55 protein-coding genes, 1 tRNA gene and 1 pseudogene (1 of these 57 cut by a window edge) are annotated in these 55,967 nt (G+C 58.6%); 35 read left to right on the forward strand and 22 right to left on the reverse strand.

The annotated features are described in order from the left end of the window. Window positions 1-63: 63 nt before the first annotated feature. Window positions 64-1,548, forward strand: coding sequence for an HD domain-containing protein (locus ACQUTG_RS07465; RefSeq protein ID WP_428918802.1), 1,485 nt, complete (start codon window positions 64-66; stop codon window positions 1,546-1,548). 5 nt (window positions 1,549-1,553) lie between these two features. Here the strand turns inward: ACQUTG_RS07465 and ACQUTG_RS07470 are convergent, their stop codons facing one another. Next, entirely contained in the window at window positions 1,554-2,567 is a 1,014-nt protein-coding gene (locus tag ACQUTG_RS07470) for an NAD(P)/FAD-dependent oxidoreductase (RefSeq protein WP_428918803.1), read from the reverse strand. Window positions 2,568-2,673: 106 nt separating this feature from the next. Here ACQUTG_RS07470 and ACQUTG_RS07475 point away from each other — a divergent pair, with 106 nt between their 5' ends. From ACQUTG_RS07475 to ACQUTG_RS07520, 10 genes are all read left to right on the forward strand, one after another. Next, window positions 2,674-3,630 (forward strand): acyl-CoA desaturase, encoded by a 957-nt coding sequence (locus tag ACQUTG_RS07475; RefSeq protein WP_428918804.1) that lies wholly within the window; start codon window positions 2,674-2,676, stop codon window positions 3,628-3,630. After that, on the forward strand, window positions 3,627-4,094 hold the full coding sequence (locus ACQUTG_RS07480) for a nuclear transport factor 2 family protein (protein ID WP_428918805.1): 468 nt from the start codon (window positions 3,627-3,629) through the stop codon (window positions 4,092-4,094). Before ACQUTG_RS07475 ends, ACQUTG_RS07480 begins: the two co-directional genes overlap by 4 nt. Next, entirely contained in the window at window positions 4,091-4,891 is an 801-nt protein-coding gene (locus ACQUTG_RS07485) for an SDR family NAD(P)-dependent oxidoreductase (protein WP_428918806.1), read from the forward strand. Before ACQUTG_RS07480 ends, ACQUTG_RS07485 begins: the two co-directional genes overlap by 4 nt. After that, window positions 4,888-6,153 carry an NAD(P)/FAD-dependent oxidoreductase gene (locus ACQUTG_RS07490; protein ID WP_428918807.1) on the forward strand — a complete coding sequence of 422 codons (1,266 nt, stop codon included), beginning with the start codon at window positions 4,888-4,890 and terminating at the stop codon, window positions 6,151-6,153. Before ACQUTG_RS07485 ends, ACQUTG_RS07490 begins: the two co-directional genes overlap by 4 nt. Window positions 6,154-6,155: 2 nt before the next feature. After that, window positions 6,156-7,040, forward strand: a complete 885-nt coding sequence (locus ACQUTG_RS07495) for a DUF1365 domain-containing protein (protein WP_428918808.1) — start codon at window positions 6,156-6,158, stop codon at window positions 7,038-7,040. Further along, window positions 7,028-8,305 carry a class I SAM-dependent methyltransferase gene (locus ACQUTG_RS07500; protein ID WP_428918809.1) on the forward strand — a complete coding sequence of 426 codons (1,278 nt, stop codon included), beginning with the start codon at window positions 7,028-7,030 and terminating at the stop codon, window positions 8,303-8,305. The genes ACQUTG_RS07495 and ACQUTG_RS07500 overlap by 13 nt, the downstream gene beginning before the upstream one ends. After that, on the forward strand, window positions 8,302-8,823 hold the full coding sequence (locus ACQUTG_RS07505) for a DUF2878 domain-containing protein (protein ID WP_428918810.1): 522 nt from the start codon (window positions 8,302-8,304) through the stop codon (window positions 8,821-8,823). The genes ACQUTG_RS07500 and ACQUTG_RS07505 overlap by 4 nt, the downstream gene beginning before the upstream one ends. Beyond that, window positions 8,820-9,563 (forward strand): hypothetical protein, encoded by a 744-nt coding sequence (locus tag ACQUTG_RS07510; protein ID WP_428918811.1) that lies wholly within the window; start codon window positions 8,820-8,822, stop codon window positions 9,561-9,563. The genes ACQUTG_RS07505 and ACQUTG_RS07510 overlap by 4 nt, the downstream gene beginning before the upstream one ends. Before the next feature lie 81 nt (window positions 9,564-9,644). Beyond that, the gene (xthA, locus tag ACQUTG_RS07515; RefSeq protein ID WP_428918812.1) at window positions 9,645-10,457 is read left to right on the forward strand and encodes an exodeoxyribonuclease III; all 813 of its coding nucleotides are present in this window, start codon (window positions 9,645-9,647) and stop codon (window positions 10,455-10,457) included. 18 nt (window positions 10,458-10,475) lie between these two features. Continuing rightward, window positions 10,476-11,105 (forward strand): TetR/AcrR family transcriptional regulator, encoded by a 630-nt coding sequence (locus tag ACQUTG_RS07520; RefSeq protein WP_428918813.1) that lies wholly within the window; start codon window positions 10,476-10,478, stop codon window positions 11,103-11,105. 1 nt (window position 11,106) lies between these two features. Here ACQUTG_RS07520 and ACQUTG_RS07525 read toward each other — a convergent pair whose 3' ends face one another. Further along, window positions 11,107-11,523, reverse strand: a complete 417-nt coding sequence (locus ACQUTG_RS07525; protein WP_428918814.1) for a phasin family protein — start codon at window positions 11,521-11,523, stop codon at window positions 11,107-11,109. 347 nt (window positions 11,524-11,870) lie between these two features. On the opposite strand from ACQUTG_RS07525, the gene ACQUTG_RS07530 reads away from it, so the two are divergent. From ACQUTG_RS07530 to hemH, 4 genes are read left to right on the forward strand one after another with little or no spacing between them, the layout of a single operon-like run. Continuing rightward, window positions 11,871-12,308, forward strand: coding sequence for a YeeE/YedE family protein (locus tag ACQUTG_RS07530; protein WP_428918815.1), 438 nt, complete (start codon window positions 11,871-11,873; stop codon window positions 12,306-12,308). 6 nt (window positions 12,309-12,314) lie between these two features. Further along, window positions 12,315-12,740, forward strand: a complete 426-nt coding sequence (locus tag ACQUTG_RS07535) for a DUF6691 family protein (protein ID WP_428918816.1) — start codon at window positions 12,315-12,317, stop codon at window positions 12,738-12,740. Window positions 12,741-12,785: 45 nt separating this feature from the next. Beyond that, window positions 12,786-13,217, forward strand: coding sequence for a TIGR01244 family sulfur transferase (locus ACQUTG_RS07540; RefSeq protein WP_428918817.1), 432 nt, complete (start codon window positions 12,786-12,788; stop codon window positions 13,215-13,217). 36 nt (window positions 13,218-13,253) lie between these two features. Next, on the forward strand, window positions 13,254-14,363 hold the full coding sequence (hemH, locus tag ACQUTG_RS07545) for a ferrochelatase (protein ID WP_428918818.1): 1,110 nt from the start codon (window positions 13,254-13,256) through the stop codon (window positions 14,361-14,363). A 20-nt stretch (window positions 14,364-14,383) separates the two neighbouring features. Here hemH and ACQUTG_RS07550 read toward each other — a convergent pair whose 3' ends face one another. The 5 genes from ACQUTG_RS07550 to bhcA all read right to left on the reverse strand — a co-directional run bounded on the left by ACQUTG_RS07550 (window position 14,384) and on the right by bhcA (window position 19,057). Further along, window positions 14,384-14,614, reverse strand: a complete 231-nt coding sequence (locus tag ACQUTG_RS07550) for a hypothetical protein (RefSeq protein ID WP_428918819.1) — start codon at window positions 14,612-14,614, stop codon at window positions 14,384-14,386. Between the two features lie 78 nt (window positions 14,615-14,692). After that, the gene (bhcD, locus tag ACQUTG_RS07555) at window positions 14,693-15,697 is read right to left on the reverse strand and encodes an iminosuccinate reductase BhcD (RefSeq protein ID WP_428918820.1); all 1,005 of its coding nucleotides are present in this window, start codon (window positions 15,695-15,697) and stop codon (window positions 14,693-14,695) included. Between the two features lie 10 nt (window positions 15,698-15,707). Then, complete coding sequence (bhcC, locus tag ACQUTG_RS07560; protein WP_428918821.1) at window positions 15,708-16,880, reverse strand: 3-hydroxy-D-aspartate aldolase BhcC; 1,173 nt, start codon at window positions 16,878-16,880, stop codon at window positions 15,708-15,710. A 25-nt stretch (window positions 16,881-16,905) separates the two neighbouring features. Next, on the reverse strand, window positions 16,906-17,868 hold the full coding sequence (bhcB, locus tag ACQUTG_RS07565) for a beta-hydroxyaspartate dehydratase BhcB (protein WP_428918822.1): 963 nt from the start codon (window positions 17,866-17,868) through the stop codon (window positions 16,906-16,908). Window positions 17,869-17,887: 19 nt separating this feature from the next. Then, entirely contained in the window at window positions 17,888-19,057 is a 1,170-nt protein-coding gene (gene bhcA, locus ACQUTG_RS07570; RefSeq protein ID WP_428918823.1) for an L-aspartate--glyoxylate aminotransferase BhcA, read from the reverse strand. Window positions 19,058-19,353: 296 nt separating this feature from the next. Between bhcA and ACQUTG_RS07575 the strand changes: the two genes are divergently transcribed. Both ACQUTG_RS07575 and ACQUTG_RS07580 read left to right on the forward strand, forming a co-directional pair. Further along, entirely contained in the window at window positions 19,354-20,121 is a 768-nt protein-coding gene (locus ACQUTG_RS07575) for an IclR family transcriptional regulator (RefSeq protein WP_428918824.1), read from the forward strand. A 375-nt stretch (window positions 20,122-20,496) separates the two neighbouring features. Next, window positions 20,497-21,804, forward strand: coding sequence for an ATP-grasp domain-containing protein (locus ACQUTG_RS07580; RefSeq protein WP_428918825.1), 1,308 nt, complete (start codon window positions 20,497-20,499; stop codon window positions 21,802-21,804). A 42-nt stretch (window positions 21,805-21,846) separates the two neighbouring features. On the opposite strand, the gene ACQUTG_RS07585 is transcribed toward ACQUTG_RS07580, so the two are convergent. After that, the gene (locus tag ACQUTG_RS07585) at window positions 21,847-22,986 is read right to left on the reverse strand and encodes a histone deacetylase family protein (RefSeq protein WP_428918826.1); all 1,140 of its coding nucleotides are present in this window, start codon (window positions 22,984-22,986) and stop codon (window positions 21,847-21,849) included. Window positions 22,987-23,200: 214 nt separating this feature from the next. Further along, window positions 23,201-23,291 (reverse strand) — tRNA-Ser (locus ACQUTG_RS07590). Window positions 23,292-23,504: 213 nt separating this feature from the next. On the opposite strand from ACQUTG_RS07590, the gene ACQUTG_RS07595 reads away from it, so the two are divergent. The 5 genes from ACQUTG_RS07595 to ACQUTG_RS07615 all read left to right on the forward strand — a co-directional run bounded on the left by ACQUTG_RS07595 (window position 23,505) and on the right by ACQUTG_RS07615 (window position 25,679). Beyond that, the gene (locus ACQUTG_RS07595) at window positions 23,505-24,203 is read left to right on the forward strand and encodes a Bax inhibitor-1/YccA family protein (RefSeq protein ID WP_428918827.1); all 699 of its coding nucleotides are present in this window, start codon (window positions 23,505-23,507) and stop codon (window positions 24,201-24,203) included. 90 nt (window positions 24,204-24,293) lie between these two features. Continuing rightward, entirely contained in the window at window positions 24,294-24,710 is a 417-nt protein-coding gene (gene tusD / locus ACQUTG_RS07600) for a sulfurtransferase complex subunit TusD (protein ID WP_428918828.1), read from the forward strand. 2 nt (window positions 24,711-24,712) lie between these two features. Then, window positions 24,713-25,063 carry a DsrE family protein gene (locus tag ACQUTG_RS07605; protein WP_428918829.1) on the forward strand — a complete coding sequence of 117 codons (351 nt, stop codon included), beginning with the start codon at window positions 24,713-24,715 and terminating at the stop codon, window positions 25,061-25,063. A 4-nt stretch (window positions 25,064-25,067) separates the two neighbouring features. Beyond that, window positions 25,068-25,349: a sulfurtransferase complex subunit TusB gene (tusB, locus tag ACQUTG_RS07610; protein ID WP_428918830.1), complete on the forward strand. Its 282-nt coding sequence runs from the start codon at window positions 25,068-25,070 to the stop codon at window positions 25,347-25,349. Window positions 25,350-25,352: 3 nt separating this feature from the next. Continuing rightward, window positions 25,353-25,679 (forward strand): TusE/DsrC/DsvC family sulfur relay protein, encoded by a 327-nt coding sequence (locus tag ACQUTG_RS07615; protein WP_428918831.1) that lies wholly within the window; start codon window positions 25,353-25,355, stop codon window positions 25,677-25,679. A 10-nt stretch (window positions 25,680-25,689) separates the two neighbouring features. Here ACQUTG_RS07615 and ACQUTG_RS07620 read toward each other — a convergent pair whose 3' ends face one another. Next, window positions 25,690-26,856, reverse strand: a complete 1,167-nt coding sequence (locus ACQUTG_RS07620; protein ID WP_428918832.1) for a DUF445 domain-containing protein — start codon at window positions 26,854-26,856, stop codon at window positions 25,690-25,692. Between the two features lie 239 nt (window positions 26,857-27,095). Continuing rightward, complete coding sequence (gene nfuA, locus ACQUTG_RS07625; RefSeq protein ID WP_410328970.1) at window positions 27,096-27,683, reverse strand: Fe-S biogenesis protein NfuA; 588 nt, start codon at window positions 27,681-27,683, stop codon at window positions 27,096-27,098. Between the two features lie 244 nt (window positions 27,684-27,927). Between nfuA and metH the strand changes: the two genes are divergently transcribed. The 4 genes from metH to ACQUTG_RS07645 all read left to right on the forward strand — a co-directional run bounded on the left by metH (window position 27,928) and on the right by ACQUTG_RS07645 (window position 34,334). After that, a complete protein-coding gene (gene metH / locus ACQUTG_RS07630) occupies window positions 27,928-31,626 on the forward strand; it encodes a methionine synthase (RefSeq protein ID WP_428918833.1) in 3,699 nt (1,232 codons plus the stop codon). 90 nt (window positions 31,627-31,716) lie between these two features. Continuing rightward, entirely contained in the window at window positions 31,717-31,884 is a 168-nt protein-coding gene (locus tag ACQUTG_RS07635; protein WP_428918834.1) for a DUF2970 domain-containing protein, read from the forward strand. A 298-nt stretch (window positions 31,885-32,182) separates the two neighbouring features. After that, window positions 32,183-33,835: a nitrite/sulfite reductase gene (locus ACQUTG_RS07640; RefSeq protein WP_428918835.1), complete on the forward strand. Its 1,653-nt coding sequence runs from the start codon at window positions 32,183-32,185 to the stop codon at window positions 33,833-33,835. Continuing rightward, entirely contained in the window at window positions 33,828-34,334 is a 507-nt protein-coding gene (locus tag ACQUTG_RS07645; protein ID WP_428918836.1) for a DUF934 domain-containing protein, read from the forward strand. The genes ACQUTG_RS07640 and ACQUTG_RS07645 overlap by 8 nt, the downstream gene beginning before the upstream one ends. Before the next feature lie 72 nt (window positions 34,335-34,406). Here ACQUTG_RS07645 and ACQUTG_RS07650 read toward each other — a convergent pair whose 3' ends face one another. Then, window positions 34,407-35,405: a YhdH/YhfP family quinone oxidoreductase gene (locus ACQUTG_RS07650; RefSeq protein WP_428918837.1), complete on the reverse strand. Its 999-nt coding sequence runs from the start codon at window positions 35,403-35,405 to the stop codon at window positions 34,407-34,409. 23 nt (window positions 35,406-35,428) lie between these two features. Next, entirely contained in the window at window positions 35,429-36,493 is a 1,065-nt protein-coding gene (sohB, locus tag ACQUTG_RS07655) for a protease SohB (protein WP_428918838.1), read from the reverse strand. A 183-nt stretch (window positions 36,494-36,676) separates the two neighbouring features. Here sohB and ACQUTG_RS07660 point away from each other — a divergent pair, with 183 nt between their 5' ends. Beyond that, on the forward strand, window positions 36,677-36,991 hold the full coding sequence (locus tag ACQUTG_RS07660) for an SCP2 sterol-binding domain-containing protein (protein WP_428918839.1): 315 nt from the start codon (window positions 36,677-36,679) through the stop codon (window positions 36,989-36,991). 65 nt (window positions 36,992-37,056) lie between these two features. On the opposite strand, the gene ACQUTG_RS07665 is transcribed toward ACQUTG_RS07660, so the two are convergent. The 5 genes from ACQUTG_RS07665 to ACQUTG_RS07685 all read right to left on the reverse strand — a co-directional run bounded on the left by ACQUTG_RS07665 (window position 37,057) and on the right by ACQUTG_RS07685 (window position 41,603). Continuing rightward, window positions 37,057-37,704 carry a multidrug transporter gene (locus ACQUTG_RS07665; RefSeq protein WP_428918840.1) on the reverse strand — a complete coding sequence of 216 codons (648 nt, stop codon included), beginning with the start codon at window positions 37,702-37,704 and terminating at the stop codon, window positions 37,057-37,059. A gap of 4 nt (window positions 37,705-37,708) precedes the next feature. Continuing rightward, window positions 37,709-39,415 carry a chemotaxis protein gene (locus tag ACQUTG_RS07670; RefSeq protein ID WP_428918841.1) on the reverse strand — a complete coding sequence of 569 codons (1,707 nt, stop codon included), beginning with the start codon at window positions 39,413-39,415 and terminating at the stop codon, window positions 37,709-37,711. Between the two features lie 217 nt (window positions 39,416-39,632). Beyond that, window positions 39,633-40,343 (reverse strand): DNA polymerase III subunit epsilon, encoded by a 711-nt coding sequence (dnaQ, locus tag ACQUTG_RS07675; RefSeq protein ID WP_428918842.1) that lies wholly within the window; start codon window positions 40,341-40,343, stop codon window positions 39,633-39,635. Further along, entirely contained in the window at window positions 40,340-40,783 is a 444-nt protein-coding gene (gene rnhA, locus ACQUTG_RS07680; RefSeq protein ID WP_428918843.1) for a ribonuclease HI, read from the reverse strand. Before rnhA ends, dnaQ begins: the two co-directional genes overlap by 4 nt. 19 nt (window positions 40,784-40,802) lie before the next feature. Next, window positions 40,803-41,603: a class I SAM-dependent methyltransferase gene (locus tag ACQUTG_RS07685; protein ID WP_428918844.1), complete on the reverse strand. Its 801-nt coding sequence runs from the start codon at window positions 41,601-41,603 to the stop codon at window positions 40,803-40,805. 94 nt (window positions 41,604-41,697) lie between these two features. Between ACQUTG_RS07685 and gloB the strand changes: the two genes are divergently transcribed. The 8 genes from gloB to ACQUTG_RS07725 all read left to right on the forward strand — a co-directional run bounded on the left by gloB (window position 41,698) and on the right by ACQUTG_RS07725 (window position 52,241). After that, window positions 41,698-42,492: a hydroxyacylglutathione hydrolase gene (gene gloB / locus ACQUTG_RS07690; RefSeq protein ID WP_428918845.1), complete on the forward strand. Its 795-nt coding sequence runs from the start codon at window positions 41,698-41,700 to the stop codon at window positions 42,490-42,492. Between the two features lie 273 nt (window positions 42,493-42,765). Next, window positions 42,766-44,460: a LysM peptidoglycan-binding domain-containing protein gene (locus ACQUTG_RS07695; RefSeq protein ID WP_428918846.1), complete on the forward strand. Its 1,695-nt coding sequence runs from the start codon at window positions 42,766-42,768 to the stop codon at window positions 44,458-44,460. Window positions 44,461-44,467: 7 nt separating this feature from the next. Further along, entirely contained in the window at window positions 44,468-46,291 is a 1,824-nt protein-coding gene (locus ACQUTG_RS07700; protein ID WP_428918847.1) for an extracellular solute-binding protein, read from the forward strand. A gap of 46 nt (window positions 46,292-46,337) precedes the next feature. Next, window positions 46,338-47,423, forward strand: coding sequence for a microcin C ABC transporter permease YejB (locus ACQUTG_RS07705; RefSeq protein ID WP_428918848.1), 1,086 nt, complete (start codon window positions 46,338-46,340; stop codon window positions 47,421-47,423). 2 nt (window positions 47,424-47,425) lie between these two features. Beyond that, a complete protein-coding gene (locus tag ACQUTG_RS07710) occupies window positions 47,426-48,448 on the forward strand; it encodes an ABC transporter permease (protein ID WP_428919253.1) in 1,023 nt (340 codons plus the stop codon). Between the two features lies 1 nt (window position 48,449). Beyond that, window positions 48,450-50,066, forward strand: a complete 1,617-nt coding sequence (locus tag ACQUTG_RS07715; protein WP_428918849.1) for an ABC transporter ATP-binding protein — start codon at window positions 48,450-48,452, stop codon at window positions 50,064-50,066. A gap of 65 nt (window positions 50,067-50,131) precedes the next feature. Further along, window positions 50,132-50,917: an enoyl-ACP reductase FabI gene (locus ACQUTG_RS07720; RefSeq protein ID WP_428918850.1), complete on the forward strand. Its 786-nt coding sequence runs from the start codon at window positions 50,132-50,134 to the stop codon at window positions 50,915-50,917. 244 nt (window positions 50,918-51,161) lie between these two features. After that, window positions 51,162-52,241, forward strand: a complete 1,080-nt coding sequence (locus tag ACQUTG_RS07725; protein WP_428918851.1) for a 3-deoxy-7-phosphoheptulonate synthase — start codon at window positions 51,162-51,164, stop codon at window positions 52,239-52,241. 66 nt (window positions 52,242-52,307) lie between these two features. Here the strand turns inward: ACQUTG_RS07725 and cobA are convergent. The 4 genes and pseudogenes from cobA to lolA form a co-directional block, all read right to left on the reverse strand. After that, a pseudogene (gene cobA / locus ACQUTG_RS07730) lies at window positions 52,308-53,060 on the reverse strand (uroporphyrinogen-III C-methyltransferase); the annotation flags it as partial. Window positions 53,061-53,161: 101 nt separating this feature from the next. Further along, window positions 53,162-54,436 carry a serine--tRNA ligase gene (gene serS, locus ACQUTG_RS07735; RefSeq protein WP_428918852.1) on the reverse strand — a complete coding sequence of 425 codons (1,275 nt, stop codon included), beginning with the start codon at window positions 54,434-54,436 and terminating at the stop codon, window positions 53,162-53,164. Between the two features lie 85 nt (window positions 54,437-54,521). Continuing rightward, window positions 54,522-55,859: a replication-associated recombination protein A gene (locus ACQUTG_RS07740; protein ID WP_428918853.1), complete on the reverse strand. Its 1,338-nt coding sequence runs from the start codon at window positions 55,857-55,859 to the stop codon at window positions 54,522-54,524. Further along, window positions 55,859-55,967 carry the 3' portion of an outer membrane lipoprotein chaperone LolA gene (gene lolA, locus ACQUTG_RS07745; RefSeq protein ID WP_428919254.1) on the reverse strand. Its footprint extends 506 nt past the window's final position, so 109 of the gene's 615 nt are visible here — the last part of the coding sequence; its start codon lies beyond the right edge, outside the window; it ends in the stop codon at window positions 55,859-55,861. The genes ACQUTG_RS07740 and lolA overlap by 1 nt, the downstream gene beginning before the upstream one ends.

Raw genomic sequence — 55,967 nt, forward strand, 5'->3', positions numbered from 1 at the left:
CTATTCTGGCACGACCCTGTGATATAACAAGGCCAGTTTCGCGAATTGGGGAGAATCCTGACCATGAGACGTGCGGTAAACGATTTACTCGGGGCTTATGACAAGCTGATCATGGATCCGGTTCACGGCGGGATTCCCTTATACCGGCATGAGATACAGGTCATCGACCATCCCCTGTTCCAGCGCCTGCGCAACATCTGCCAGAACGATATCCTGAGCCTGGTATTTCCCGGCGCCACCCATTCCCGCTTCCTGCACAGTGTTGGGGTGATGCATGTGGGCACACGGATGTTCCGCTCGATGATCGATGCCTACCTGCGGGAGCGCCAGCTGAGCGAGCAGACTGATCTCACCCTGAGCCAGCTCGATGCCATCGATTACCTGGCCAAGACCATCCGCCTCGGCTGCCTGCTCCACGACAGCGGGCACTCCAGTTTCTCACACCAGTTCACCCAGGCCCGTCGTATCCGCGAGCTGATGTCCCGGTCGGACCGGTTCCGCAACCTCTGGACCGGCGTGGATTTCTCCCAATACCACAGTGAAGAGCCGGGAGAACTCGAACACGAACACTACTCGGTGCGGGTTGCCCACGAGGTGCTGTCTGCTGTTGATCTGGAAGCGGCCGGACTGGATCGCAGGGATGTAATCGGCATTATGGAGACCACCGACGTACGACCAAGCGAGACCTTCCGTCGCCACTCGGAAACCTTCTGGAACTTTATCGCCGGAGACGAGGCCCAATCCGGTTCCATGCCCGACGAGAACATTCCGGGTCTGGTCATGGACCTGCTTTCTTCGATCGTATCCGGGGAAATCGACGCGGATCGCGCAGACTACATGCTTCGGGACGGTTTCCATTCCTCGGTGACGATCGGTGGCCTGAACCTGGATCACCTGCTGACCAACTTCCGGTTCGGCTGGGACGTCTCCGAGCCCTGGCTGGGCCTTGCCATAACCCACAAAGGCCTCGGCGCCCTGGAGGACTTTGTCTATAGTCGGCACCAGATGTACCGGAAGGTCTACGCCCACAAGACGGCGCTCGGCTTCGACTGGCTGCTCCGGGAGGCGATCAATGAGGTTCTGGAGGACCAGGAGAATTTCGAATGGATCGACATCTGCCTGAGTGACATGCGCTTTTTCGCGGAGCTGACGGACAGCTTCTTCTGGGAGGCATTCCGCAAGGTCGCACGCCGAAGCCCCCAGAGTTACTCCTTCTGCATCGTGAACCGGGTGAAGCTCGATCACCTGGACACCCGGGAGGATCTCAGTGAAAAGGGAATTGCCCGCCATAGCGAGTGGCTGGCCCGGGAGCTGGGTCTGAACCCGGCGCACGTGGTGACCTGCTCCATGCGCGCCCGGTTTTCCAACATCCAGGACAACTTCAACGGCATCAAGGTCCTGGTGCGGGACCCGATCAACCGGACGCGGTCACTGCGCAAGATCACAGAAGTGAGTGCGTTCTTCAGCAAATTCAGCGACGGCACCATCACCCATTTCTACACCCGGCCGAATATAACTCTCGGGCCGGTTGAAGGCATGACGGAATAGCCGGCTCAGGCACCCATGGCTTTTACCAGCCCGCTGGCACTGTTGAAGGCGCCTTCAACCCGGCCACCATCGAGCCAGTCGCCGGCCAGACCGATGCCCAGCTGCTCGAACCACAGGTGGCCCGGGAAATTCTCGCCTTCGGCGCGGGCATAGAGCCAGCGGTGCGGCACCAGATCGTCCGGCCGGGCATCAGAGCCGATGAGTTCCCTGAATGCCGTTACCAGCTCTGCCCCCACCTTTTCCGGCGATGCATCCACGTGGGCCCTGGTCCACTCCGCATTCCCGTGCAGGACCCACCATTGCCCGGAATCTTCACGACCGGGCTTGCTGGAATTGTTGGCGACCCAGTACAACACCGGATGCTGGCAGCGGATGCCGTCAAATCCGGGGTCCAGAGGGTGGCTGAAATGCGCCGCCACCGCCCAGCAGGGAGCCACGGTCGATACCGATTGCTCCAGCCGGCCGGCAACCTCCTCCAGACCACTGGCCTGCATCAGATCCACGGCCTGGGCAGGCGGTGCGGTCACGACCACCCGGTCAAAGCGGCCCACCATGTTGCCCCCGGTGTCGACCAGTTCCCACTGACTGTCTTTACGGGTCATTCTTTCGATGCGGGTCTCGGTGACCAGCTCAACATGGGCCGACAGTGCCCGACTGATGGCGGTCATGCGGGGAGTTCCGACATAGCGCTCTTCCTCCGGGAAAGGTTCCCGGCGTCCGTCCCGGTGCTGGAACACCAGGCGCCCCTGCCAGCTGGTGAAACTACTATCCCCCGCATACCGGGTCAGGAAATCCAGAAAAGCCGGGTTTCTGGCGGTGAAATACTGGGCGCCAATATCTGCAGAGCTTCCGGGCACCCGTTTTGCAGCCAGACGGCCACCGGGTCCGCGGCTCTTTTCGAATACCGTGACTGACTGGCCCTGTTCCTTGAGCAGGATCGCCGCAGTCAGCCCTGCGATCCCTGAACCGATGACCGCAGTACAGCGTATAAGGTGTCTGTCGGGTGCTTCATTAAACATCGTCTTTGGTGCATCCAATTTGAGTAACGATTACGTAAAACCTCTCGAGCGTTGAGCGATGCTTCGCCGACTTGGTTTCACACAGAAGTAAAAGGGCAATCAGGGTATGACCCGAGTGCAACACTGGTTTATAAACATTCTGAGGTGGTTCGACTCTGACGCGGGTTCGGATCACATCGACACGAGCTCCCGCTCCTTCAATTTCATCCGGGTGGTGCCATTCATTTTGCTGCATCTGGTATGCCTGCTGGCATTCTACACCGGGGCGAGCGCGTTCGCCGTCGGCTTTGCCGTGGCCTTTTTCCTGATCCGCATGTTTGCCATCACCGGTTTCTATCATCGTTACTTCGCCCACAAGACCTTCAAGACCAGCCGGCCGGCACAGTTCATCTTCGGTTTGCTAGGCGCCAGTGCGGCCCAGCGTGGCCCGCTCTGGTGGGCGGCCCACCACCGCCATCATCACCAGCACTCCGACCGGGAGGAAGATCTTCATTCCCCCCATCATGGCGGCTTCTGGTGGTCACACGTGGGCTGGTTCACCTGCGATGCCGGCTTTGCCATGGACGAGAGACGGGTGCGGGACTGGCTGAAGTTCCCGGAGCTGCGCTTCATCAACCGTTTCGACTCGCTGGTGCCGGCCCTCGCGGCGGTGAGCATCTATGGCCTTGGTGAGGTTCTGGCGGCCTTTGCGCCCTCCCTCGGCACCAATGGTCTGCAGCTGCTGGTGTGGGGCTTCTTTATCTCCACCGTGATGCTCTTCCACGCCACTGTCTCGATCAATTCCCTGTCCCACGTCTGGGGCAAGCGCCGCTTCGACACCAATGACGACAGCCGCAACAATTTCTGGCTGGCCCTGATCACCCTGGGTGAAGGCTGGCACAACAATCACCACCGCTGGCCCCAGTCGGTCCGCCAGGGCTTCCGCTGGTACGAAATCGACATCACCTGGTACGGGCTGTGGGTGCTGTCCCGTCTCGGCATCATCTGGGATCTGAACCCCATACCGCAGCACATTCAGGAGGAAACCCGCAAGCTCGATGCGATCAGGAGAATGCAGTCATGAGCACAGCCTCAGCAATTGAAGTAGGTACAAAGAATTCGGCCGTTCCGGCGACGATCGAACACTTCAAGGCTCTGTTCAACGAGCTGGACAAGGGAAACCTGAACAAACTCCAGGCGGTCTATAGCGAGGATATCCGGTTCCAGGATCCTTTCAATCAGGTTGCCGGGCTTGATGAGCTGACACACTACTTCGCGGGTGCCTACAAGAACGTCATTTCGTGCAGGTTCGAGTTTGAACCTGCCGTCGCCACCGGCGCCTCGGTCGCGCTGCCGTGGGTCATGAAACTCCGCCACAAGCGGATTCGTGGCGGTCGAGAAATCTCGGTGGATGGCATCAGCCACCTGGAGATCGAAGATGGCCGGGTCAGCTTTCACCGGGACTATTTTGATGCCGGCCAACTGCTTTACGAGAACCTGCCGGCTCTGGGGCGGATCGTCCGGTGGATAAAAGGGCAAGCCGGATGAGTACGCGATTGCAGGGACCGTCCAATATCTGGATCACCGGCGCCAGTTCCGGAATCGGCGAAGCGCTGACCCGATCCCTGGCCCGAGGCGGGCACCACCTGGTAGTCACAGGACGCCGCGCAGAGGCACTGGAAAAGCTGCGCGAACTGGCGCCCGAGCGGGTCACGCCGGCAGTGGCTGACACCACCAGCAAGGAGGAGCTTGCCGCGATCGCCGCAGAACTTGATTCGGACAAACCTCTGGATATGGCGATCCTAAACGCCGGGACCTGCGAGTATCTGGAGATCGACCAATACAGCAGTGACGTGATCGAAGCGAATATCGTGACCAATGTGCTCGGTACCGCCCGTTCGCTGGACATCGCCCTGCGCGCTCTGCGCCGCACCCGGGCAATGGGCCGGCCGGCTACTCTGGTCATTGTCAGCTCTTCGGCCTGGTGGTTTCCCTTTAGTCGGGCGGAAGGTTACGGTGCCTCCAAGGCGGCACTCAGCTACTTTGCCCACTCGCTGAGGGCCGACCTGGCCGCCGAGGGCATCGACGTTGTGGTGGTGTCACCCGGATTCGTGAAAACACCACTCACCGACCGCAACGATTTCCCCATGCCCTTCCGGATTTCCGCTGAAGACGCCGCTGAGCGAATCGTCAGCGGCCTGGCCAGGGGCCAAAACGAGATAGCTTTTCCCAGACGCTTTACCTGGATGCTGAAGATCCTGGGCTCTCTGCCGGGGGCACTGGTTGACCGTATGGCCGCCAACATGGCGCGCAAGAGTTCTGATCAACAGGAAAAAACCGAATGACCAACGAACGTCAGCGTATTGCTGTCATTGGGGCCGGCGTCTCCGGCCTCACCGCGGCCTGGAAGCTTGCGGAGAAACACGATGTTCAGCTGTTTGAAGCCGGCGATTATGCCGGTGGCCACACCAACACCGAGCAGGTGGAATCCGGCGGCCGTACCTGGCCGGTCAATACCGGCTTCATCGTCTACAACGACTGGACCTACCCGAACTTCATCAAGCTGATGGACCGCCTGGGGGTTGCCTCCGAAGTCAGCGACATGAGCTTCAGCGTGGATTGCCCGTCCACGGGACTGCAGTACAACGGCACCAGCCTCAACACCCTGTTCGCCCAGCGCAAGAACCTGATGAACCTGCCGTTCCTGCGCATGATCCGGGAGATCCTCAGGTTCAACCGGGAGACTCGCCAGGATCTGTCCGAGGGCAACATCAGCGATGCCGAAACCCTGGGGGAATATCTGAACCGCAACGGCTACTCGCGCTATTTCCGCAACTACTACATCGTGCCCATGGGCGCGGCGATCTGGTCGGCGCCGGAAATTGTCCTGGAGCAGTTCCCGATCCGGTTTTTCCTGCAGTTCTTCAACAACCACGGCATGCTGTCCGTGGATGACCGGCCCACCTGGCGCGTGATCAGTGGCGGCTCCGCCGAGTATGTGAAGAAAATGATGGCACGGATCGGCGACCGCACCCATCTGAACAGCCCGGTCAGTGCCGTGCGTCGGCATGAAAACGGTGTGACCGTCGAGGTGAACGGCCAGAGCCACGAATTCGATCAGGTCATCCTGGCGTGCCACAGTGACCAGGCGCTGGCGATGCTGGCCGATCCCACCGATCAGGAGCGTGATGTCCTGGGTGCCATCGCCTACCAGAACAACGACGTGGTGCTGCACACAGACAGCCGTTTACTCCCCGCCAACCGTCGGGCCTGGGCGGCATGGAACTACTTCATTCCGCAGCACAGCACCCAACCGGTGTCAGTCACCTACAACATGAACATTCTGCAGAACTTCCACGATGCCCGGGAAACCTTCTGCGTGACACTCAACCGCAGCCAGGCTGTTCATCCGGACAAGGTCATCAAACACTTTGAATATGCCCACCCGGTTTTCACCCTGGAGGCGGTCGCCGCACAGCAGCGCTACGAAGAGATCGGCAACCGTAACCGCACCCATTTCTGCGGTGCCTACTGGTTCAACGGCTTCCACGAGGACGGCGTGCGCAGTGCGGTTCGGGTACTGAATGATTTCGGGATGGAGATCTGAGCATGGGCAGCCAGTGGCTTGAGGGATCCGTCCGGCATCGGAGAATGCAGCCGATCGGCCATGGGTTCGAGTATGGCGCCGGCATGCTGGCGCTCGACGTGGACGAATGGGACAGGATCACCGGCATCAGCCGGTTCTTCTCCCTGGAGCGCTTCAACTGGATGTCCCTGCGCCGTGATGATTACTTTCGGCCGGAAATCCGGAACCTGTCCGCCGCCATTCGCGATTATGTGAAAGACGCCACCGGCTGGTACCCGGACGGGACGGTGGAACTGATCACCCACCCCCGCTATTTCGGCTACGTGTTCAATCCGGTCAGTTTCTACTTCTGCTACCAGCAGGGGGAGGATCCCGCCGAGGGCTCGGTGCCTCGGGTCATCGTGGCCCAGATCACCAACACGCCCTGGCACGAACGGCATGTCTACTGCCTGGAGACCACCGGAGCGAAAGCCAACAGCGCGGGCTGGCGAACCGAGCGCTTCGGCTTCTCCAAGCGCTTCCATGTGTCGCCGTTCAATGGCATGGAACAGGAATACCAGTGGACTTTCAGTTACCGCGGTCCGGAAATGCGGATCCACATGAACGTACTCCAGGAACAGCACAAGCATTTCGATGCCACCTTGGTGGTCCAGCGCACCCCTCTCACTCGTAAAGAATTGCACAGGAGCCTGCGCCGTTTTCCGGTCGAGGCGATCAAGGTGGTCGCAGGCATCTATTGGAACGCCCTGCGCCTGAAACTCAAGGGCGCCCCGTTCTATACCCATCCGGACAAACTGTCCGGGAACGATCCGGCCTATCGCCGGGGAACCGAAGATGCCGGACTGGATGTGACCACCGGCAATGACGTAAACACCACTGGTGGAAGGGTAAGCTCATGGAGAACCTGAATACATCCGTCGATACACGCGAACATGCCGACTCCGGCCGTCTGCCATTGATGAGTCGCATCGCCCGGCAACTGGTGCTTCAGCAACTCAAGGTCCTCCAGCACGGCGCGTTGACCATCAGGGAGACGGGGGTCGAAACCCTCGTCTTTGGCGATGGCGATACCCGTTACGCCCCGGCCGAACTGGTCATCCATGACCACAGCACCTGGCGGGATCTGCTGACCGGCGGTGGTGTGGGTGCCGCCGAGGCTTACGTGGCCGGCGACTGGTCCACCCCGGATCTGGTGTCGCTACTGCGCTTCTTCACCCGCAATGTCGACCGGATGAACGAATTCGAGGACCGCTTCAGCTGGGTCACCAAGCCGGCCCTCAAAGGCCTGCACTGGCTCAACCGAAACACCAAAGAAGGTTCCCGCAAGAACATCAGTGCCCACTACGACCTGGGCAACGACCTGTTCGAGACCTTCCTGGACCCGACCATGATGTACTCCTCGGCCATCTATCCGCGCGAGGATGCCACCCTGGAGGAAGCGGCGGTCCACAAGCTGGATACCATCTGCCGGAAACTGGACCTCGGCCCGGACGACCGCGTGATCGAGATCGGCACCGGCTGGGGTGGTTTTGCCATCCATGCGGCGAAGCACTACGGCTGCCACGTCACCACCACGACCATTTCCCGGGAGCAGCTGGAACTGGCCCAGGCCCGGGTCAAGGCCGAGGGACTGGAAGACCGTATTACCCTGCTGTTCGACGACTACCGGGACCTCGAGGGCCAGTTCGACAAGCTGGTCTCCATTGAAATGATCGAGGCAGTCGGTCCGCAATTCCTGGACAGCTATTTCCAGCAGATCAACGCCCTGCTCAAACCCGATGGCCTGGCCCTGGTGCAGGCCATCAACATGCCTGAGCAACGCTACACGCGCGCCCTGAAGAACGTGGATTTCATCCAGCGCTTCATCTTCCCTGGCAGCTTCATTCCCTCGTTCGGCGCCATTCTGGAATCGGTTCGCAACGGCTCGAACCTGGTGCTGACCCATTCGGAAGATATCGGGTTCCATTACGCCCGCACCCTGCGTGACTGGTGCGAGCGCTTTATGGCGAAGAAAGACAGTCTGGATCAGATGGGCTACGATCAGGCGTTCCGCCGCTTGTGGCATTTCTACTTCGCCTACTGCGAGGCCGGATTCAGCGAGCGGGCCATCGGCGTGTCCCAGCTGATGTTTGCCAAGCCCGGCAACAAACGTGCGAACATCCTGAGCGTATGATTGCCTCGGAAACCTCCCGCAAGGTTCTGAATTTTGTCCTGTTCCAGGCGGGCTGGCTTCTTTGTGTGCTGTATCCGAACCGGCTTGCGGTTCTGATCATAGGCCTGTTCCTGATCTTGCACTTCGTGCTGGTCAGCCAGAAGCGGATCAGTGAACTCCAGTTCATCGGCTTCGGCACCGTAGCTGGCGCCGCCATGGACACGCTCTGGTTCCAGACCGGCGTACTCTATTCGGAGACCGCCGAACTGCTGATCGTGCCCCCGTGGCTGGTGGCAATCTGGGCCATTTTCATGACCACCCTGTGTCATTCCCTGGACTGGATCAGCCGGAATCGCTGGTTGCCCTTTGTGCTGGCGCCCATTGCCGGCCCCTTTGCCTACTGGTCAGCGAGCAAACTCGGTGCTGTGTCCTTGCCCGACCAGACTCTCTCTCTGCTTGCACTCGCGGCAGGCTGGTTGGTGGTATTCCCGCTGCTGCTGTTCATTCGAAGGTACCTGTACCCGGAGCTTGCACAATGACTCCGATGCGTAGACGAACTCTGGCACTGTTGCTATTGGCTGCCACCGGCACCTGTTATGGGAAGACCTTCCAATTCTCCGGTGAGGCCCGGGCGGTGAACGGGGACGTGCTGTACACCGAACACCATCAGGTTGAAGGCGAATGCAGCCAGGGCCAGTTTCGCCCCCTGGATCACCGGGTGGAATATCGCGAGCAGGACCAGAGTGAGGGCTTTGCGGACAAGGTCTTACGGTATCAGCGTTCTCCCCTCCAGCCGGAAGTGGATTTCAACCAGCCGCGCTTTGATGAATCCCTCCGGATCAGTTACCCGGACGGAAACACCATTGAAGTCGACTGGCAGACGCCCTCGGGCGAAACCCGGGCGTTCAATGTCCCGGTCGAAGGTCGCGCCGTGGTTGATGCCGGGTTCGACAACCTGGTTCGCCAGAACTGGTCCGCGTTGCAGCAAGGCCGCTCGGTGGAATTCCGGTTCCTGGGTCCGACCCGGGGCGAACTCTATGGCTTTATCCTTGAGCCCAGCAATCATCCGGAGCTGGATGCGGATCTGGAAGTCGCCATCCGCCCCACGAGCATGCTCCTGCGCTTCCTGGTGGACCCGATACAGCTTGGTTATAACGCTCGCGGCGCGCTCACCCATTACCTGGGCCTGACCAATATCCGCAAGAACTCCGACACCAATTACCAGGCCCACATCCGCTACGACATCGCCAGTTACCCGGAATGTGAACTGACTCCCTGATCCTGTCGGTGCTGCCAAGGCAGCAACCCGGTACCAGTATGTTAAACTCCGCCGGAACCAACGCCGGAGACCTATGCAGCCATGATGTTTGTATCCTTCAACGTCAACAGTATTCGCACCCGCCTGCACCAGCTGGAAGCCGTCATCAAAGACCTGAAGCCGGACGTGATCGGGCTACAGGAAACCAAGGTGCAGGATGTGAATTTTCCGGTGGAGGAGATTCATAAGCTGGGTTACCGGGTCCATTTTCATGGCCAGAAGACCCACTATGGCGTTGCCCTGCTGTCGAAGGTGGAGCCAGAGAGGGTACTCAAGGGTTACCCCTGGGACGGCGAGGACTCCCAGCGCCGGCTGATCACCGGTCAGTTCACCGTCAACGGTGAGAAACTGACGGTCATCAACGGCTATTTCCCCCAGGGCGAGAACCGCGACCATCCGGTGAAATTCCCGGCCAAGGAGAAGTTCTACGCCGACCTCATGCGGTACCTGGATGAGCTGAAGCAGGAAGGCGGCCACGTGGTGGTGATGGGTGACATGAATATCTCACCTACGGACAGGGATATCGGGATCGGGGCCGACAACGCCAAGCGTTGGCTGCGCACTGGAAAGACCAGCTTTCTGCCCGAGGAACGGGAATGGCTCGGCAAGGTGGAACAGCGCGGCTTTACCGATGTCTTCCGGCACCTGCACCCTGAAGAAGACAATACCTTCAGCTGGTTTGATTACCGCAGCCGCGGCTTTGAACGGGATCCGAAACGGGGCCTGCGCATTGACCTGATCATGGCCAGCGACAGTCTGCTACCCAAGGCCCGTTCAGCCGGGGTTTCCTACGACATTCGCGCCATGGAACGGCCCTCGGACCACTGTCCGGTCTGGGCCAGTTTCGATCTCTGAGGCGCGGCCGGGCGCGACATGAAAAAAATCAAAACCCGCGACCGCATCCTCGATACCAGCCTGGCCCTGTTCAACTGCGTCGGGGAGCCGAATGTGACCACCCTGCTGATCTCCGACGAACTGGAGATCAGCCCGGGCAACCTGTATTACCATTTCAAGAGCAAAGGCGACATCGTCGAGGAATTGTTCGGGCGATTCGAGGCTGAAATGCTCGATCTGCTGGCGGTGCCGGAAGATGCGGATATCAGCCTCGACCAGAATGGGTTCTTCCTGCACCTGATGTTCGAAACGGTCGCGCGGTACCGCTTTCTCTACCAGGACCTGGTCAATGTGCTGTCGCGATATGATCAGCTGCAAGCGAGATTCAAGCGACTGCTGAAAAAGAAGACTGCCGCTTTCGAGGTAATCTGCGAAAGTTTCCGGCGCCAGGGGATGATGGCAATAAACGGAGAAGAACTTGAGTCCCTGTGTAAGCAGTTAACGCTAACCGCTTGTTACTGGAGCAGTTTTGATACGCTTTCACACCTTGAGGATCGGGAGTCCGTGGACCCGGGGCGCGGGGTTTACCAGATGATGCACCTGGTTATACCGTACCTGGCTCCCGAAGAGCAGGACGAAGCCCGGCTGATGAGCCGGGATTACCTCTGACCTACTCCTCCTCGTCACTCCCGGCCTGGTTCCGAAGGCGGTTCAGCTCGGTTTCCAGAATCTCGACGCGGCGCTCCAGCGCCTCGATCTCTTCACGGCGATGAATGCCGAGGCGGCGCAAGGCTCCTGATACCCGCTCGTCAAACATGTTTTCGAGCTTGTCCCAGGTCCCGGTGGCCCGTTCACGAACGCCCTCGACCCGGTCTTCCACCGACTTGATCTGCTTGCCGACCACGCCGCGGGTTTTGCTTTCCAGTTGCTCGCCTTCCTGCACCAGACGTTCGAAAAACTTGCCGGTGTCCTCTTCAGCCTTGGTATAGGCGCCCAGCCCCGCCAGCCAGATCTGCCGTGCAGAACCCTTGATCCTGGCGGCCAGCTGCGCGTCGGTCTCCGGCTTTGTGGATTTTTCGTCTGACATTTATCAACCTCGGGGTGGAAATTTCGCTTCAGAGCCCTATTGTATTACACCCCCGGCGGGATTGCAGTGGCGCTGAAACCCGCACAGGAAAAGGCTGCAGTATAAACACGCATTCGATATGAAAAAATGTTTTCAAACGGAACGGGCTCTCGCTTGAAGTGTTCAAAATATGGTCAATACTTCACCATACCGGTATCCCTGCTGATACCGGTTTGTCTGGAAGTCTTTCATGGATACTACTCGCACGCCTCTGCCCGGCATCCCTTGCCGGGCTTTTTTCGTGGTATTATTACCCGTCCTTATAAGCTTATTCCTATAATCAAAAACCTGTCATCACGGAGTAGTCAATGATCGAGATTGCCTGGAGTAATTTCACTCCCTGGTCGGCTCTGGCCGGCGGTATTCTGGTTGGCCTGGCGGCCGCCAGCTTTCTGTTGCTTAACGGCCGCATCGCGGGCATCAGTGGAATCCTCGGCGGCCTGCTGACACCTCTGAAAGGCGACATCGCCTGGCGAGTCGCCTTCATGCTGGGGCTGCTTGCAGCTCCGGCAGTTTGGCTTCTGGGCGGAGATATGCCCGCCATCGAGATCAACGCCGGTTACCCGGCACTGATCATTGCCGGCCTGCTGGTAGGCATCGGTACCCGCTACGGTTCCGGTTGCACCAGTGGTCACGGCGTCTGCGGTCTATCCCGCCTGTCCCTGCGGTCGCTGGCGGCCACCCTGAGCTTCATGGCCATGGGCTTTATTACCGTATTCGTTATCCGTCACGTGCTTGGAGTCTGATTGAGTATGAAGTATTCCCTTGCATCCCTGTTTGCTGGCCTGATTTTCGGATTCGGCCTGATTTTGTCCGGCATGGCCAATCCGGAGAAGGTATTGGGCTTTCTTGATATCGCTGGTCTTTGGGATCCGTCCCTCGCCTTTGTCATGGGTGGCGCCATCATCGTCGGCGTCGTGGCATTTGCGGTTGCCCGTCGCCGGACCCTGTCGTTTCTTGGTTTCAGCATGAAGATTCCATCCCATACGCATATCGACAAGCGCCTGGTCATCGGCAGTCTCATGTTTGGCGTAGGCTGGGGAATTGCCGGCATCTGTCCGGGTCCGGGGATCGTGGCCCTGGGGGCCGGCGAAACCAAGGCGGCGGTATTCGTTGTCTCGATGGTGGCCGGCATGGCGATTTTCGAATTAATTGAGCGGAACCGGGCAAAAGCCTGAACGATTTCTGGTAACTTAGCCCCACCAAGATTGCGGAGGTTTTCCATGGATATCCGAAAAATTGACGACACCATTTCCGTAGCGCCACAGATCAGCGTGGAAGATGTGGCCGAGGCGGCTCGCCTGGGGTTCAAGACCCTCGTTGCGAACCGCCCGGATCACGAAGAGCCCGGCCAGCCGTCCATGGCAGATATCGAGGCCGCCGCAAAGGAACAGGGACTTGAGTGGGTCTACATGCCGGTTGAATCCGGCAACATCACGGATGACGACGTGGATCGGTTTGCGCCGATGATCCGGGACGCGGCAAAGCCCGTATTGGCTTTCTGCCGCTCCGGCACCCGCTGCACCGTCCTCTGGGCCCTGAGCGCTGCCCGCTCCAACCCGGCCCAGGAGATTTTCACCAAGGCCCGTAACGCTGGCTACGACATCAGTGGCCTGGCTCCGAGGATGGCGCAACAGTCACAGAACAAGGGGTAGCCGCCCGCCCATAAACCAGACCAGGGACCGACTTGAATGAAATACAAAGGCTCGGAGAATTTCAGCCATAACCAGCCCGAAAGGCTGGGCGTACTGGTGACCAACCTTGGCACCCCGGACGCCCCCACCACTTCAGCCCTTCGACGCTATCTGGCCGAGTTCCTCTGGGATCCCAGGGTGGTGGAGGTTCCCCGCCCCCTGTGGTGGCTGATCCTGAACGGTATCATCCTGCGCATCCGTCCGAAGCGCAGCGCCCAGGCCTACGCAGGTGTGTGGGAAGCAGAGGGCTCGCCCCTGCTGCTGCACACCGCCAAACAGGCGGAAGGTATCCGCGAGGCGCTGAAGCAGAAGTACGGACCGAACGTTGTGGTCGGGTTTGCCATGCGCTACGGCAACCCGTCCATCAGCAAGGTACTCGATGAAATGCAGGAACAGGGCGTGCGCAAGCTGCTGGTGTTGCCGCTCTACCCCCAGTACTCGGCCTCGACATCAGCCTCCACCTTCGATGCGGTCGCCAGGGACTTCACCAAGCGCCGCTGGCTGCCGGACCTGCGCTTTGTTTCGCATTACCCGGACTACCCGCCCTACATCGAAGCCATGGCCCGTCATATTGAGGCGCACTGGGCCAACCATGGCCGCAAGGACAAGCTGATCCTGTCCTACCACGGGGTGCCCCTGAAGTATCTGTTGAAAGGCGACCCCTACCACTGTGAGTGCCACAAGACCTCACGCCTGCTGGCCGAACGTCTCGGCCTCTCGTCCGAGGACTACATGACCACCTTCCAGTCCCGTTTCGGACGCGAGGAATGGCTGAAGCCCTACACGGATGAGACGTTGAAATCGCTGCCCGGCAAGGGCATCAAATCAATAGATGTGTTCTGCCCCGGATTTTCCTCCGACTGTCTGGAGACGATTGAGGAAATCAACGAGGAAAACCGTGAGTACTTCATGGAGGCCGGTGGTGAGGGATTCAGTTACATACCGGCACTGAATGCGACACCGGGCCACATTGAGGCCCTGGTGAAGCTGATTGAGGACAACCTTGCGGGCTGGCAGATTCCGACCAATGCCCCGGAAGGCCTGGCCGAGCGCCAGAAGCGCGCAGACCAGCAGAAAGCAATGACCTACCCCGGCAGATCCCTCTAGGGGATCCGCCGTATCAACGATCAGTCAGACGATTTCTGGCGGTCGGAGCCCGGTTCGGCTCTGGCCGTCTTTTCCTGCTCCCCGTCCTGCAGATCCGGAACAGACTGACAGAAGGTACATTCCTCGGTATCCACCAGGGCGCCTCCGGTTTCCACATAACGGATCCGGTGGCTGGCCTGGCCACGGTTTGCCGAGACGGCGAACTTGCGGTCTTTCCGCCCGGACACGGTGCTGGGTCTGGTATCAGGCATACATCCTCCTGGTTTGCTACTGGTCCCATTATGGGGGCTGTATGAATGCAACCCCAGTAAGCACATACCCTGGGGCATTTACAGCACAAACCTCTCCACCAATCCCTCTGCACCTGCCAGCTTCACCGCCATCGATGCAACAGCCAGGTCCTGCAGACCTACGCCGGTACCGTCGAACAGGGTAATGTCCTGATCCGCCCTGCGCCCCGGATGTTTTCCGTTGATCACATCCCCGATGGCGATGATCCGTTCCGGTGCCAGGATTCCAGTTGCCGCCGCGTGCTGGGATTCACCTATGCTGGTGGCCTGGGCTACTTCGTCGGTGAAGATTTCCGCCCGCGCATAAAGCATGGGATCAACCTCCTGCTTACCCTTCGTATCTGTCCCCATGCACGCAATATGGGTACCCGGTTTGACCCATTCAGACATCAACAGCGGTTCGAATGCCGAGGTGATGGTAATGATCACATCGGACCGGGCAGCAAGGTCCGGCAATGAAACTGCCTCGAAAGGGATACCCTGTTCTTCACACACCGCGGCCAGGCGCGCCAGGTTTTCCGGATCCCGGTTCCAGCCGACCACCTGATCAAAGTTACGCTGTTCAAGTGCCGCTCTGAGCTGGAACGTGGACTGGTGACCGGCGCCCACCATGCCCAGGACCCTGGCATCCTTACGCGCCAGATGCGCAATGGACACCGCTGAAGCAGCCGCAGTCCGGACTGCAGTCAGGTAGTTGCCGCCCACCAACGCCGAGAGTCTTCCGGTGTCGGGGTCAAACAGAACGACCGTTGACTGATGATTCGTCAGTCCTTTCCGGGTATTACCCGGCCAGTAGCCCCCGGACTTCACGCCAAGGACCATACCCGCCCGATCAAATCCGGACTTGAACCCATAGAGAGCGTCGGCATGACCAATCGCCTCCCTGACTACCGGGAAGTTGCGGGCGGACCCGCTCGCCATGGAAGCGAACACCGCCTCGACTGCTTCAAAGGCCTGTTTTCGGCCGATCACCGCCTGACAGGCCTCTTCCGGAACCACAGTTACCTGACAGCCAGCGTTACTCAAATTGCTTGAAGTCTCCATCGCAACCTCCTCAGAAAGCTTTGCCGCGGGCACTGACGGGCCACAGGGTTTCAACTTTTCCGTTGCGCACCCCCACGTACCAGTCGTGAACATTGCAGGTAGGATCACAATGTCCCGGCACCAGCTTCAGCCTCTCGTTGATGGCGAGAACGCCTTGGGGATCGGCAATGACTCCGTGCTCATCCGAACACTTGATGTATTCCACATCATCATCGCGTCCGAAGATGAACGGCAGACCGCTGTCCACCGACTGGGCCTTGAGGCCGGCGTCGCAGATAGCCTTGTCGGACTTGGCGTGGCTCATGACGCTGGTCAGGATGAACAGTGCGTTTCGCCATTCGCCCTGGTCGATGCGGTTACCTTCCCTGTCCTGGATGCGACCGTAGTCTGCATCCATGAAGGCGTAGGAACCGCATTGGAGCTCGTTATACACGCCCGAATTGCTCTCGAAATAATAGGAACCGGTTCCCCCGCCGGACACCAGTTCCGGCTCAAGCCCCACCTCTTTCAGTGCCGCTACGGCCTCACGGACCATCCCGATCGCGGCGTCCAGTTTGGCCTTGCGATCCTCATAGGAAGTCATGTGCTGCATTGCGCCCTGGTAGGCCTGGATTCCTGAGAACCGGAGGTTCGGCGCCTCGTCGATCGCCTTCGCAATACCGACGACCTCCTCCGTTCTGGTAACACCGCAACGACCGGCCCCACAATCGATTTCCACAAAGCAGTCCAGTTGAGTGCCATGGCGCTGAGCGGCCGCGGACAGCTCCGGGACGTTGTCAGGGTCGTCTACACAGACAATGGTCCTGGCGCCCAACTGCGGGATCCGGGCGAGGCGGTCGATTTTGCCGGGGTCCCGAACCTGGTTGGATACCAGGATGTCCTTGATCCCGCCCCGGGCAAAGACCTCCGCCTCTGAAACCTTCTGACAACACACTCCGACGGCACCACCGAGTTGTTCCTGCAGCCGGGCGATATCCACGGACTTGTGCATCTTGCCGTGGATTCGGTGGCGCATGCCATGGGCCTTGGCGTAGTCCCCCATTTTCTTGATGTTGTATTCCAGTGCATCCAGATCCAGCACCAGGCACGGGGTCTGTATTTCGCTTTCATCCATGCCAATCGCTGCCGGAATGTCGTAGCCCACTTCCAGGCCGTCCGTGTTTTTCAGGTTCATGTTAGTCATTAGCGATATCCTCGTTGATTGTTATTCAGGTCCAGGGAAGCGCGTCCAGATCCACGTTGCCGCCGGTTACGATCACACCCACCCGCTTGCCTCGGAATAGCTCGGGGTTCTTCAGGATGGTCGCCAGGGGGACGGCAGAACTCGGCTCCATGACAATCTTCATTCGCTTCCAGATCAGTTTCATGGCGTCGACAATCTCTTCCTCACTGGCAGTCAGAATGTCCGAAACGTGATTGCGGACGAAGTGCCAGGTCAGTTCTTTCAAGGGGACTTTCAGACCGTCGGCAATTGTGTCCGGCGCATCGTCCGCAATGATGTGACCTGCCCTGAACGATCGGGCGGCGTCGTCGGCATTGAGAGGTTCGGCGGCATAGATCGACACCTCCGGCGCCACATTGGACAGCGTCAGGCAGGTGCCCGATATCATGCCTCCGCCGCCAATCGGCGCTATCACCGCCTCCAGGCCCGGCACCTGCTCATTCAGCTCCATCGCGCAGGTGGCCTGGCCAGCTATCACCCGCGGATCGTTGTATGGGTGGACAAAGTCCGCACCGGATTGCGCCACAACCTCGGCAAAAACCGCCTCGCGGGAACTGGTTGAGGGCTCGCACTCGACAATGGTGCCGCCATAACCGAGCACCGCCTCTTTCTTCGCTCGCGGCGCTGTGTGCGGCATGACGACGGTAACCGGAATACCCCGCCGGCCCGCCGCATAGGACAGGGACAACGCGTGGTTACCGGAAGAGTGGGTAGCCACACCGATGCGGGCCTGCGCTTCACTCAGCCCGAAAACCGCGTTGCAGGCGCCCCGGACCTTGAACGCGCCGGCCTTCTGGAAATTCTCACACTTGAAGAACAGTTCGGCGCCGGTCAATTCGTTGATGAACCGGGAGGTCAGAACCGGCGTGCGATGAATGTACGGCTCTATACGCTCCCTGGCGGCCAGCGCATCTTCAAAGGTTGGTATCTGTTTGATTTGATCGTTCATGGTTTACCTCGCCGAGTCGTCAGCTTGCTGTCCTGCGGAAATAGTCCTGGGCGGCACTGACACCGCTGCCCAGGTCAATTGGGTAGTTCAGATCCGCCATCGCCATCTCTATGGTTGCCAGCCCGGAGAGCACCATGACGTCGGTGAGCGAGCCCAGATGACCGATCCGGAACGCAGCGCCGTCCATTTCCCCCAGCCCCACTCCGAAAGACACACCGTATTTTTCAAAGGCGTGGTCAGTGAGTTCGTTACTGTCGAAGCCCTCGGGCACCAGAATCGCACTGACCGTATCCGAGTAGAGGTCGGGAGATCTGGCGCAGAGCTCCAGCCCCCAGGCACGGACTGCACAGCGAACCCCTTCCGCCAGCCGGTGATGACGGGCATAAACGTTGTCCAGCCCTTCCTCAAGGAGCATCCGCAGGCTTTCCCGGAGACCATGAATCAGCTGCAGCGGTGGCGTGTAGGGGTAGCCACCCTGCTCATTGGCCGCTCGCATGACCTGAAAATCGAAGAATGCCCTTGGCAGAGTCGCACACTCCGTTGCCGCCAGTGCTTTTGGGCTGACAGCAAGAATGGCGAGGCCAGTGGTCAGCATGAAGCCCTTCTGCGAACCGGCTACCGCGACATCCACGCCCCAGTCGTCCATGGCAAAAGGCATGGACGCCAGCGAACTGACACAGTCGACAAACAACATGGCCGGATGGGAGGCCCGGTCCAGGGCACTTCGTACTGCAGCTATATCGCTCTTTACGCCCGTGGCGGTTTCGTTATGGGTGACCAGCAGGGCCTTGATCTCATGCCCGGTATCGGACCGGAGCGCTTCCTCAAACCGGTCCGCAGGCGCGCCGCTGCCCCACTGACAGTCAATAACCTGGACCTCCAGGCCGTGTCGGCGGCACAAATCAATCCAGCGATGGGAAAACATTCCGTACCTGGCAACCAGTACCTTGTCGCCGGGAGACAGGGTGTTACAGATCGCTGCCTCCCAGCCCCCGGTACCGCTCGCGGGGAAGATGATGACTTCGCCGCTCTCGGTACCGAACACCGACTTGCACTGGTGCAACACGGGCCTCAGCGTTTCCACAAAGTCCGGAGCGCGGTGATCACGGGTCTGAAGCTGCATTGCGGACCGCAACCGGTCGGGAATATTGGTGGGGCCGGGTATGAAAACGGGATTCTGATCCGACATTGATTCCACTCCGTTTTTGTATTTATGTCCGGTGGCGGGATCTGCATTACTGCTTGCCGCCTTCAAATCCACGGTAGGAGTGAGGTTATTTTTGCGCAATACGCAAAGTTTCCACATTGTGGAATTTCAGAAACTAATGGTTGACGGTATGTTTTTTCATCGGTTTTTCAGCAATTTACACTGGATATAAATAGGTACCGACACATTCCGTATTGTGGAAATTACCTCCATATGACAAAATTAGCGTCATAAATTCCCCGCGAACCGCTGCTATCTGAAGGGACAAAAACATTTCAATGATGGATACGAAAACGGAATCGAGAATCCAGGTAATCGACCGGGCGGCCATGCTCATGGAAGCCATCTCCCGGTACTCCAAGCCCGTAAAACTGAAAACCCTGAGTGCTGATACCGGGCTGGCACCGTCCACGGCGTATCGGATCCTGCATTCGTTGATCAGCAATCGCTTTGTCGAGCGTGATTCCAACGGCGATTACCGGCTAGGCCAGCGGCTACTGCAGCTGGGCAACCGCCTCCACACAGACATAGACCTGCGGGCTGTGTCCCTGCCCTACATGGAGGCCCTGTGTAAGCAACTGGGGGAAACCATCAACCTCACCATCCGCGAGGGCGATGTCGTGATCTACTTCGAGAAGGTCACCCCGAACCGGATGATGCATGTTAACCAGATAGTGGGAAGCCGGGCGCCACTGCACGTGACAGCCGTGGGAAAACTGATGCTGGGACTGGCGGGAGAGGAAGCCATCCAGGCCTATGCAAGCCGGACCAACCTGCCGGCCTATACCCGGAACACTCTGTCGTCCTTGCCGGAGCTCGAGGAGGCTTGCCTCAAGAGCATGCGTCAGGGCTATGCGCTCGACAATGAGGAAGCTGAGATCGGGGTGGGCTGCATTGGCGTGCTAATTTACGACCGCTCCGGAAATGTGAGTGCCGGGCTCTCGGTTTCGGCACCTATTGAGCGTCGCAAAGATGAATGGATCGCAGAATTGAAACGCGCGGGAGAGGATATTTCACGCCAGCTTGGTTACCGGCCTGACAGGTAGAGGGCTAAACAGCGAAGATCAGCAGGGATGCTGGGCAAGACAAAACTACTATGGAGGATGACACCGTAAGCATCCCTGTTTTAGTCCCATACCTGCTTTTAACCCTCCTTTTCGCAGAGCGCTGCTGCCCCCAACAAATACCAGTAAATAAAATTAAATTCCGCTCTCATTATATGAGTTTTATTGGCGAACAGCTGCCGTGTTCCGGTTCCCCTGCTCCAGTTTGTTACCAGACCGGTTAAACCCTATATTGAAAATAGGAATGCACTACCCCGCAGAATCTGCCCGATGAGAACTGCCCTACCTAACGGCTCCGCTAACCTGGTGCATTTCGTTGTGGACATAGTTCTGACTTAACCACAAGGAGAAGCTAGCATGTCGATAACGTCAGAAACTCAATTAGCTAAAGATGTATCAGGCTGGCTCGACCCAACCATGGACTCGGTTCGTGGGACGGAAACGCCCAAGGATCCGGAAAAAGGTTACATCGCCCTGCTTGGGTGGAGCTTAAATGCGGTCAAGGCAGCGCAAAAATTTGACCGCCGCTACATCGTTGTAGCTCCGGATTGGGCTGCGGATTTCTGTACCGCAAATAAGATCCCTTTTATCCCATGGGATTTTACCCGTCTGAATGACCGGTCCATGGAGATTGCAGAAAGGCTAAAGGCGGAAGGCGTTGATGTAGCGCTACCGCTCTTCGAGGAAACCGTCGAGTGGTCAGGGGCCATCAACTCAGTCCTGCTTAACGAACCTCATATGTACGGTCAGTCTATTCTGTTCCGCGACAAAGCTCTGATGAAGCGCCGTGCACAACTTGGCGGTATTCGCGTCGGGATTTTCCAGGAGGCGTATGAGAAAGAGGACATCGTCCGCTTCATGAGGCGCGTAAACCAAACACTACTGCACCTTGAGGGTGACCCAGACGACCCGATTCATGTCAAGGCATTCGACAAAGCCGGTTGCCTCGGCCACCGAATGATTCGAAAGATAGAAGACATTGACGCCATTCCGCCGGAAGAGTATCCGTTGCTGATGGAAAGTCACCTGAGCGGCTGGGAGTTTGCCGTTGAGGCCTGGATCCACGAAGGGAAAATCAAGTTCCTTAATATTTCCGAATACGTAACGCTGGGCTACTCGGTATTCGTCCCGGCTACTAATGAACTTGAGAGCTGGCGTAACGCGATCACCAAACAGATCGAGCTGCTGATCAAAGCCTTCGATATCAAGTTCGGTTTTATTCATCCAGAGTACTTCGTCACCTCTGACGGCGAAATGTACTTTGGAGAAGTTGCATACCGTCCGCCGGGTTTCAAGGTTTTCGAGCTTATTGAGAGAGTCTACGGATTCAATGCGTACCAGGCTTCTATGTTGGTGTTCGATCCTAAAAGCACCAAAGAGGAGGTAGATAGTTTCTTCCCCCGCGAAGTGGTTGACGCGAAGGGCTATGCAGGTTGCTTCGGTGTATATCCAAGACGCCGCGTGGTCAGCAGGCTCGAAATGCCCAAAGAAACGATTGAGCACCCCTATTTCGAGTCCCACGAATTGGTCGCACCTAAAGAAGAGATAGTTCCTGAACGGTTAGCATACGGCACTCATTGGGGCCTGATCTTCTTCTTTGGTGACGACCCCATCAAGATGCGGGATCTGCTGAAAGCCCAGGAAGAGCTGGATTTCTATGTTTAGAGGTTAGCCTCAGTGCGCATGACTTCCCGCCGCGAAGCCAGGCTAATCGGTTATTGTGCCGCCGGGCACCAGCGCCGCGATGGACCTGGCATGGAACTCGGCTACATCGGACACCACCGCACAGCCGGGATCGTCAGCCAGGATGTTAAGCGCATTCACCGGTTTCCCTGACAGCGCTTCGCTCACGGCATAGGCGCTGTCAGCCAAAGCCTTGGCGTTGTAGCCACCTTCCAGCACCAGTACCAGGCGGCCATCACAAAGCTCGTCGGCCAGGACCCTCATGCGCTGGGTGACAGCGGCATAACCGGTTTCATCCATGTTGCAGACCAGATCGAGGTAATGGCAATCGAAGCCACTGGATACCAGCAGAATATCGGGCCGGAATGCACGTGCCGCCGGGCGCACCACCTGATCGAATACATTCAGCAGCGTGGCGTTGCCAAAACCCATGGGCAGTGGCACGTTGAGATGGTAACCAAGGCCCGCTCCAGCTCCAGTTTCGGCCAGCAGGCCGGTGCCCGGATAGAAGGGTGCCGCACAATGGCTATCGACCACGAGCACGCTGGGGTCGTCATAGAAAATGGCCTGGGTGCCGTTGCCGTGATGCATGTCCCAATCCCAGATCATGACGCGGTCATAGCCGAGTGCTTTGCGTGCATGCGCTGCAGTGACGGCCAGGTTGTTATAAAGGCAAAAGCCACGGGCACGGTCAGCCGGAGCATGGTGCCCCGGCGGGCGCACGATGCAGAATGCCCGCCGGGCTTCACCGGCGGTGATCGCCTCGATCGCGCTGATTCCAGAGCCGGCGGCCAGGCGGGCCGCTGTCACGCTGCCCGGCGATACCGCAGTCGTGTCCTTGGACAGCCAGCCGGATTTCCCATCCAGCGACTCGATATGGGCCACATAAGCTGCATCATGCGCCCGCTCAAGCTGAGTGGCGGTGGCCGGGGCCGGCAGCATCCAGCGTACGCCGTCGATGGGCTCCATAAGCAGCCGATCGACAATCGCTGTCAGTCGCTGTGGACGCTCGGGATGGGTATAGGTGTCCAGATTGGCATTAGGATACTGCAGCTCAATCATCGCCTTCACATCGTCAGTCCATTCGGGACGATCAGGATCCCAGCCGTGTGGATTGTGACCAAGCATACGGAAGTCGTAATAGATCAATACAGTCGCTGTCATAGCTGTCATCACAGGACATTATGTTTTGACCTGCCCACCTCGGCAGCGTGGATTATGCTGAAATGGACACATACCAACACACAGCCATACTGAGAGCGCAGGGTATGACAGAGTCTAATGCAGAAATCAGTGAAGATTAAACCTGGTCGGCCTAGAGTACCGATGAAGGCAGGTTTTCAGAAGGAGGTATAAGACCTTGAGTTGAATAGAAAAATGGCGGTGGGCCAGGGATTCGAACCCCGGGACGGCTACTAACCGTCGGCGGTTTTCAAGACCGCTGCATTCAGCCACTCTGCCAGCCCACCTTTCAAAACCATTGCTGCCGTTGCGACAGCGAGGTGCATGATACCGGAATTGCCTGTGCTGTCAACGCCCTGCATAAATCCCGCCGCACTTTTCAACATTAACGCGGTTTAATGGAATCCACAGGGCACTTTATTGTCGTAAATGATTGAAAGTTGCGTATTCGACATTATGATTGGGGACAGTATCCAGTCGTTACACAAACGGAGATGACAATGGAAAACAGAAGATTCGGCGCTCAGGACCAGCAGGGTGCCTATTCCGCGCCTCAGGCTGAGCGAGCGACTACTGGCATCAGCGCTGATGCAATGAATGTGCTGCGCAACACCTACATGCTCCTGGGCATGACCCTGGCCTTCTCGGCCCTGACCGCATTCCTGAACATGAACGGAACCCACCCGGGCTTCCTGATCACCATTGTGGGCTACATCGGTCTTCTGTTTGCCACCTATAAACTGAAGAACAGCCCCTGGGGCATTGTGACCACCTTCGCCCTGACCGGCTTCATGGGTTACACCCTGGGCCCGATCATCGGTGCGTTCGTGGCCGCAGGCGCATCCCAGATCGTCGCCCAGGCGCTGACACTGACTGCTGTCGCCTTCGTTGGTCTGTCCGCAACCGCGATCATCACCAAGAAGGACTTCAGCTTCATGTCCAGCTTCCTGACCGCTGGTGCATTCGTGCTGATCGGTGCCATGGTCTTGGCGTTCATCATGGAAAGCTCTGCCCTGCACCTGGCAGTGTCTGCAGGCTTCACCATCTTCGCCTCCATCATGATCCTGTTCGAGACCAGCCAGATCATCAAGGGCGGCGAGCGCAACTACATCATCGCCACCGTTGGCCTGTACGTCTCCATCTACAACCTGTTTGTCAGCCTGCTTCACCTGCTGGCAGCGTTCAGCGGCGAAGATTGATCGCTCCTGAAACCAGGTTAACCGAAGCCCCGGCCTTGCCGGGGCTTTTACTTTGAGTAAACTGAAACCGCTATCAACACGGTACCGGCCATGCAGGATTCCACCCCGTTCTCGTTCACTCTCGTTATCACCGGAGCGCCCTACAGCTCCCAGGCACCCCAGAGCGCACTGAGCTTCGCCGAGGCTGCCATCAGGGCCGGCCATCGGGTAGACCGGGTGTTCCTGTACGGGGATGGCGTACAGCTTGCCTCCGCCCTCGCCTCGCCACCTTCCGATGAACCTCACTGGCCCCGGGAATGGAGCACTTTTCTTGAGGAACACGGAATTCCGGGCGTTGCCTGCATTGCCTCGGCATTGAGGCGCGGCCTGGTGGATGAAGGTGAACAGAAACGGTATGAGCTGCCTGCCAGCAACCTCCTGGCGCCGTTTTCTATCGCGGGACTGGGCGAATGGGTTGAGGGCCGGATGGCGTCATCACGAACCGTCTATTTTCACGGGAGCGACTGACCATGAGCACGCTGATTGTCATCGACAAGTCTCCCTATGGCAGCTGGGCCGGCCGGGAAGCCCTGGATATGGCGTTTTCGCTTGCAGCGTTTGACCAGCCGGTATCGCTGCTGTTCTGTGGCGCCGGGGTAAACTGGCTGCGCAAGGGACAGGAGCCCGGAGAGATCCGTCAGAAGTCGGTGGAGAAGAACCTGGCCGCCGCACCCATCTTTGGCGTGGAAGCCCTGCTTGCCGATAGTGATGACTGCAGCCGCTATGGACTTGAGGCCGAACAGTTGCTGGATGGCGTGACCCTCGTTCAGGCCGACTCGCAACTGTTCACAAACTACAGCCACGCCGCCTTTGCCGGATAACACCATGACCGAGATCCAGACTCTGCACATCCTGAACAAGTCCCCGGAACATCCCAGATTTGCCCGTTGCCTGTCGATTGCCGGCCCGGACGACGCCGTCCTTCTGATCGAAAACGGCGTACTGGGGTTTGGTGCCGCTTCCGCCAGTGCTTCCGGAAAGCTTTTCGCCCTGGAGCCGGACATGGATGCGCGGGGAATGGGCGATCAATCCGGAACAGTGGAAACCATCAACTACGACGGTATGGTCGAGCTGACCGCCCGAGCAAAACAGGTAATCAGTTGGTGAACCATGAGTGAGCAGCAGATCCCGCAACGGAACAACGAAGGTTTTCTGGAGGATGCCTGGGCGTGGACCCCGGAGGTGGCGGAGGTTATTGCATCCGAGGACGGCATTGAGCTATCCGGAAATCACTGGGAAATCATAGAGTTTCTTAGAGGTTTTTATAAACAACACGAAGTATCGCCACCCTCGAACCGGCTCTTCGTCAAGGCGGTAAAGGAAGCCTTCGGGGAGGAGAAAGGCAACAGCATCTACTTGATGCAGTTGTTCCCGGGCACGCCAGCCAAGACCGCCTGCCGGATCGCAGGACTGCCCCGCCCGACCAACTGCCTGTAACCGAAAGTTCTCAGAACACCAGGTAGGTCAGACTCAGGAACTGGATGAGTCCAGCCACGGCACCAAATACGCCGCCGACTACCATCAGCTGCAGCTCTTCTTCGTGAAATGCCGGGCGCAGGATGCCCTGGAACTCCTTCGGCCCGAGGGATTTCATCTGGCTGGCCAGGACTCCCGCCACCACCGGTGCCCGCTCCCGGTTGAACGCCGGGTCCGAGAAGACATCCCCGGTGGCCACCACGGCTTTCTGGTACAGCGCTTTCTTCAGCTCGGTATAGCCGGTGACCCCCACCGAGACCTGTGCCGTCAGCTTCATCACCGGGGAGCTGTCCAGCAGCGGCCGCAGGTGTTTCTGGATGATCGCCCGGGTACGGTCGCCATGGGCGCCGTTGATCATGGCGTCGGCAACCCGCTCGACCGTAATCAGTTCTTCCGCCACCAGGCGCGCCCAGACATCGCTGATCTCGGGCTGTCGGCGCAGGAACAGGCCCTGGATCTTCCAGAACAGGAAACGGCGGGGTTCAACCGGAGTAAAGATCAGGTTGATGGCCAGCCAGTTGGTGAGGAAACCGACGGCAAACCCGCCAAGGGGAAGCAGCCAGGGTTCGGGATACCGGATCCAGAGCGGCACGAGCGCGGCACCCAGCAGTCCGCCGATGATCGCACCAAGGTTGATTACCGACTGCAGCTCTACCGACCCCGCCTCCTTGAAGATCCGGTTCATCAGATCCGGATGGCGCTGGAGTTCCCGGCTTAACAGGGCCTTGAGGTCCACCAGCTCGTCCAGGTCATCACCGAAGTCCTCCACCAGTTCCTCGACCCGCTCAGGCAACGCTTCCGTCGCCCATCTATAGATCCGGTTACGCACGAACAAGGGCACGTTATCCCACAGGACCGGGTGATTCTCGTACATGATCTCATCGATGTACTCATCCACCCTCGGGGTCACCTGTGAGATCACCTGCTCCACGATGCGATGGGGTTCAAGTTTTTCGTAGACGGAATTCAGATCGCCGAATTTCTGCAGGGTTTGGTCAATGCAGATGTGGGCCATCTTCTCCGCTTTCCGGGGGATGACACCCTGCCAGCCAAGCACTCCGAAACCGACAAACCGGACCGGATAGAAGGACATCTGAATTGCCAGCCAGTTGGTCACCCAGCCGGTGACAGCTGCCATGACAGGCACAGACAGGAGTGCTAGGTCGATCAAGAGTTACCCCGGTTGAAATTGCGGCCACAGGCCGATGAGCATTCGGTTCTTGAGTGCCAGCCAACAGTGTAGTGGCCCGGCACGTCAGTTTATGTGACCGATGATGAAGTAATTGAAATGTCACAACATTGGCCGTGAAGCCATGGGGTGTGGGGAATTGCGGCAGCAAAAACCCCGGCCTGGCGGCCGGGGCTCTCAGAGACGGCTTACTGGTAGTAAGCGTTTTCGGTGTAGGAGTGGTCGGTTACGTCGCGAACGGCCGTAATTTCCGGCACGCGCTCTTTCAGTGTGGATTCGACGCCCTGCTTGAGGGTCAGGCTGACCGCGGAACAGCCCTGGCAACCACCGCCAAAGCGCAGCACGGCAACGGACTCGTCCACGATCTCGACCAGAGATACGTCACCACCGTGAGCCGCGAGGTTCGGGTTGATCTCGGAGGCCAGCACGTAGTTCACGCGATCCGGCAGCGGTGCGTCATCGTCGATCTTGGGCACCTTGGCGTTAGGGGCCTTGATCGTGAGCTGGCCGCCCATCTGGTCCTTGGAGTAGTCGACGTACGCCTCTTCCAGGAACGGGACCGAGTTATGGTCCAGGTACAGAGTGAACTTGCCGAGATCCAGCTGCTCGTCCGTCGGGACGACTTCATTGGGCGGGCAGTAGGCCAGGCAGGTCTCGGCATTCCGGGTGCCGGGCTGGGTGACGAAGATCCGTACGCCCATGCCTTCTACATCCTGCTTTTCAATGAGTTGCGCGAGGTAATCCCGCGCGGAATCTGTCACGGTAACCAATGCCATGTTTCCTACCCGTTTGGAAGTTTGACTCCTATTTTAAGAGAGTTCGCGGGAACATGAAAGACCAAGTAAAATAGTCGGGATTTAATCAGGTAATGAATTTCCCGTATGACCGCCTGCTGGAAGCGCCGGAGACACGGCACTTGATAATGATCATTCGGACTAAGACGGAATCCGGCATTTTTGCTATGATCCCGCGCCATTGACTGAAATACGACGTTAGCCACGACACCCGGAAGATTTCCCTATGACCGATCGCACTACCCGTCTGGAACAGCTTCATCAAGCCCTCAAGGAACGCATTGTGATTCTTGATGGTGGCATGGGCACCATGATCCAGAACCAGAAGCTGGATGAAGCCGCGTTCCGGGGCGATCGGTTCAGGGACTTCGAACGGGAGGTGCAGGGCAACAACGACCTGCTCAACCTGACCCAGCCTGCCCTGCTCCGCAACATCCATGCGGACTACCTGGACGCCGGCGCTGACATCATCGAGACCAACACCTTCAACTCTACCCGCCTGTCCCAGGCCGATTACGGCATGGAAGATCTGGCCCGGGAGCTGAACGTGGCCTCGGCAAAGCTGGCGCGGGAGATTGCCGACGAGTTTACCGCTAAAGACCCCAGCAAGCCCCGCTTCGTCGCTGGCGCGGTCGGCCCTACCTCCCGTACCGCCTCCATTTCACCGGATGTGAATAATCCCGGCTACCGCAATGTCGATTTCCAGACACTGGTGGACAATTATTACGAGGCGGTTTCAGGCCTGATGGAGGGCGGCGCCGATCTGATCCTGATCGAAACCATCTTCGATACCCTGAACGCCAAGGCAGCGATTTACGCCACCCAGCAGGTGTTCGAGGATACCGGCATCGAGTTGCCGATCATGATTTCCGGCACCATCACCGATGCCTCCGGACGTACGCTGTCCGGCCAGACCACCGAGGCCTTCTACAACTCCGTTGCCCATGCCAAGCCCATTTCCGTGGGGCTGAACTGCGCCCTGGGTGCGGACGCGCTGCGACCCTACGTCGAGGAGTTGTCCTCCAAGGCCGAGACCTATGTCTCCGCCCACCCCAACGCGGGCCTGCCCAACGAATTCGGTGAGTACGACCAGACCCCGGAGGAAATGGCGGAGATCATCGAAGGCTTCGCCAAAGACGGCTTCCTGAACATCATCGGTGGTTGCTGCGGTTCCCGCCCGGATCATATCGAGGCCATTGCCAAAGCCGTCGCCAAGTACCCGCCCCGGCAGATTCCCGAGCGCCCCAAGGCCCTGCGCCTGTCTGGCCTCGAGCCCTTCACCGGCGATGAGAACACCCTGTTCATCAACGTCGGTGAGCGCACCAACGTGACCGGCTCCAAGCGGTTCCTGCGCCTGATCAAGGAAGAGCAGTACGAGGAAGCCCTCAGTGTGGCCCGGGACCAGGTGGAGAACGGCGCCCAGATCATCGACATCAACATGGATGAGGGCATGCTGGATTCCAAGGAGGTCATGGTCACCTTCCTGAACCTGGTCGCCTCCGAACCGGACATTTCCCGGGTGCCCATCATGATCGATTCCTCCAAATGGGAGGTGATCGAGGCCGGCCTGCGTTGTATCCAGGGCAAGGCGGTGGTGAACTCCATCAGCCTGAAGGAAGGCGAAGAGGAATTCATCAAGCGGGCGAAAGACTGCATGCGCTACGGCGCCGCTGTGGTGGTCATGGCCTTTGACGAAGACGGCCAGGCGGATACTTACGAGCGCAAGACCGAGATCTGCAAACGCTCCTACGATGTGCTTACCGGTATCGGGTTCAATCCGGCCGACATCATCTTCGACCCGAACATCTTCGCCATCGCTACCGGCATCGAGGAACACAACAACTACGCGGTGGACTTCATCAACGCCACCCGCTGGATCAAGGAAAACCTGCCCCACGCCTCCATCTCCGGCGGTGTGAGCAACGTGTCGTTCTCGTTCCGGGGCAACGATGCCGTGCGCGAGGCCATCCATTCCGTGTTCCTCTACCACGCCATCAAGGCCGGAATGAACATGGGTATCGTCAATCCCGGCCAGCTGGTGATTTACGACGAGATCGAGCCGGATCTGAAGGAACTGGTGGAGGATGTGGTACTCAACCGCCGGGACGACGCCACCGATCGCCTGCTGGAAGCGGCCGAGAAGTTCAAGGGCAAAGGCGGCAAGACCCAGGAAGAGGACCTGGCCTGGCGCGAGTGGCCAGTCGAGAAGCGCCTCGAGCACGCCCTGGTCAAAGGCATCACCAACTATATCACCGAAGACACCGAGGCCTGCCGCCAGAACGCCAGCCACCCCATCGAGGTCATCGAGGGCCCGCTGATGGATGGCATGAACGTGGTTGGCGACCTGTTCGGCGACGGCAAGATGTTCCTGCCCCAGGTGGTCAAGAGTGCGCGGGTAATGAAGCAGGCCGTGGCCTACCTGATCCCCTACATCGAGGCGGAGAAGTCCGAGGGCCAGCAGGCCAAGGGCAAGATTCTCATGGCCACGGTAAAGGGCGATGTGCACGACATCGGCAAGAACATCGTGGGCGTTGTCCTGCAGTGCAACAACTACGAAGTGATCGATATGGGCGTGATGGTGCCCTGTGACAAGATCCTGGAAACCGCGAAGAAAGAGAAGGTGGACATCATCGGCCTGAGCGGCCTGATTACCCCGTCCCTTGACGAGATGGTTCACGTAGCCCGGGAGATGCAGCGCCTGGACTTCAACATCCCGCTGATGATCGGTGGCGCCACTACGTCCAAAGCGCACACGGCGGTGAAGATCGAGCCCCAGTTCAAGAATGATATCGCCCTGTATGTATCCGACGCATCCCGCTGCGTAAACGTGGCCTCCCAGTTGCTCAGCAAGACCGCCAAACCGGCCTTTGTCGAAGCCGCCCGCACCGAATACGACGAGATCCGGGAACGCCGGAAGAACCGCGGCGAGCGGACCAAGCTGGTCTCCCTGAAGGAAGCCCGAGCCCGCGCCCCGGAAATCAACTTTGAAGGCTACGAACCGACGAAACCATCGTTCACCGGCATCCGGGTATTCGAGGACTACGACCTCGAAGAACTGGTCGACTACATCGACTGGACGCCGTTCTTCATTTCCTGGGACATTTCCGGGAAGTACCCGGCGATCTTTGACGATCCCAAGCGCGGCGAAGCGGCCCGCAGCCTGTTCAATGACGCCCAGAAAATCCTCAAGCAGATGATCGGGGAGAAACGGGTGACTGCCCGGGGCGTGATCGGCTTCTGGCCGGCCAACCGTCGCGGCGATGACATCGTGGTCTACACCGACGAATCCCGCACCGAAGAGCTGACCACCCTGCACCACCTGCGCCAGCAGGATGAGAAGGCACCGGGCAAGCCGATGATGGCGCTGTCCGATTTCGTGGCGCCGGAGGATTCCCGGAAAGTGGATTATGTGGGCGGTTTCGCCGTGACCACCGGTATTGGTGCCGAGGAGTTCTCACAGGAATTCAAGGACAAGCACGACGACTACAACGCCATCATGGTCAAGGCTCTGGCCGACCGCCTCGCCGAGGCCTTCGCCGAGCGGATGCATGAGCGGGTTCGCAAGGAATTCTGGGGCTATGCTGCCGACGAGCATCTGGCCAACGAGGATCTGATCAAGGAGCGCTACCGCGGTATCCGTCCGGCTCCGGGTTACCCGGCCTGTCCGGATCACACCGAGAAGGCGACCCTGTTCCGTCTCCTGGAGGCCACCGGCAAAATCGGTCTTGAGCTGACCGAGCACTTTGCCATGTTCCCCACCGCGGCAGTTTCCGGCTGGTACTTCGCCCACCCCGAGTCCAAGTACTTCGCCGTTGGCAAGATTGGCGTGGATCAGGTTGAGGACTATGCTGAACGTAAAGGTATATCCAAGGCGGAGGCGGAGCGCTGGCTGATGCCAAGCCTGGCCTACGATCCGGCAGAATAGACGGGGACAAAGCACGCAATGACCGACACGACCGACAATGAAAGCAACAAGAAAGATCGGAAGTCGGGCTCACCCGGCGTTTTGAAAATAATGCAAAGCATTCTGGCCGGCGCTTTCGGAGTTCAGTCCGACAAGCGCCGGGAAGAGGATTTCTCCAGCCATAGCCCCTGGCCCTACATCATTGCCGGACTACTCTTTACCGCGGCCTTTGTGGGGGGACTGATTCTGGTGGTGCAGGCTGTGATTGCCAGCCAGTAACCTATTGGCCCGAGACCCAGACAACCGCGAAGGCGACCACCAGTACGACGACCAGAACCGCAGCGATGGCGTCTGCCTGACTGTCTGAACGCATGCTCTTCTTCATGGAAGTACCCCTTCTCACTTTTTCAGGTCATTGTTGTTATCTTTTCAGTTAAGCAGGAAATTGACATTCGTCCAGCCTGCGTGCCATCCACTTATCGCCTGAATCGATAAACATATTTTGAAATAATCATTTTGGAAATAAAAACCTGGTGATATCCTGCCTTCCAGATATAAGAGGCAGGACATTACCCCTATGTACGTATACGACGAACACGACCGGCAAATGGCAGCGGAACGGGTGGCCCAGTTCAGGGACCAGACCCGACGCGCCCTGGCGGGCGAACTCAGCGAGGAAGAATTCCTTCCGTTACGCCTGCAGAACGGACTCTACGTTCAGCGCCACGCACCGATGCTGAGGATCTGTGTGCCCTACGGCATGCTGCGCTCCGAGCAGTTGCGTCGTCTCGCCCGTATCACCCGGAATTACGACAAGGGCTACGCCCATTTCACCACCCGGCAGAACGTCCAGCTCAACTGGCCGGCCCTGGAGGATGTTCCGGACATCCTGGCCGAGTTGGCGGAAGTGGAAATGCATGCCAACCAGACCAGCGGGAACTGCATCCGGAACACCACCACGGACCAGTTTTCCGGCGTACAAGCCGATGAAATCACCGATCCCCGGCCCTATTGCGAGATCATCCGTCAGTGGTCAACGTTCCATCCGGAATTCGCGTTCCTGCCCCGCAAATTCAAGGTGGCAGTGAACGCCTCCGAAAAAACCGACCGCGCGGCAATCCGGATCCACGACATCGGGCTCCAGATGGTGCGCAACGATGCCGGCGAATTGGGCTTCCGGGTCCACGTAGGTGGCGGCCTTGGCCGGACTCCGATGGTTGGCCCGGTGATCCGTGAATTCCTGCCGGAGCTGGACTTGCTGACCTACCTTGAAGCGGTCCTGCGGGTCTACAACCGCTATGGGCGTCGGGATAACAAGTTCAAGGCGCGGATCAAGATCCTGGTCAAGGCCCTGACTCCGGAAGGTTTTGCCGAGAAAGTAGAAGCCGAGTGGGCCCACATCAAGGATTCGCCGACCCGTCTGACTCCGGAAGCCATTGAGCGGATCAAGGGGTTCTTTACCGAACCGCCGTACGAGGCCCTGGACAACGCTACAGACCTGCTGGCCCGGCAGCGGTTCGAGAACCGCGGTTTTGACCAGTGGCTGAGCCACAACGTAGACGTGCACAAGAAGCCCGGCTACGCCATTGTGACGCTGACCCTGAAAAAAACCGGCACACCTCCGGGCGATGTCACCGACAGCCAGCTCGAGCAGATTGCCGACCTGGCCGACGAATACAGCTTCGGGGAGGTTCGGGTCACCCACCATCAAAACGTGGTGCTGGCCGATGTGCGCCAGGACCGGCTGCTGGAACTGTGGCAGACCATTACGCCAATGGGCTTCGGGACCGCCAACCTGAACACCCTGACCGACATTATCTGCTGCCCGGGCGGCGATTACTGCGCCCTGGCCAACGCCAAGTCGATCCCGGTGGCCGAGGCTATTCAGCGCCGGTTTGAGGACCTCGACTATCTGTATGACCTGGGCAACATCGATCTCAATATCTCCGGGTGCATGAATGCCTGCGGTCATCACCACGTCGGCAACATTGGGGTTCTGGGTGTCGACAAGAAGGGCGAGGAGTTCTACCAGGTCAGCCTGGGCGGCTCTTCCCACCATGATGCGGATATCGGCAAGATCCTCGGGCCCTCCTTTGCCCGGGAGGAGATGCCGGAGGTTATCGCGAAGATTATCGATGTGTACGTCGATCAGCGTACCGAGGAAGAGGAATTCCTTGATACCTATCGCCGTATTGGCATCAAACCTTTCAAGGAGCGGGTCTATGCCTGACGTAATCAATGCAGACGGCACCATCCGTCAGGACAACTGGGTTGTGGTTCCGCGGCCGGAGGATGGCGAGTCCCTCGCCATTCCAACGGAGCAGCCGGCGCTGATCCCGGCCGATCTTTGGCTCGCCGGCTACGAGCATTTCACCGGTAATGACCGGATTGGTGTCTGGTTCGACAGCCATGACGAGCCGGAAATGATTGCCGATAAGGTCAACGAACTGCCGCTGATTGGAGTGAACTTCCCCCGCTTTGTGGATGGTCGTGGCTATAGCATTGCCCGGTTACTGAGGGAACGGTTTGGCTATCAGAACGAGCTGCGGGCGATCGGGGATGTGCTGCTGGACCAGCTGCAGTTCATGAAGCGATGCGGGTTTGATTCGTATGTGCTGCGGGCCGACAAGGACATCAGCCAGGCTCCTAAGTGCCTGAACTTCTTCAGCCAGGGGTATCAGGCGGCGACGGATACGGATTTGCCGCTGTTTCGGCGGCGGGCCGGGTGAGCTGGAGGTTGGTTGAAGATGGGGTCAGATGAAGGTTTTCATCAGACCCCATTTTCAGACCTGGAAGTCACCTCACAGGCTATGATCCAACACGATCTTGCCCGCAGACGCCCCCTTCAAAAACGCCTTCAGCGCCTCATCCAGCTCCGCACGGCCGATATCCCGGGCCGAGGCTTCAGTCTTCGGGCACTTCCACTCACCGGCAAACTTCTCCCACACCGTTTGCTTGTCAGCCAGCGGAATCTCAACCGAATCCACACCCAACAGGTTCACGCCCCGCAGAATGAACGGCAGCACCGTGGTCGACAGCTGAGGGCCGGCCACCAGGCCGCAGCAAGACACTGACCCACCCGGCTGGACCTGCTTGAGCAACTCCGCCAACGGTGTGCCCCCCACAGTATCAACCGCATTGGCAAAGACCGGCTTTAACAGCGGCTTCTTCTCTTCAGCCAGAGCATCACGGCCAACCACTTCACTGGCGCCCAGTTCCTTCAGACCGTCAGCATGATCAGCCTTGCCACTGATCGCCACCACGTCAAAGCCCAGGTTCGCCAGCAATTCGACGGCCACGCTACCCACGGCACCAGAGGCACCACTGACAGCGACCTTGCCCTGCTCCGGGCTGGCGCCCATTTTCAGGAGTTTGCTGACGCACAGGCCTGCAGTGAGGCCAGCAGTGCCGTAGATCATCGCAGTACGGGCATCCCAACCAGACGGCATCGGCACAACCCAGGCGGCCGGTACGCGGATGTACTCACCAAAACCGCCATCGGTGTTCATGCCGAGGTCATAACCGGTGACAATCACCTGGCTGCCCACCGCCGGCTCACCAGCTGCAGACTCCACCACTTCACCCGCGGCATCAATGCCGGGCGTATGGGGAAACGAGCGGGTGACGCCCTTGTTGCCGGACGCAGACAGAGCATCCTTGTAGTTCAGTGACGAATGACTGACCCGGATCAGAACCTCGCCTTCCGGCAGATCGGCCGTGTTGAGGGTCTGTTCACTACCCTGGTATTCGCCATCTTTCTCTTCCACTCGCCAGGCTTTGAATTCGCTGTTCGTTGTCATGGTGTTACCCCGTTTATTGTCAGCTACTGAATCTTCTGGTTCCGGAAAGCACTGAGCACGCGCCATACGGTGTGCTCCAGAGCCGCGCTGGTGGCCAGGCCCAGTTTTTCCGGGAGTGTCCGTTTGCGCTGGAACGTCACTGACACTACGTCGGCACGATCACAGGCCTCAATGAGATATTCGTCGGAGGTCTTGATCTCGTCGATCAGATTGACCTCCAGCGCCCGCTTGCCAAACCAGATGTCGCCATTGGCCACTTTGGCGATATCGACACTGGGCCGGCGATCGGTCACGTACTCCTTGAACAGACCATGGGTATCCTCCAGATCCTCGAGAAATTTCTGCCGGCCTTTATCGGTGTTCTCCCCGAAGATGGTCATGGTGCGTTTGTGCTCACCCGCAGTCAGCACCTCGAAATCCACATGATTCTTCTTGAGGAAACGGTGGAAGTTTGGCAACTGCGCCACCACGCCGATAGACCCGAGAATCGCAAACGGGGAGGCAACGATCCGATCGGCAACACAGGCCATCATGTAACCACCACTGGCGGCCACCTTGTCGACGCAGGCCGTCAGCGGGATACCCTTGCTGCGAATCCGGTCCAGCTGGGCAGCAGCAAGGCCATAGGAATGCACCAGTCCTCCCCCGCTTTCGAGGCGAATGACCACTTCGTCCTGCTCCGGTTTGGCAACACTCAGTACCGCTGAAATCGACCGGCGCAACTGGTCGGTATCGCTGGCCTTGATATCGCCGTCAAAATCGAGCACATAAACCTTCGATCGGGCTTCCGGTTCCGCACCCCCTCTCTTGGCCTTGGCTTTTGCGGCTTTTTTCTCGGCTTTGTCTTCCTTTTTACGTGCTTTCTGGAAGGCCTTGCGCTCGCCCTCATCCATCAGCCGCGCCTGAATGGTTTCCCGCAACTTCTGGTATTTATCGTTGAGTTTCCGGATTCTCAACTCGCCCTCTCCTTCGTGATCCTCACGCTCCTTCTGGGCAGCAGATAGTATGACGGAAATGATCACAAGGGCGGCAACCACGAAGGTAACGACCTTGGCCAGGAACAGGCCGTATTCTGTCAGGAACTCCAAAATGGTTTCTCCAAATGGTTATGCAAAGACGAGAGTGTAACTTACCGAATTAACACTGATAAGCGGAGCAAAAAAATTAAAACAAGCGTTCGATCGAGCTTGACACGACCCTTCGCTGACCATAAAGTCGAATTGCGAGATCGGCTTCGCCAAGACAAGACAACCATTCAGAAGGGCAAGATAATGTCTGTAGCTCAGGTATTTGAAAAACTCGAACAGAATTTCAACGCAGACGCAGCTCAAGGCCTCGACCTGGTGTTCCAGTTCGACATTGAGGACGATAATAACTACCACCTGGCCATCAACGACGGCTCCTGCAAGCTGCACGAAGGCTCTCATGAAGACCCTTCCGTTACCCTGATCATGAACTCCGATACTCTGCAGGGCATCGTTTCCGGCGAAACCGACGGTATGCAGGCGTTCATGGCTGGTCAGCTGCGCGCCGAAGGCGACATGATGCTGGCAACCAAGCTGGGCGAGCTGTTCAACATGGGCTGAAGCCCTGCCCCGCTCATAAAAAAACCTGCGCACGCCGCAGGTTTTTTTATGCCTGAATTTCCGGCTCACTCATCCCATAGCTGAACCGCCTGCCGTGCGGCTTCGTTCTGGGGTGTCGCCACCAGGCCTGACGCTGACAGCCGGACATCGAACAAGGCGCCGTCACGCATCGGCATGAAGGTCGCGTTACCATAGACCCCCTCCACAAACGGCAAGTTGAATTGGCGGTCCAGCTCCCAGAGATCGGGCCACTTCTGTTCGCTCAGCCCGATCACCGTCCTGGGCATACTCTGTTCATTTTCGAGCGAGGTATAACGACCACTCAAGCGCTCGAGCCGGTATCCCGGTGCAATCCCCAACCAGCGAATGGGGCCGGCGAACCGAATGATACGAGCATCCAGCTGCCACTGATCGCCCTTGACCGACTGGATGACCGGTGCTTGCTCTCCGGTCTGCAGTGTCACAACCCAGAGCTGCTCTCCCTGCCGCTGGGTGGATACCGTCGCAACGGTCTTCATCCCCTCCAGCGATTGATAGCCCATCAGGTTCACAGCAATCACCAGGGTATAGATACCGATGACCAGCACGGAGAATACCGCCATGCCTTTGAGCCAGCCCAGCAACCAGCGTGGACGGAGGAAAAACAGAAGGCTCGCAATCACCAGCACCGCGCCAACGACTGCCAGAACGATAGTTGCGAGCTCATGGGACATGGGATTACAAACCAACGTCGTCCAGGGAGGATTCTGCCAGCTTGAGCAGATCGGGGTTGCGGTCTTCCCGCTTGCCGATGCTTTCAATGTAATACTCAAGCGACGTCAAAGCATCCGCCAGCGCTTCTAGCACCTGATGGGGAGGCGCCTGGCGGGCATCCAGGAGACGGTCCTGAATCGAGGCGGCAACACGTTTGAGCACATTGGCGGCACCGGGATCGTTGACCATCTGCAGGCCACCCCAGATGCTGTGCAGGGTTGCAGGCAGGTTGGCCAGGTGCAGTTTGTCGTAATCCGATTCAATGAATGCCGTGATAGCCCGTTTGGCCAGGGTCAGCGCACTTCTGGCCTCATCCGCCACCACAAACATCGCTTCCTGGAGATAGACCGACTCATCCCGGTTGCGCCGGCTGCCAGCCAACGCGTCCGTTTCCGAGGTAATACCGCGAGTGACAATCTGCATCACCGCATCCTCTACGCCCAGAACCGAGTCCGCCAGGCGATACAGTTCGTCATCACCCGGCAATCGGTTGTCATCTTCCCATCTGCGAAGCTTGGCCGCTTCATCACGGGAAATGCCGGCAAGCTTGTTCAGATCCAGCATCACCAGAGTATTGGCAAGACGCTCAAGGGCATCAGCGATGGACGACAGCTCCGCCAGGTCCGGCTCAATACCCCTTTCGATAATGTCGAGCTTGTCCTTGAGCTGATTGAGCTCATCCTGCAGCGCGTCCGACAGAGATTTGAGGACATCACTACCCGGGCCATACAGGCGTCGGGCATGGGCCTCCAGCATGGAATCCGGGAATTCCGCGGGCGCCAGGCGATAAGCGGAAAGAATGCGTGTCACTTCCGGGTTTGCGGACCCACTCCGATAAAGCATGTAGATGAGGTCCCGAACCAGTGAATCCGGGGCATCCTTGGCCGTGGCCACCTTGCCGACATAAACCACCTCCCGGGCGTACCGCTCTATGCGCATGAACATGCGCTTGCGGGCCTTGGTGAAGATCATGGCGCGATCAAGCATCGTGTCTGCAACAATTCCCAACAGGCACCACATCTGCCCCATGGGCGCACCCTGACACAGCTGCGCAAATCCGCGGGAGGCGCGGCCGAACAGTTTCTTGCTGACCACGTCGTTGCGATCCCGCAGCACGCCAAGCAAGGCCACCTGGAACGTCAGCCGCATCCTTCGGGCCATAACCTCGTAGTCCGCTTCATTACCTTCAAAGGCAGCGAGCTTGAGATCCGCACAGAAGTCCGGACGCTCCTTGACATCCACATCAAAGAAACAGGATTCCGGGTAAGGTTTTTCACGGCGGGCTTCGCGCAGATCATTAATAACCGGCAGCAACAGCTCCGGATGGTCCTCGCGCTGCTGGTGGTAGTATTCCACGTACCGACGGAGTATAAACAGGGCGCTGTTCAGGGTGGTAAGGAGAATGTTCTTGTCGTCATTGGCACCGACCGGAACGTCGTTGGCCATGGCAACCGCTTCCTGGCACAACAGGGTGCCGCCACGAAGCTCGACGAGGATGAAAATGCCACGCAACTGATTCAGGTAATCGACACAGTTCTGGAGGTCTTCCCCGCTCTCGCGATTTTCCTGGAAACGCTCAAGGCTGGATTCTGCCTGTTTGATGGTCTGTTCTATCTCACTTTTGACCAGATCAAACGACTGCGATTTCGTCGCCAGAGACGATTGAACCATAAACGCTTCCTGTCTGATTTGCGGAGACTACCGCGTCCCGTGCCTGACATTCAGCCCGGCCACGAAGTACCGGACTTTGTTGTTATTGATCGGCTACACCCTGACCGACCAGTTCTCTGTTCGCAAAAAACTGGCGAACTTATCATTACTTATAACACAAAACTCATGTTGCTCAACAAAGGCGGAGTGTAACAATTGGTACACGCTGACCCAGTTCTCATTCCGCCTGTTCGAGCTTGCTCCAAAGGCTCTGACCCGACTGTTTGTCCAGCATCGAGATGAACTCGTCATGGGCACCAGCCTCTTCATCGGAAGCCCGCACCACAGAAAGCCGCGGGCGGTCGGCCTTGAGGCGTCGGATTCCACCGGCTGCGCCACCGTCTTCCGAACCGGCATCCAGCGACAGCGCGGTCTGACCGCCGGTCATCAACAGGTAGACATCGGCCAGGATCTCGGCGTCCAGCAATGCGCCGTGAAGTTCCCGGTTACTGTTATCCACGCCGTAGCGCTTGCACAGGGCGTCCAGGCTGTTCTTCTGGCCTGGGTGCTTGGTGCGGGCGATGGCCAGGGAATCGACGATGCCGCAATGGTCGGCGGTTTTGCGAACGGGCTTCAGGCGAGCAAACTCGGCATCCATGAAACCCACGTCGAACGCGGCGTTATGGATAACCAGCTCGGCGCCCTTGATGAACTCGAAGAACTCCTCGGCGACCTCGGCGAATTTCGGCTTGTCGGCGAGAAATTCATTGGTGATCCCGTGAACGGTGATGGCTTCGGCCTCCACCTCTCGCTCCGGGTTGATATAGACATGGTAATTGCGGCCGGTCAGCTCACGCTCAACCACTTCCACACAACCGATTTCAATGATCCGGTGCCCTTCATTGGGATCAATGCCGGTGGTTTCGGTATCCAGTACGATTTGTCTCATGCTTCACTCAATTCCGCTACGCCACGGTTTGCCAGTTCATCGGCCAGTTCGTTGTCGGGCACACCGGCATGGCCCTTTACCCAGTGCCAGTTGATCCGGTGCCGCGAGGTTTCGGCATCCAGCTCCCGCCACAGGTCGTCATTCTTTACCGGTTTTTTCGCCGCGGTTTTCCAGCCATTGCGTTTCCACCCGGACATCCACTCGGTGATGCCCTTGCGGACATACTGGGAATCCGTGTAGAGCTCCACATCGCAGGGACGCTTGAGCGCCTTCAGACCACGGATCGCCGCCATCAGTTCCATGCGGTTGTTGGTGGTGTGCAGTTCCCCGCCATGGAGGGTCTTTTTGGCATCGCCATAACGAAGCACCACGCCCCAACCTCCCCGACCGGGATTACCCTTGCAGGCACCATCAGTGTAGAGAATTACCTTATCCGCCATTCATACTCCTGAATCCTCACTAATCCTGACACTCGGGCCTGCCGGCGCCCCGGCTGCGGTAGCATCCCCGCGAGGCGCCAACCGCACCCGTCCCGGGCATGGCAATGACCTTGCTCTTGCGCCAGGCCGGTTGCCTGGGAATCCGGCCATAGACCCGTTTTTTGGCAAGGATACAGTAATAGGCGCCCAGAGGCAGGAAACGATTGCCCGCCAGTCGGGTATCAATCCAGCGATAGCTATGCCTGCCCGAACGCTGCATTGGGAATCTGAGAAACCGTGTCACCGACGTTTCCACACTGAACCCGAGCAGCCGGAGCCAGTCCTCCATCCGCCGCCTGAGAAGGAACCGGCCGCCCCAGGGGCCTTCCTGCTGCCGGGACAAAAGCCTGCGCAGCCCCCACAGACTCATTGGATTGAAGCCAATCAAAGCGATGGTGCCCTCACCTCGCAATACTCTGGCAGATTCCCTTAGCACCTGGTGCGGGTACGGGGAGAAGTCAGGGGTATGGTGCAGGATGACCAGATCCATGGAATCGGACGGGAATGGCAGCTCATCGGCATCGCATACCGCCACACCTTCTGGCATATGCGGGAACCACCTTGGGGTGGTCATGATCTTTTGCGCGAAATCGGTACCGGTGGCCAGCGGCAGACGGTGACTGACGCCAATCTGCAGCTGCCGTGCCCCGATCAGGCTGCCCAGTTCGTAATCGCAGAACCGGCGCTGGTCCGCCAGTAATGCCCGACCGAGCGGAGACTGGAACCAACGCTCGAAATTCTCGTGCCTTGCCGGATAGTCAATGTTGCCGGATCTGACCACTACCCTGCCTCCCGCCTTGTCAGCCTCCAGGTTGGGGCCACAGATTTATTGCTCTATCATAACAGTCACATTCTACGAACACATGTGGGGCCGTATGCTGACCATTTCCGCAATTCCTGCTTTCAGTGATAACTACATCTGGTGCCTGTCTGACTCCGACACCAGAAAAGCACTGATTGTAGACCCGGGGCAGGCAGCGCCTGTGGAGGAACACTTGTCCGCCAAGGGCCTGACCCTGGACACGATTCTGGTCACCCACCACCATCCGGACCATGTTGGCGGCGTCAAGGAGCTGGTGAAGGCTCACCCGGACTGCCGGGTAACCGGCCCCGCGGAATCTCCGTACAAGGGCTCGACCAACCTGGTGCACCCGGGTGACGAGGTTGTCTGGGAGTCGATCACCTTCCAGGTTCTGGGCGTTCCGGGCCACACCCTGGACCATATCGCTTACTTTACCGACGTTGAAGTCAACGGCCACCCGGTCCTTTTCTGTGGCGACACGCTGTTCGTCTGCGGCTGCGGGCGTTTGTTCGAAGGCACCCCGGAACAGATGCGGCAATCCCTCCAGACCCTGCGCAATCTGCCGGAAAAAACCGCGGTCTACTGCGCCCACGAGTACACCCTGGCCAACCTCCGGTTCGCCCGAAGCTGGCTACCAAGGGACGAAGGCCTGAAGACCTTTGAGGAACAGTGCCAACAAGCCCGGGAAGCGGGCAAGCCCACGGTTCCGTCGGTGCTGGGTGATGAAAAACGCCTGAATCCGTTTCTCCGGTGGGACGATCCGGTAGTTGTGGATGCTGCCCGGAATTATTGTGCTCAGAATGGACTGCCGGCGGATTCGGAGAATGCCATTTTTGCTGCCATTCGGCACGGCAAGGACAATTTCTGAAGACAGGTCGGGGTCTGAAGAAAGCTTTCTTCTGACCCCATTTTCACGCCCAACTCCGACACCCCGGTTCCAAGACGGGGTCAGATGAAGGCTTTCATCAGACCCCACATACCCCCCCCATGTTCACACTCCCTGTCGTCATCGTAACGAGCCGTTTCTTGACCCCCGGAAATCCACTCTCATAGAATCGGTTTCACTTTTGTGACCCAACCCATTCATCAGGCCAGATTTTCCAAGGTATGATCTGGTCAATACCCTGATCCGGAAATGCTTATGTCGGTCAACCGATTCTCGCTTCTGCTGCTGGCCAGTGCTCTGAGTACCGGCTGCTCCACGTTTCTATCCCCGTCCAATGATCCTCTGGAATCCCGGCAGGTCACCGTCGCAACCGGCGATCAGGATCTGAAAGATGCTGTTGAGTCCGGCAAAAGCGCTGACGCCACCTCCGACGAGCCGTTGGATGAAGCCATCGCCCCCGAGCTTCAGGCGACCGCACGGGATGCCAGGGATAAACTCGATAAACCCGCACAGCAATCCGACGAGGCTGAGAAGGAGCGCGATCTCTGGAACCGTCTGCGCCAGGGCTTTGCCCTGGATCACGAGGTGGACAATGAGCGTGTCCGGGACCAACTGAACTGGTACGCGAGCCATCCGAAATACATTGACCGGGTCGTTGACCGGGGTAGCCGGTATCTGCATTACATACTCAACGAGACCGAAAAGCGCGGGCTCCCGGCGGAGTTCGCTTTGTTGCCCGTTGTCGAAAGTGCCTTCGATCCGTTCGCCTATTCCCACGGCCGTGCTGCGGGCATCTGGCAATTTATCCCTTCCACGGGCAAATACTTCGGCCTGACCCAGAGCTGGTGGCATGACGACCGCCGCGACATCATCGCCGCAACCGACGCCGCCCTGCGCTACCTCGAGCGCCTGACCGAGCGGTTCGACGGCGATTACACCCTGGCGCTGGCGGCCTACAACAGTGGTGGCGGCACCGTCTCGAGCGCCATGCGGCGCAACCGGAAGAGCAACCGGCCAACCGACTTCTGGTCCCTGAATCTGCCCCGGGAAACCCGGCATTACGTTCCCAAACTGATCGCTCTCGCCAAGATCTTCGACAAGCCGGAGGATTATGGCGTCACCCTGCCACCGCTGGAGGATACGCCCTATTTCGAAGTGGTGGAGACCGGTTCGCAACTGGATCTGGCCCAGGCGGCCGAACTCGCAGGCGTCGATATCGATGAGATCTACCTGCTGAACCCGTCCTACAACCGTTGGGCGACGAACCCTGACGGGCCACACCGGCTGCTTGTCCCGGTCGACAAAGCAGAGAAATTCCGCACGGCGCTGGCGAACTTCCCGGTCGATCAACGTGTTTCCTGGCAGAACTACAGTGTCCGGTCCGGCGACAGCCTGATCACCATTGCCCGCAAGTTCAACACGACCCCTTCGGTGATTCAGAAGGTCAACAAGCTGAACTCGGACCTGATCCGCATTGGCCAGAATCTTCTCATCCCATCCGCTTCCCGTGGTTCGGATGCCTACGCGCTCAGTGCCTCCCAGCGGCTCGAGCGCAAACAGGAACGCAAACGTGACGGTAACCGGGTCCAATACACCGTACGCCGGGGCGACACCTTCTGGGATATTGCCCGGGAACACCGGGTTTCCGTTCGTGAAGTGGCTGCCTGGAACGGCATGGCACCCGGCGATCCCCTGATCCCGGGTAAGCAACTCGTGATCTGGTCGAAGACCAGTCAGGCAACGGTGCTGGCATCCAACAGCGCCCGCGGCAAAGCCATGGTACGCAAGGTGGGTTACCGGGTTCGTAAAGGCGACTCCCTCTACGCCATTGCCAACCGTTTTTCAGTGAACGTGAATGACATCGCAAGCTGGAACGACCTGAATAAATCACGTTATCTCCAACCCGGACAAAGTCTGGTACTCTACGTGGACATTCGTAACAGTCCGTAAGCGAACTATGACAAGAACACGGAAAGCCTCGCACCTCACGTCCATCGTTGCATCATTGTCCCTGTTGGCGGTCCCGGTAACCCAGGCCGCCACCGACACAGAAAACCTGCAGCCGCAACACGGTATTGCCATGCACGGCGAACCGAAGTACCCGGAGGGCTTTTCCAACTTCGACTACGTCAATCCGGAGGCACCCAAGGGCGGCACCCTGAAGATGGCGGTGGTGGCTAACGGCTTTGACTCGTTCAATCCATTCGACATCCGGGGTGTGGCTGCTGCCGGGATCAGCACCTACCTCTACGATACCCTGCTGGAATCCTCCGATGACGAGCCCTTCTCCGCTTATGGCCTCATTGCCGAATCCCTGGAGACTCCCGAAGACCGGAGCTACGTAGTCTATAACCTGCGTGAGGAGGCCCGCTTCAGCGATGGAGAGCCAATCACTGTTGAGGACGTGAAGTTTTCCTTCGAAATCCTGACCACCAAGGGGCATCCGTTCTACCGGAACTACTATGCCGATGTGAAAGAGGTCGTCATCGAAGGCCCGAAGCGGGTGCGCTTCAACTTTGGTGAAACCACCAATCACGAACTGCCGCTTATTATCGGTCAGATGCCGATTCTGCCGGCCCATTACTGGTCAGACCGTGAGTTCGGCAAGAACGGCCTCACGCCGCCGGTTGGCAGCGGTCCCTATCGCATCGGCGAATTCGAGGCAGGTCGTTCGATTACCTATCAGCGCATAGACGACTACTGGGCTAAAGATCTCGGGGTGCGTAAGGGCCGCTTCAACTTCGAACGTATCCGTTACGATTACTACACCGACGACACCGTCGCCCTGGAAGCTTTCAAGGCAGGAAACTTTGATTTCCGCCTGGAATCCTCCGCCAAGAACTGGGCAACGGCCTACACCGGTCCCATGTTCAAGGACGGCTCTGTCATCAAGGAAGCCATTGAGCACCATCGCCCGTCCGGAATGCAGGGTTTCGTGTTCAATACACGCAAATCCATCTTCAGCGACCCCAAGGTACGCGAGGCGCTTGCCTACGGTTTTGATTTCGAGTGGGCCAACAAGAACCTGTTCTTCGGACAATACACCCGCACTTCCAGCTATTTCGAGAACAGTGAACTGGCTTCCGACGGCCTGCCCAAGGGTCGCGAACTGGAAATCCTGAACCAGTACCGCGACCAGTTGACCGAGGACGTTTTCACCGAGGAATACGCACCGCCCGCCACAGAGGGCCAGCAGGGTCTTCGCGAAAATCTCCGCACCGCATTGCAACTGCTGCGCTCGGCCGGTTATGCGATCAAGGATGGCAAGATGGTGCACACGGAAACCGGAGAGCCCCTCGCCTTCGAGATCCTCCTGTTCCAGAAAAGCTTCGAGCGCATTGTGCTTCCCTTCAAAAACAACCTCGCCAAGCTCGGTATCGACGTGACGGTTCGTCTGGTCGATAGCAATCAGTACATCCAGCGGGTACGTCAGTTCGACTACGACATGATCACCCAGGTATTGCCCCAGTCCGACTCACCGGGTAACGAGCAACGGGAGTATTGGCACTCCTCCACCGCCAACGTCAACGGCTCCCGGAACTACATGGGCATTCAGGACCCGGTGGTTGATGAGCTGGTGAATCTGGTAATCCAGGCACCGAACCGGGAAGAACTGGTGCAGCGTGTACGGGCCCTGGATCGCGTACTGCTCCACGGCCACTATGTGATTCCACACTGGCACCTGCGCAAGGACCGGGTGGCCTACTGGAACCAATTGGAGCGCCCCGAGGTCACACCGAAGAACGGCATCGACCTGAACAACTGGTGGGTAAAACCCTGACCCAGTGTCCATGACCCAAGCAGTAACGGAAGGAATCCTCCGCTAGATGGGCATTTACATCCTCAGACGCCTGGCGCTGATCATTCCGACACTGATCGGAATCATGCTGCTCAACTTTGTCATCGTGCAGGCAGCGCCGGGCGGACCGGTTGAACAACTGATTGCTGAAATGGAAGGTCACGGCAGCAGTGCCCTGGCCCGGGCCGCCGGCGGCGATACCGGTGGCGAAGTGGCCACCGGCTCCGGTGACAGTCGCAGTTCCCGGGGCATCCCCGAAGAGCTCCTGAAGGAAATCGAAGTCATGTACGGCTTCGACAAGCCGGCCCACGAACGCTTCTTCAAGATGCTCGGCGACTATGCCACCTTCGATTTCGGCGACTCTTTCTTCCGGGAGCGCAGTGTCATCGACCTGATTCTGGACAAGATGCCGGTGTCGATCTCCCTGGGGCTCTGGTCCACCCTGATCATCTATTTCATCTCCATACCGCTGGGTATACGCAAGGCGGTGACCGACGGCTCTCGCTTCGATGTCTGGAGCAGCTCGGCTATTGTCATCGGCTACGCCATCCCCGGCTTCCTGTTTGCCATCCTGCTGATTGTCCTGTTCGCCGGCGGCAGTTATTTCGACTGGTTCCCGCTGCGGGGACTGACTTCCTCCAATTTCGATGAACTGACCTGGTACCAGAAGATCGGTGACTACTTCTGGCATCTGGCACTGCCGGTGACAGCCAACGTCATTGGTGGCTTTGCCACCCTGACCCTGCTGACCAAGAACTCGTTCCTGGATGAGATCAGCAAACAGTATGTGGTGACGGCCCGAGCCAAGGGCCTGGATGAAAAGCAGGTTCTGTATGGCCATGTGTTCCGGAACGCCATGCTGATCGTGATCGCCAGCTTGCCCGGCGTGCTGGTCGCCCTGTTCTTTACCGGCTCACTGCTGATCGAGGTCATCTTCTCCCTCGACGGCCTTGGCCTGCTGGGCTTTGAGGCGGCGCTCAACCGGGATTATCCGGTGATCTTCGGTACCCTTTACATCTTCACCCTGATGGGGTTGATTCTGAAACTGATCAGCGACATCACTTACGTGCTGGTGGACCCGCGCATCGATTTTGAGAGTCGGGAGGGCGCGTGAGCATGAAAACCCTGACTCCGATCCAGCAAAGGCGCCTGCGCAATTTCCGGAATAACCGCCGGGGATACTGGTCACTGTGGGTTTTCCTTGTGCTGTTCGGGTTGTCGCTGGTCGCCGAGGTTATTGCCAACGACCGGCCCCTGGTCGTTTCCTACAATGAAGAACTGTATTTTCCGGTAGTAGAGTCGGTGCCCGAAGAAACCTTTGGTGGCTTCCTGCCCACCGAGGCCGATTACCGGGATCCCTTTATTGCGGAGGAGATTCTGGCCAATGGCTGGATGGTCTGGCCGCCGATACGCTTCAGCTATGACACCATCAACTACGACCTGGAAATCCCCTCACCGGCGCCTCCGAGCCCGGAAAACTGGCTCGGCACCGATGATCAGGGCCGGGACGTGGCCGCCCGGGTCATCTACGGCTTCCGGATTTCGGTGCTGTTCGGCCTGACACTCACCCTGGCCAGCTGTGTCGTTGGCGTGGTGGTAGGCGCCATCCAGGGCTACTACGGCGGCAAGGTGGACCTGCTCGGTCAGCGCTTTATCGAGGTGTGGTCAGGGCTTCCGGTGCTGTACCTGCTGATCATTCTGTCCAGTATCGTCCAGCCCAATTTCTGGTGGCTGCTGGGAATCATGTTGCTGTTCAGCTGGATGGGACTGGTGGACGTGGTGCGCGCGGAATTCCTGCGGGCCCGTAATTTCGAGTATGTCCGGGCCGCCCGGGCCCTTGGCCTGGAAAACCGCAAGATCATGTTCCGGCATATCCTGCCCAATGCCATGGTTGCGACGCTCACTTTCCTGCCCTTTATTCTGACCGGGGCGATCACCGGCCTCACCTCCCTGGATTTCCTGGGTTTCGGGCTGCCATCCGGGTCCCCCTCGCTGGGTGAACTGATTGCCCAGGGCAAGGCCAACCTGCACGCACCATGGCTTGGCATTTCCGCCTTCGTGTCCCTCTCGGTAATGCTGACCCTGCTGGTGTTTGTGGGTGAAGCGGTCCGCGACGCCTTTGATCCCAGAAAGAGTTGATATGAGCGACCTGCTGCAGATTTCCAACCTTTCCATCTCGTTTGACCAGGCGCCGCCGGTGGTGGAGTCCCTGTCTTTTTCGGTGCGCGAGGGGGAGACCGTTGCCCTGGTGGGTGAAAGCGGCTCCGGAAAATCCATCTCGGCGCTCTCTGTGCTGCGTCTGCTGGATGCCAGGCACGCCAGTTACCCCTCGGGCGAAATCCATTTCCGGGGAGAGAACCTGCTCCACGCCAATGACAAACGGCTGCGCCAGATCCGGGGGCGGGAAATCGGGATGATCTTCCAGGAGCCCATGACGTCTCTCAACCCACTGCACACAGTAGAGAAACAGATTGGCGAAACCCTGGCGCTGCACAAGGGTATGCGGGAGACACAGGCACGGGAACGGACGATCGAATTATTGGAACTGGTCGGCATCAAGAACCCCGAATCCCGGCTCAAGAGCTACCCGCATCAACTCTCCGGGGGCCAGAAGCAACGGGTGATGATCGCCATGGCCCTGGCCAATGAGCCGGACCTGCTGATTGCCGATGAACCCACCACCGCTCTGGATGTCACCGTCCAGAAACAGGTCCTGGAACTGCTCAAGAGCCTCCAGAAAAAGCTCGGCATGGCCATTCTGCTGATCACTCACGACCTCAGCATTGTCCGGCGCTATGCCGAGCGGGTGGTCGTGATGGAACAGGGTCGGCTGGTGGAGGAAGCAGAAACAGCCCAGCTGTTCGAGAATCCGGAGCACAGCTATACCCGGAAGCTTCTGGACGCCGAGCCTCCGGAAGCGCCGCTACCCGCGCAAGTTGAAGGCGAGATCCTGCTCAGCGTCAACAACCTGGATGTCCGCTTTCCGGTCAAAAAATCCCTGTTCGGCAAGGTCCGGGAGTATTTCCACGCCGTACAGCAGGCCACCTTCGAACTCTCCAAAGGCCAGACCCTCGGTATCGTTGGCGAGAGTGGCAGTGGCAAAACCACCATCGGCCACGCCCTGCTCAAGCTCACGGCCAGCACCGGACGATTCACACTCGGTGGCGACGAACTGTCGGACCTTACCCAGAAAGAGTTCCGGCCCTACCGGAAACGTATCCAGATTGTCTTCCAGGATCCCTTCGGCAGTCTCAGCCCGCGAATGTCCATTGCGGAGATCGTGGGGGAAGGCCTCGAAATCCACGACCCCGAAGGCAAGGATACCCACGAGCAGCAAGTGATCCGTGCTCTCAAGGACGTGGGGCTGGATCCGGAAGCCAGACATCGCTATCCCCACGAGTTCTCCGGTGGCCAGCGTCAGCGCATTGCCATTGCCCGGGCCCTGGTACTGCAACCGGACCTGATCATACTCGATGAGCCGACATCGGCCCTGGACCGGACAGTCCAGAAACAGGTTATCCAGCTGTTGCGGGATATCCAGTCCCGTTATGGTCTAAGCTATATCTTCATCAGCCATGATCTGGCGGTGGTCCGCGCGCTGAGCCACAAGCTTCTGGTACTCCAGCATGGCGAGATCGTGGAGTACGGTGATGCCGGAGACATTTTCCGGTCACCGAAGCAGCGATATACCCAGGAACTGCTCAGCGCGGCACTGTTCTACCAGACCACCGATGAATCCACCACTACGACCAATTGAGCGTTACTCCCGGCAGCACGGTCGGGGATAATGCTCGAAAATCAGGAACACAGGGAGACACACCCATGGGAATGCTCAGTGGCAAGAAAGCACTGATCGTTGGCGTAGCCAGCAAACACTCTATCGCTTACGGCATCGCTGAAGCCTTTGCCCGTGAAGGCGCCGAACTGGCCTTCACCTACCAGAATGAAAAGCTCCAGTCCCGCGTCGAGAAGTTCGCGGACCAGTGGGGCAGCAAGCTGACCTTCCCCTGCGACGTCGCCAGCGACGAAGAAATCGAAAACGTCTTCACCGAGCTGAACAAGCACTGGGACAACATCGACATCATCATCCACGCTGTTGGTTATGCCCCGGCCCACGAGCTGAACGGCAATTATGTGGACGTCACTACCCGTGAGGGCTTCAAGATCGCCCACGACATAAGCTCCTACAGCTTCGTTGCCCTGGCCAAGGGCGCGCGCAAGATGATGCACGAGGGCAGCTCTCTGGTTACCCTGAGCTACCTTGGCGCCGAGCGCGTGCTTCAGAATTACAATGTGATGGGCCTGGCCAAGGCGTCCCTGGAAGCCAACGTTCGTTACATGGCCGCGAGCCTCGGTAAGGAAGGCATCCGCGTGAACGGCATCTCCGCCGGTCCGATCAAGACTCTGGCCGCCTCCGGCATCGCCAGCTTCCGCCGCATGCTGGCTGAAAACGCCAGGCGCGCGCCCTTGCGTCGGAACGTGACCACCGAGGAAGTTGGTAACGCAGCTGCGTTCCTGAGCTCCGACCTGGCCAGTGGCATCACCGGCGAAATCATGTACGTTGATGGCGGTTTCAACATTACCGGCATGGGTGAACTCGAGGAGTGATCCCCGGATAATCCCGAAAAACCGGTGCCGATGGTGCCGGTTTTTTTGTATCCGGACCACCGGAAAGCGTGACGGACAAGGGCCACCAAGCGTTGAAAAGACCCCTCAAATAACGCAGTATAAACAACTCGCCGGGGCTTGCCGTACAAGGCTCCTGGCGATATTCATGTTACCAGGTATTCCTCTTTTGAGCCGGTCTCAGTTCGGAGGGATATATCGATCAGAACCGGGGAAGCAGAACAACATGTCGGGTAAGAAACTAGAAGATCTGAATGTGGCCAGCACCGAAACGCTGATTACGCCGGAAGCGCTCAAAAAAGAAATGCCACTGTCAGACAAGGCAGCAGAAACCGTTGCCAACAGCCGTCAGGCCATCTATGACATCATGGACGGCAAGGACCACCGCCTGTTTGTGGTTGTCGGCCCCTGCTCCATCCATGACGTGGAAGCTGCCCGTGACTATGCCCAGCGCCTGAGAAAGCTGGCAGACGAAGTCAGCGACACCCTCCTGATCGTCATGCGTGTCTATTTCGAAAAGCCCCGCACCACCGTTGGCTGGAAGGGCCTGATCAACGACCCGCACCTTAACGACACCTTCGACATCGAGCAGGGCCTGCACATCGGTCGCCGGCTGCTGCTTGATATCAACGAACTCGGCCTGCCGGCTGCAACCGAGGCTCTGGATCCGATCTCCCCGCAGTATCTGCAGGACACCATCGCCTGGTCCGCCATTGGTGCCCGAACCACCGAATCCCAGACCCACCGGGAGATGAGCAGCGGCCTGTCCATGGCGATCGGCTTCAAGAACGGCACCGACGGCAGCCTCGATGTGGCCGTCAATGCCATGAAATCCGTCTCCCATCCCCACAGTTTCCTGGGCATCGACCAACAGGGTAAAGTTGCCATTATCCGCACCAAGGGCAACAACTATGGGCACGTGGTTCTGCGTGGCGGTGGCGGCAAGCCCAACTACGATTCCGTAAGCGTAGCGCTGTGTGAGCAGGCGCTGGAGAAGGCCGGCCTTCGCAAATCCATCATGGTGGATTGCAGCCATGCCAACTCCAGCAAGGATCCTGCGATCCAGCCGCTGGTGCTGCAGGACATCAGCCACCAGATCCTGGAAGGCAACACATCTATCCAGGGCCTGATGGTTGAGAGCAACATCAACTGGGGCAACCAGCCTCTTCCGGAAAATCTCGCCGACCTGAAATATGGCGTTTCCGTGACTGACGCCTGCATCGACTGGCCGACCACCGAAAAGGCCATCCGCGAAATGCGTGACAAGCTCAAGGATGTGCTGCCCAAGCGCAAGGCCGGCCAGTAACGGCACCAATAAAAACGGGGAGCTAAGAGCTCCCCGTTTTTATATCCGGGCCTGGAATCTCTGAACTCAGAGACCGCCACCGGGCAAGCCTGCTACCCAGTCCAGCTTATCCCGCAGCGACACCACCTGACCGATAATGATCAGGGTCGGCGCCCGTACCTGCTCGGCATCGACGCGGCTGACAATCGTCTCCAGAGTGCCGGTCACGACATGCTGTTCCGGAGTAGTACCCTTCGAGACCAATGCCACCGGCATGTCCGGTGCCATGCCGTGCTCGATCAACTGGCGGGATATGATGGGCAAGCCCACCAGCCCCATATAAAACACCAGAGTCTGGTTGTTCTGGACAAAGTCCTCCCAGGGCAGATCGCAGCTGTCATTCTTCAGATGCCCGGTAATGAAACGCACTGACTGGGCATGATCCCGGTGTGTCAGGGGGATGCCGGCATAAGCCGCGCAGCCCGAAGCCGCGGTGATGCCGGGAACCACCTGGAAGCGCACTCCGGCTTCCGCCAGAGTTTCAATCTCCTCGCCGCCCCGGCCGAAGATAAACGGATCGCCCCCCTTGAGTCGCACTACCTTGAACCCCTTTCGGGCCAGCTCCACCAGGCGCTGGTTGATCAGCTCCTGGGGCAAGGTGTGGTTCGAGCGCTGCTTGCCAACATGGATCTTTTCCGCGGAGTCCGGAATCAACGCCAGAATCTCGGGCGATACCAGGCGATCATAGAGCACCACTTCTGCCGAGCAGATCAAACGCCAGGCTTTCAGCGTCAACAACTCGGGATCTCCCGGCCCGGCACCGACCAGGGCCACCTCACCCGCGGAATTGTTCGGATTGTCGGTGACCGGATTGGCCCTGTACCGAATTGGTGCAGGCCTTGCGGTTATGCCCTCCCCGGGTGCTGGTGCGGGTTGATCACTCATTGGATCCTTTCGATGCCTCCCATGTAAGACCGAAGAACTTCCGGTACCACAATGCTGCCATCCTCCTGCTGGTAGTTCTCCATCACCGCGATCAGGGCACGACCCACCGCAAGACCCGAGCCGTTCAGAGTATGAACTGGTTCAGGCTTGCCGGTTTCCGGATTACGCCAGCGTGCACGCATACGCCGTGCCTGGAAATCCCGGGTATTGGAACAGGAGGAGATTTCCCGGTATTTGCTCTGGCCCGGCAGCCAGACTTCCAGATCGTAGGTCCTGGCGGCAGAGAAGCCCATGTCGCCACCGCACAGGGTCACCAGACGGTACGGCAGTTCAAGCAACTGCAGGACTTTCTCAGCATGGCCGGTCAGCGCTTCCAGGGCGGCTTCGGAATCGCTCGGGCGTACCACGTGCACCAGTTCCACCTTGTCGAACTGGTGCTGGCGAATCATGCCACGGGTGTCCCGGCCGTAGGACCCCGCCTCACTGCGAAAACACGGCGTATGGCAAACCAGCTGCACCGGCAACTCTTCCGCATCCAGGATGGTATCGGATACCAGGTTGGTGGCCGGAACCTCGGCGGTCGGAATCAGGTACAGCGGATTCTCGCCCTCGGTCTTGAACAGGTCTTCCTCGAATTTCGGGAGCTGGCCGGTTCCGTACAGGGTTTCGGCGTTCACCAGGTACGGCACATAGGCCTCGGTGTAGCCGTGCTCACCCGTGTGCAGGTCCAGCATGAACTGAGCCAGGGCACGGTGCAGACGGGCAATCGGACCGCGCATCACGACAAATCGGGAATGGGCCAGCCGGGAGGCGGTTTCAAAGTCCAGACCCTTCAGGTTTTCACCCAGGGTGACGTGGTCCTTTGGCTCGAAGTCAAAGTGCCTGGGCTCACCCCAGGTACGAATTTCGACATTATCCTCCTCACTGGCCCCGGCCGGAACATCTTCATCCGGAAGGTTGGGAATGCCGGCCAGGAAAGCGTTGAGCTCTTCCTGCAGACCGCGCAGTTCGTCCTCGGCCTCGGAGCGCTGTTTCTTCAGGCTGTCCACTTCCTCCAGCAACGGCTGGATATCCTCACCGGCCGCCTTGGCCTTGCCGATGGATTTGGAACGCTTGTTCTGCTCACTCTGCAACGTTTCCGTACGCACCTGAAGGGCGCGACGGCGCTCTTCCAGTTGCTCGAAGGTGGCAATATCGAATTCGAAATTTTTGATAGCCAGCCGGCGGGCGATCTCTTCTGTCTGGGTACGGACGCGTTTGGGATCGAGCATGGTAATCCTGATTCTTCCGGTTTGCGTGATGAGTTGAATGACAGGCCATTATACCTGCACAGTCGGCGGTGACCACCGTGGGACCTCAGGAATAACGCTTGTTGGGGCTTTCAGCGTTGCGGGCATCCAGGCGTTGGCGCTTTTCAGCCAACTTGATCTCCAGTCCACGGTTGACCGGCTCGTAGTAACGGCGGGAATGAATGGCTTCGGGCAGGTAGGATTCCCCGGCAGCAAAGGCCTCCGGCTCATCGTGGGCGTAGCGATAGCTGTCACCGTGGCCCATGGATTTCAGCAGTTTGGTTGGTGCATTCCTGAGATGCGGGGGCACCTCGTAGTCCGGATCCTGACGGATATCGGCCATGCACTGGTTGAACGCTTTATAGACAGCATTGCTTTTGGGTGACAGGGCCAGGTAGGTGACTGCCTGCGCCAGGGCCAGCTCTCCTTCCGGGGATCCCAACCGCTCCTGGGCATCCCAGGCATCCATACTCAGCTGAAGCGCCCTCGGATCGGCGTTACCAATATCCTCGCTGGCAATACGCACCAGCCGGCGGGCCACATACAGCGGGTCACAGCCGCCATCGAGCATCCGGCACAGCCAGTACAGAGAGCCATCAGGATCCGAGCCGCGCACCGACTTGTGCAAGGCCGAGATCTGGTCGTAAAAGACATCACCACCCTTGTCGAAGCGCCGCAGACTCGTCTGCATCACCTGCTCGAGTACCGCTTCGGTGATGGTATCGGTGCCATCCTCACCGGGTTCGGCCAGGTCGGCGGCCACCTCCATGATGTTCAAGGCACGGCGGGCATCGCCACCGGAAGCCGTGGCCATCAGCTCCAGCACCCGGTCCGGAACCGCCAGACGGCCGGCAAAGCCTTGCTCGGAAGTCAGTGCCCGCTGCAGCAGGACCAGGATATCGGATTCTTCCAGGTTCTTGAGCACATACACCCGGGTACGTGACAGCAAGGCGCTGTTGAGCTCGAAGGAAGGATTTTCCGTGGTGGCACCCACGAAGATGAAGGTACCGTCCTCGATATGTGGCAGGAAGGCGTCCTGCTGGCTCTTGTTGAAACGGTGAACCTCGTCCACGAACAGCAGGGTATCGCGCCCCTCGCTCTGCTTGCGATTCCTGGCCCGCTCAACCACCGCGCGGATCTCCTTCACGCCGCTCAGCACCGCCGAAATGGTTTCAAAACTGAGATTGCCCACGTTCGCCAGGAGGCGGGCAAAGGTGGTCTTGCCCACCCCGGGAGGCCCCCAGAGAATCATGGAGTGCAACTGGCCCTGCTCCACCGCACGGCGAAGGGGTTTGCCAGGGCCTACCAGGTGAGCCTGGCCAACGTACTCATCCAGGGACCCGGGCCGCATCCGGGCAGCCAGGGGCTGGAATCCCGCAGGCTCGTCGAAAAGGCTGTCCTGCATCAGACTCCGTCCCGGATAATATCCACGCCGTCGGGATACTCCAGAGTGAAGGCACTGGCATCTACGGCTTCATTCAACCGGATGTCGTCGAAGCTCAGTATGCTGAGC

Origin of the sequence: Marinobacter sp. DUT-1, from assembly GCF_050379415.1 — a bacterium.
Taxonomy (GTDB): domain Bacteria; phylum Pseudomonadota; class Gammaproteobacteria; order Pseudomonadales; family Oleiphilaceae; genus Marinobacter.

What these genes read in the sequence shown, in the direction of transcription:
- tusB (WP_428918830.1), top strand. Translation starts at nt 25,068, where the DNA reads ATGACCGAGATCCAGACTCTGCACATCCTGAACAAGTCCCCGGAACAT.
- ACQUTG_RS07505 (WP_428918810.1), top strand. Translation starts at nt 8,302, where the DNA reads ATGATTGCCTCGGAAACCTCCCGCAAGGTTCTGAATTTTGTCCTGTTC.
- ACQUTG_RS07520 (WP_428918813.1), top strand. Translation starts at nt 10,476, where the DNA reads ATGAAAAAAATCAAAACCCGCGACCGCATCCTCGATACCAGCCTGGCC.
- tusD (WP_428918828.1), top strand. Translation starts at nt 24,294, where the DNA reads ATGCAGGATTCCACCCCGTTCTCGTTCACTCTCGTTATCACCGGAGCG.
- ACQUTG_RS07695 (WP_428918846.1), top strand. Translation starts at nt 42,766, where the DNA reads ATGTCGGTCAACCGATTCTCGCTTCTGCTGCTGGCCAGTGCTCTGAGT.
- ACQUTG_RS07495 (WP_428918808.1), top strand. Translation starts at nt 6,156, where the DNA reads ATGGGCAGCCAGTGGCTTGAGGGATCCGTCCGGCATCGGAGAATGCAG.
- ACQUTG_RS07720 (WP_428918850.1), top strand. Translation starts at nt 50,132, where the DNA reads ATGGGAATGCTCAGTGGCAAGAAAGCACTGATCGTTGGCGTAGCCAGC.
- bhcA (WP_428918823.1), bottom strand. Translation starts at nt 19,057, where the DNA reads ATGTCGGATCAGAATCCCGTTTTCATACCCGGCCCCACCAATATTCCC.
- ACQUTG_RS07725 (WP_428918851.1), top strand. Translation starts at nt 51,162, where the DNA reads ATGTCGGGTAAGAAACTAGAAGATCTGAATGTGGCCAGCACCGAAACG.
- ACQUTG_RS07480 (WP_428918805.1), top strand. Translation starts at nt 3,627, where the DNA reads ATGAGCACAGCCTCAGCAATTGAAGTAGGTACAAAGAATTCGGCCGTT.
- ACQUTG_RS07530 (WP_428918815.1), top strand. Translation starts at nt 11,871, where the DNA reads ATGATCGAGATTGCCTGGAGTAATTTCACTCCCTGGTCGGCTCTGGCC.
- serS (WP_428918852.1), bottom strand. Translation starts at nt 54,436, where the DNA reads ATGCTCGATCCCAAACGCGTCCGTACCCAGACAGAAGAGATCGCCCGC.
- nfuA (WP_410328970.1), bottom strand. Translation starts at nt 27,683, where the DNA reads ATGGCATTGGTTACCGTGACAGATTCCGCGCGGGATTACCTCGCGCAA.
- dnaQ (WP_428918842.1), bottom strand. Translation starts at nt 40,343, where the DNA reads ATGAGACAAATCGTACTGGATACCGAAACCACCGGCATTGATCCCAAT.
- ACQUTG_RS07665 (WP_428918840.1), bottom strand. Translation starts at nt 37,704, where the DNA reads ATGTCCCATGAGCTCGCAACTATCGTTCTGGCAGTCGTTGGCGCGGTG.
- ACQUTG_RS07715 (WP_428918849.1), top strand. Translation starts at nt 48,450, where the DNA reads ATGAGCGACCTGCTGCAGATTTCCAACCTTTCCATCTCGTTTGACCAG.
- ACQUTG_RS07510 (WP_428918811.1), top strand. Translation starts at nt 8,820, where the DNA reads ATGACTCCGATGCGTAGACGAACTCTGGCACTGTTGCTATTGGCTGCC.
- ACQUTG_RS07475 (WP_428918804.1), top strand. Translation starts at nt 2,674, where the DNA reads ATGACCCGAGTGCAACACTGGTTTATAAACATTCTGAGGTGGTTCGAC.
- xthA (WP_428918812.1), top strand. Translation starts at nt 9,645, where the DNA reads ATGATGTTTGTATCCTTCAACGTCAACAGTATTCGCACCCGCCTGCAC.
- ACQUTG_RS07620 (WP_428918832.1), bottom strand. Translation starts at nt 26,856, where the DNA reads ATGGCAGCTGTCACCGGCTGGGTGACCAACTGGCTGGCAATTCAGATG.
- rnhA (WP_428918843.1), bottom strand. Translation starts at nt 40,783, where the DNA reads ATGGCGGATAAGGTAATTCTCTACACTGATGGTGCCTGCAAGGGTAAT.
- ACQUTG_RS07540 (WP_428918817.1), top strand. Translation starts at nt 12,786, where the DNA reads ATGGATATCCGAAAAATTGACGACACCATTTCCGTAGCGCCACAGATC.
- ACQUTG_RS07465 (WP_428918802.1), top strand. Translation starts at nt 64, where the DNA reads ATGAGACGTGCGGTAAACGATTTACTCGGGGCTTATGACAAGCTGATC.
- ACQUTG_RS07550 (WP_428918819.1), bottom strand. Translation starts at nt 14,614, where the DNA reads ATGCCTGATACCAGACCCAGCACCGTGTCCGGGCGGAAAGACCGCAAG.
- hemH (WP_428918818.1), top strand. Translation starts at nt 13,254, where the DNA reads ATGAAATACAAAGGCTCGGAGAATTTCAGCCATAACCAGCCCGAAAGG.
- ACQUTG_RS07525 (WP_428918814.1), bottom strand. Translation starts at nt 11,523, where the DNA reads ATGTCAGACGAAAAATCCACAAAGCCGGAGACCGACGCGCAGCTGGCC.
- ACQUTG_RS07670 (WP_428918841.1), bottom strand. Translation starts at nt 39,415, where the DNA reads ATGGTTCAATCGTCTCTGGCGACGAAATCGCAGTCGTTTGATCTGGTC.
- gloB (WP_428918845.1), top strand. Translation starts at nt 41,698, where the DNA reads ATGCTGACCATTTCCGCAATTCCTGCTTTCAGTGATAACTACATCTGG.
- ACQUTG_RS07535 (WP_428918816.1), top strand. Translation starts at nt 12,315, where the DNA reads ATGAAGTATTCCCTTGCATCCCTGTTTGCTGGCCTGATTTTCGGATTC.
- metH (WP_428918833.1), top strand. Translation starts at nt 27,928, where the DNA reads ATGACCGATCGCACTACCCGTCTGGAACAGCTTCATCAAGCCCTCAAG.
- ACQUTG_RS07490 (WP_428918807.1), top strand. Translation starts at nt 4,888, where the DNA reads ATGACCAACGAACGTCAGCGTATTGCTGTCATTGGGGCCGGCGTCTCC.
- ACQUTG_RS07605 (WP_428918829.1), top strand. Translation starts at nt 24,713, where the DNA reads ATGAGCACGCTGATTGTCATCGACAAGTCTCCCTATGGCAGCTGGGCC.
- ACQUTG_RS07635 (WP_428918834.1), top strand. Translation starts at nt 31,717, where the DNA reads ATGCAAAGCATTCTGGCCGGCGCTTTCGGAGTTCAGTCCGACAAGCGC.
- ACQUTG_RS07500 (WP_428918809.1), top strand. Translation starts at nt 7,028, where the DNA reads ATGGAGAACCTGAATACATCCGTCGATACACGCGAACATGCCGACTCC.
- ACQUTG_RS07740 (WP_428918853.1), bottom strand. Translation starts at nt 55,859, where the DNA reads ATGCAGGACAGCCTTTTCGACGAGCCTGCGGGATTCCAGCCCCTGGCT.
- ACQUTG_RS07640 (WP_428918835.1), top strand. Translation starts at nt 32,183, where the DNA reads ATGTACGTATACGACGAACACGACCGGCAAATGGCAGCGGAACGGGTG.
- ACQUTG_RS07580 (WP_428918825.1), top strand. Translation starts at nt 20,497, where the DNA reads ATGTCGATAACGTCAGAAACTCAATTAGCTAAAGATGTATCAGGCTGG.
- ACQUTG_RS07595 (WP_428918827.1), top strand. Translation starts at nt 23,505, where the DNA reads ATGGAAAACAGAAGATTCGGCGCTCAGGACCAGCAGGGTGCCTATTCC.
- bhcD (WP_428918820.1), bottom strand. Translation starts at nt 15,697, where the DNA reads ATGGAGACTTCAAGCAATTTGAGTAACGCTGGCTGTCAGGTAACTGTG.
- ACQUTG_RS07615 (WP_428918831.1), top strand. Translation starts at nt 25,353, where the DNA reads ATGAGTGAGCAGCAGATCCCGCAACGGAACAACGAAGGTTTTCTGGAG.
- bhcC (WP_428918821.1), bottom strand. Translation starts at nt 16,880, where the DNA reads ATGACTAACATGAACCTGAAAAACACGGACGGCCTGGAAGTGGGCTAC.
- ACQUTG_RS07585 (WP_428918826.1), bottom strand. Translation starts at nt 22,986, where the DNA reads ATGACAGCGACTGTATTGATCTATTACGACTTCCGTATGCTTGGTCAC.
- bhcB (WP_428918822.1), bottom strand. Translation starts at nt 17,868, where the DNA reads ATGAACGATCAAATCAAACAGATACCAACCTTTGAAGATGCGCTGGCC.
- ACQUTG_RS07700 (WP_428918847.1), top strand. Translation starts at nt 44,468, where the DNA reads ATGACAAGAACACGGAAAGCCTCGCACCTCACGTCCATCGTTGCATCA.
- ACQUTG_RS07645 (WP_428918836.1), top strand. Translation starts at nt 33,828, where the DNA reads ATGCCTGACGTAATCAATGCAGACGGCACCATCCGTCAGGACAACTGG.
- ACQUTG_RS07650 (WP_428918837.1), bottom strand. Translation starts at nt 35,405, where the DNA reads ATGACAACGAACAGCGAATTCAAAGCCTGGCGAGTGGAAGAGAAAGAT.
- ACQUTG_RS07705 (WP_428918848.1), top strand. Translation starts at nt 46,338, where the DNA reads ATGGGCATTTACATCCTCAGACGCCTGGCGCTGATCATTCCGACACTG.
- ACQUTG_RS07470 (WP_428918803.1), bottom strand. Translation starts at nt 2,567, where the DNA reads ATGTTTAATGAAGCACCCGACAGACACCTTATACGCTGTACTGCGGTC.
- ACQUTG_RS07575 (WP_428918824.1), top strand. Translation starts at nt 19,354, where the DNA reads ATGATGGATACGAAAACGGAATCGAGAATCCAGGTAATCGACCGGGCG.
- ACQUTG_RS07710 (WP_428919253.1), top strand. Translation starts at nt 47,426, where the DNA reads ATGAAAACCCTGACTCCGATCCAGCAAAGGCGCCTGCGCAATTTCCGG.
- ACQUTG_RS07660 (WP_428918839.1), top strand. Translation starts at nt 36,677, where the DNA reads ATGTCTGTAGCTCAGGTATTTGAAAAACTCGAACAGAATTTCAACGCA.
- ACQUTG_RS07485 (WP_428918806.1), top strand. Translation starts at nt 4,091, where the DNA reads ATGAGTACGCGATTGCAGGGACCGTCCAATATCTGGATCACCGGCGCC.